The sequence below is a fragment of the Nonomuraea guangzhouensis genome, assembly GCF_019396345.1.
Taxonomy (GTDB): domain Bacteria; phylum Actinomycetota; class Actinomycetes; order Streptosporangiales; family Streptosporangiaceae; genus Nonomuraea; species Nonomuraea guangzhouensis.
In genome coordinates this window covers 56,408-111,659 of sequence record NZ_JAHKRM010000021.1, presented here as the reverse complement: position 1 = coordinate 111,659, position 55,252 = coordinate 56,408, and the positions used below count along the sequence as shown (strand labels likewise).

Below are 55,252 nucleotides of genomic sequence, written 5' to 3'. Positions count from 1 at the left end.
CGGTCCGGTACATGCGCTCGCCCGACGGCCCGTGCGGGTCGGCGACGAAACGTTCCGCCGTGCCGCCGGGGCGGCCCCGGTAACCGCGCGCCACCCCGGTGCCCGCGACGTACAGCTCGCCCCGCTCGCCGGGTGGGACGGGACGCAGGCCGGCGTCGAGGACGTAGGCCCGCGCGCCGAGCATCGGGCGCCCGATCGGGACCGCGCCGTCAGGGGTGTCGTCGCCGGACGCGAGGCGGAAGGCCACGCAGCCGACCGTCGCCTCCGTGGGGCCGTACTCGTTGACCACCGTCGCGCCGGGGTGCGCCTTGCGCCAGCGACCCAGCGTGTCGCCGTGCAGCGCCTCGCCGCCGATCACCAGCTCGCCGCGGCCGGGTGAGCGGTCTCCCGGCTCGTCCTCCGGCAGGGGCAGGCCGGGTGTGCGGTCTCCCGGCTCGCCCTCCGGCAGGGGCAGACTGGGTGTGCGGTCCCGCGGCCCGTTCTCCAGCAGGGGCAGGTGGCTCGGGGTGACCTTCAGGAAGGACAGGGGCACGTCGTCGGGGTCGTCGAGCGTCCCGACGTGGATCCGCCCGCCCGCCGCGAGCGGCCCCCACAGCGTGGTCACCGACAGGTCGAACGAGACCGACGAGTGCAGCAGCGCAGTGCCCGCCAGCCCTGGGTAGTCCCGCAGGCAGCAGGCCAGGTAGGCGGCGAGTTGCCGACGCTCGACGAGCACCCCTTTGGGGCGGCCGGTGGAGCCGGAGGTGTAGATCGCGTACGCGAGGTTCGCCGGACGGGCCAGGGCGGCGGGCGGCGGGTCCGCGGCCTGCCCTGGGTTGTCGTCCACACACACCAACTGCGCCGCCGTCACGGGCAGCCGGTCGCGCAGCGCCCGCTGGGCGACGACGACGGGCGCGCCCGCGTCGTCGATGATGGCGGCCAGGCGGCTCGCCGGGACGTCGGGGTCCAGCGGCAGGTACGCGGCGCCCGCCTTGAGCACGCTGAGCAGCGCCACGACGAGGTCCAGGCCGCGCTCGGCGTAGACGGCGACGAGCGTGTCCGGGCCCGCTCCCAGCTCCCGCAGGCGGTGGGCGAACCCGTTGGCCCGCACGTCCAGCTCGTGGTAGCGGAGCGAGCCCGCGGCCGAGGAGACGGCGGTCGCGCCGGGTGCCAGCCGGACCCGCTCGGCGAACAGATCGAGGATGTCACGCGCGCCGGCGACGTCCGGCCGCTCCCGCGCGCCGCGCCGCTCCGACAGACCCGGGTCCGCGCCCGCCGGGGGCGGGGCGGACGGGGCGGTGTGCTCACCGGGGCGTGCGCCCGGCGTCGAGTGGTCCATCACCCGGTGCTCCTAGCCTCAGTAGATGACGCCTCAGTAGATGACGCGGGACCGCGCGTCCAGCCGGAACTCCCGGGACTTGCGGAGATCCCGGGCCACGTTCAGCCGGCGCAGCCACCTGTCCGTCCCGTCGAACCGCGGGCGGAAGGGCTTGCGCCCGTGCACGGCCTTGTAGTTGTCGATGACGCAGACGTCACCGGGTTCGAGCACGACCCCGGTCATGGCCGCGTCCACGGTGGCGGCGAGGGCGGCGAGCGCTTTCTCCTCGTCCTCTCCATGTATTCCTTGCATATAGTGCGGATCGACACACAGATAGGGGTCGTCCGGGGCGCCGAAAAGCACCGGAACGGGCTTCGGGTCGGTCAGCGCGCTTTCGACCTGACGATAACTGCGGCGTTTCAGGTCGATCACTCTCGGGTCGTCGTCCCGGTCGGGCGCGCGATTCTCGGGACGGTGCGAGTCGTCCGGAAGAATGAAAAATCGTGGCTGTCTGAGTAGCGCTTCCGTGGCCTCGTCGAGATGCAGTGAGCCGACGTCCGCGTAGGTGGTCTCGACCTTGTCATGATTACGCAGGCACATGAGCCCGAGATAGTCCGTGCGGAGCGGATGGAACGCGTCCTCGGTGTGCCAGACCAGCGTTTCCGTGCTGCTCCAGCCGATTTGCTCGCGCTCGTAGCCGCGCATCGGGAAAACGTCGTGCATGATGCGCCCGTCCTGCTGCGTGCTCCAGCCGATCGGCTCTCCGAGCAGGCTCATCACCAGGTAGAACGCGATGTCGAGCGGTAATGTCGGCGACGGTGTGGGACGCGACTTCCAATCGTCGGGGGTGGCGCCGATCGTGGCGTCGTCCACGGGCAGGCCGGATATCACGAGGAGGCCCGACGGCTCGGCCAGCCGGAAATCGTGCAGGTCCTCCCGGAGACGTCGTGGCAGCTCGTCGGCATAAGTGCGGGCCACCTTCTGGAATTCCGCCGACTCCACGCCGGGATGGTGCCGGGCGAGTTCACCCGCCAGCTCCACGATCGCCGTCGCCTCGTCTTTCCGCAGCTCGAATGTCGACACAATTCGCTCCCTTCCTGGGCGACACCCATCCTGTCCAGGTTCGACGCTGGCGCGGCCGATCTCAATGTGTTTGAGCCTGAGGCTAAATAAGGCAGTCACGGTGCTCGTGTGCTAGCGTCGACAGGTATTCGCGAGCGTCCCGTGCAGGTGTTCGTGCCCGCGCGGAAAGACCGCAGGAGCGAAATTCGCCGACGACCCGGCTCTGCGGTCGGCGCTTCCCACGACGTCCCTGGAAGCGGAGGAGGATCGGTGCGCCGATCACGACTGGCACGAATCACCAGTGCGGCGGCTCACCTGCAGGTGTTCGCCATCGCGGGGATCAGCGCGGTGCTGCTCATCAGGACGTGGCTGGCGAGCACGGGTTATCCGAAGCTCGGCCGCGGCGACCTGCACATCGCGCACGTCCTGTGGGGTGGCCTGCTCATGGCGGCGGGGCTGGGCGTCACCCTCGCGTTCCTCGGTGAGGCGGCCAGGACGTGGGGTGCGCTGCTCGGCGGGGCCGGGTTCGGCACGTTCGTCGACGAGGTCGGCAAGTTCGTCACCGAGCGCAACGACTACTTCTACCGGCCCGCCGCCGGCATCATCTACCTGGTCTTCGCCGCTCTCGTGGTGCTCGCCCAGTGGCTCAAGGGCCGCACCGAGTACACCTGCACCGAGCGGACCGCCAACGCGCTGCACGCCGCCCTCGTCGGCGTGACCTCCGGGCTGACGGTCGAGCAGCGGCGCGGCGCGATCCGCCTGGTCCAGGACTCCGGCGACCCGCTGGACGCCGCCGCGGTCCGCCTGCTCGGCATGGTGCCCGCCAGCGAGCCGCCCCGGTTCCCCGCCGTCCGCGGCGCCCTGCTCTGGCTCGACCGGCTGGGTCGGCGGCCGGTGGTGGTGGTGCTCGCGGTGGTCTACCTCGTCGTACGGGCTCCGCTGCCCCTGGTCGGCCTGACCCTGGAGAGCTCGTACGACTCCCTGGCGCACGAGCGGGAGTGGGGAGCGGTGATCGGCCTGGCCGCCTCCGCCGTGGTGACGGTCCTGCTCTGCCTCTGGGGGGCGGCTCGGCTGCGGTGGAACCGGCTGGCCGCCTTCCAGGTGCTCTACCTCGCGCTCCTGGTCGACATCCTCTTCGGTCAGGTGTTCGCGTTCATCGTGAACCAGTTCTCGGCCGTGCCGGGGCTCGTCGCCGACCTGCTGGTCCTGGCGGTGCTCGCCGCGATGATCCGGCACCTGCGACAGGCCGCCCTGGCCCAGGATCCCGGCGACGACGCTGACGCCGGGATCGAGAAGGACCAGGACGGCCGGGACCGCTGAAGGCGGCCAGGTTACGCGTTCGACGGCTCCGCCATGGCGACCGCGATCTTCCGCGGCCCCGTGTACGGCTCGCGCGCGTGCGCGGTGAGCATGTTGTCGATGACGAGCAGGTCGTCCGCCGCGTAGTCGAAGCGCCGGGACGCCGCCCGGTAGCACTTGCGCAGGTGGTCGGTGACCTCGTCGGGGATGGCGCCGCCGTCGCCGTAGTAGGTGTTGCTCGGCAGCCCCTCCTCCCCGCACATCTCCAGCAGCCCTTCGCGCACGGCCTCAGGCAACGTCGTGACGTGGAAGAACGTGGCGTGGTTGAACCAGACGGGGTCGCCCGTCACCGGGTGATGGTGCACGGCCGCGCGCACCGCCTCGGTGCGCAGCCGCCCGTCCCCGAGCCAGGTCGCCCGTACGCCGTTGCGTTCGCAGTACGCGGCGACCTCGTCGCGGTCGGAGGTGTTGAACGCCTCCCGCCACGGCATGCCGAGGTCGTCGTCGTAGTTGCGTACGACCATCCAGCCGCGCCGCTCGAACTCCTCGCGCACCGCGGGATCGAGGGTGTCGTACACCTCCCGCACGGAGGCCAAAGGCGTGGCCCCCTGCGACTCCGGCGGCCGCAGGCAGTGGAAGAACAGCACCATGGGCCAGACGGCCTGGTAGGAGTTCTCGTTGTGGAAGAAGATCTCCTCCTCGGGCGGGTAGTCGGTCGAGGTGTAGACGTTGCCCTTGATCACGCTGCGGGGCGAGGACCGCTCGGTGTACTCCAGCGGCGTCCCGGAGAAGGCGCGCACGGCGGCGTCGAAGCCCTCGACGCCGCCCACGTCGAAGCCGCGGAACAGCAGGGCCCCGTGGGTGGTCAGGTTCTCGCGCAGCTCACGGTGGCCGGCCCTGATCCGGTCGTGGACGGGCTCTCCGTGGCCGTTGATCGTCAGCAGTGGCACGGCTTCACTCCTCCATCGCCGCGATGAGGCTCTTGGGCCGCATGTCGGTCCAGTTCTCGTTGATGTAGTCGAGCGCGCGTTCGCGGTCGGTCTCGGGCAGCGCGACCGCCCATCCGGCCGGGACGTCCACGAAGGACGGCCACAGCGAGTGTTGTCCCTCGTCGTTGACGAGCACCAGGTAGGTGCCCTCGGCGTCCTCGAAGGGGTTCGTGCTCATCGTTCGTCCTCCAGGGAAGGTCAGTTGCGTTGTGAGATGAGGTGGCCGCCCCCGCGCAGCAGCGCCATGCCCAGCGACGTCAGGGTGTGCCGGGCCGTGTTGCGGTTGCGGGCGGTGGTGATGAGCCCGGCCTTGCGCAGCACCGTGGCGTGTTTGCTGGCTCCCGCCAGGGAGATGCCGAGCCGCTCGGAGAGCGCGCCGGTGGTGCAGCTGTCCATGAGCGCCTGCATCGCCGCCGCCCTGGTGTGTCCGACGAGCGCGCCGAGCGCCTCGTCGTCGAGCGTGGGCTCGGCCACCAGGTCCGACAGCACGGCCGGCGCCCAGGGGACCGACACCACGAGGGCGGGCAGCCCGGTCTCGCGCTCCCTGTCCAGGAACAGGCAGTGCTTGACCTGCAGGAAGAACGACGGGCTGAGCAGCAGGCCGTTGCCGTCGAGGTACACGTCGCGGTCCTCGTCCTGCGGGACCTCCAGCACCGGCGGGTTCCAGACCAGTTTCGGGTGCAGGGTGTCCAGCAGGCATTCGACGCCGTTGGTGATGGTGATGCGGCCGAACGTCTCCCGTTCGAGCTCCAGGTAGGCACGTACCCGGCCCCAGTACGGCAGGACCGCGGCCTGGCAGAAGGCGAGCACGGTGGCGGTCGCCCACTGGACCGCGGTGTCGCCGGAGCGGAAGCCCGTCTCGCCGGGGGAGCGGTTGAGAAGTACGAGCAGCTCGCCGAGCGTCCGGCGTTCGCGGGCCAGCCGATCCACCTGCCGGGCCTCGCCGTTCATGCGCTCGCGCACGTCCCGCCGCCACTCGCCGTGGATGGCGCCGCCGCTTCTGGTGTACAGGTCCAGGGCGAACACGCTCTCCGTCACCGGCCCGAGGGTGGCCGCCATGCGCAGGCGCGCCAGGTCTTCGACGGTGAAATGAATCCGCAGCACCGCGGCTCCCATTTCGCATTTCCAGGGGTTTGTCGAGTACGCCGCTGCGCGGAAAAATGCGCACGGCGCGGCGGCCGCGAGGGTCCGGGCGGCCAGGGTAACGGAGGCTGCCGATTGGCTGACCCCAGTTTTTCTCAAGCTAACTCGGAGACAGTTGTGAAGTCAACTGTAGCTGGTGGATCGACGATTTTGCATCTACGTCAGTTGATGACAAGGCGTGGGCGGTCGTGAACGCCCTGCTTACGGGGGCTCCCCGGTCGTCGCGCCGCTCCGCCGACACCCCCTGACCGCCCTGTTTAGCTCCGGCGTCAATGAGGTGGTAATCGCGGCTGCCCGTCGTGCATTCTCGGAAAAGGGCGCTCAGAACGCTGTCCCCGCACTATTTCCGCTTCTTCCGACGCGCGTTTCTCAACGCAAGAACAAGGGCTGAAGAATGGTAAAGAACGTCGTCATCGTGGGCGGCGGCACCTCGGGCTGGATGACCGCCGCATATCTCCGGGCGGCATTCGGCGACCGTATCGCCGTCACCCTGGTCGAGTCGAAGAACATTGCCACCATCGGCGTGGGAGAGGCCACGTTCAGCACGATCCGCCACTTCTTCGACTATCTGGGGCTGAACGAGCGGGAGTGGATGCCCCCGTGCCACGCCACGTACAAGCTGGCGATCCGCTTCGAGAACTGGCGCGCTCCCGGTCACCACTTCTACCACCCGTTCGAGCGGCTGCGTGTCGTGGACGGCTTCCCGCTCACCGACTGGTGGCTGCACGCGCGCCCCGGCGGCAGCTTCGACCGCGACTGCTTCGTCATCAGCTGGCTGTGCGAGGCCCAGCGTTCCCCCCGCTACCTGTCGGGCGACCTGTTCGAGCAGGACTTCACGGAGAACCCCGACGAGCGCGCCTACCGCACCACCCTGGCCGAGCAGAACACCCAGTTCCCCTACGCCTACCACTTCGACGCCGCACTGCTGGCCTCCTACCTCACGCGGTACGGGACCGAGCGCGGCGTCCGGCACGTCCTGGACGACGTCGTGGACGTGCGGCTGGACGAGCGCGGCTGGATCGACAACGTGCTCACCAAGGAGCACGGCGAACTGACCGGCGACCTGTTCATCGACTGCACCGGGTTCCGCGGCATGCTGCTGAACAAGGCGCTGTCCGTCCCGTTCATCTCCTACCAGGACAACCTGCCCAACGACCGCGCGGTGGCGCTGCGCGTGCCGGCGGACATGGCCGAGCGCGGCATCCGCCCCTGCACCACGGCCACCGCGCAGGACGCGGGCTGGATCTGGACCATCCCCCTGTACGGCCGCGTCGGCACCGGCTACGTCTACGCGGGCGACTACTGCACGCCCGACGAGGCCGAGCGCACCCTGCGCGAGTTCGTCGGCCCGGCCGCGGACGGGCTGGACGCCAACCACATCCGCATGCGCATCGGCCGCAGCGAGCGCTCCTGGGTGAACAACTGCGTCGCCATCGGCCTGTCCAGCGGTTTCGTCGAGCCCCTGGAGTCGACCGGGCTGTTCTTCATCCAGAACGCCGTCGAGCAACTGGTCAAGCACTTCCCCGGCGAGCATTGGGACGATCGGCTGCGCGAGTCGTACAACCGCCAGGTCGGCAACGCCATGGACGGCGTGCGCGAGTTCCTCTCGCTGCACTACCACGCCGCCGCCCGCTCCGACAACGACTACTGGAAGGACGCGGCCACCCGGCCCATCCCCGACGGGCTGGCCGAGCGCCTGGAGCTGTGGCAGGCGAGACTGCCCGACAACGAGACGGTCTTCCCGCACTACCACGGCTTCGAGTCGTACTCCTATACCGCCATGCTGCTCGGCCTCGGCGGCGTCCCGCTCCAGGCCCCGCCCGCGCTGCGGCACTTCGACCGCGGCCGCGCGGACCGCGAGTTGCGGCTCGTGCGCGAGCAGGCCGAGACGCTCGTCGCCAAGCTGCCCAGCCAGTACGAGTACTTCGCCCGGCTCAACGGCGACGCCCTCCCCGGCCGGCGACCCGAGTTGAGTCGGACGCGATGATCCCGGCCGAGGGACCGGCGCGGATCGTCCTGTTCGCCGTCGTGCTCGCGGCGGTCCTCCTCCTCGCCCTCGCCGGGCGGCTGCTGGCCGGAGCGCTGCGCCAGCCGGCCGTCATCGGTGAAGTGGCGCTCGGGATGGCGGCGGGCCCGCTGGTCCTGGCCGTGGCCGGCCCCGGCGTCGTGTCGGCCTTGCCCCTCGACTGGCTGGGCTGGTGCGGCCACACCGGCCTGGTGCTGTTCCTGGTCGGCGTGATCCACGAACTGCGCGCGGCCCCGCCGCTCGCGCGGGGGCGGGCCGTCGGCTGGACCACGGTGGGCGCGCTCGCCGTCCCGATGCTGGCCGGCGCGGCCGTGGCCGCCTGGGCGCTGGCCGGGGACGAGCCGGGCCTGCGCGGCACGGCCCCCGCTCCGGCGCTGATCGTCTTCCTGGCCGTGTCGCTGTCGGTCACCGCCGTACCCGTGCTGGCACGGATCCTGTCCGAGCGCGGCCTGGTCGGCACCCGGGCCGGCGTGCTCGCGATGACGGTCGCCATCGTCACCGACGCGGCCGCGTGGCTGCTCGTGGCTCTGGCGGTGAGCCTGGCCGCCGGGGGCCTCGGGGGAGTGGTCGTCCTCACCGTGGTCACCGCCGTGGCCCTGCTGGGGGCGCTCGCGGTGCGGCGGGTGCTCGGCGCGTCCCGGCTCCTGCGGCTGGTCGCCCGCGGCCCGAGGGTCGCGGCGGTGCTTCTGGCCGTCTGGGCGCTGGTCGCCGCGGCGGCGCTGCGCTCCTGGGGGCTGACCGAGATCCTGGGCGCGGCCCTCGCGGCCCTCGCCCTCCCCCTCAAAGGCACGCGGACGGCTCCCCCCGAGAGCGGGGCCGCCGGGGACGCGGACGACGAGGGCCCGTGGACGCGGCCCGTGCGCGCCGTCGCGGGCGTCGGCCGCCTGCTCGTCCCGGTGTTCTTCGTGGTCACCGGGTTCAGCGTGTTCGCCGAGCCGTTCGCGGTGGCGCCGTGGTCGGCGATCGTCCTGGTCACGCTGCTCGGCATGGCGAGCAAGATCGGGGGCGCGTACGCGGGCGCCCGGTTCGGCGGCGAGCCGCGCGAGGTCGCGCTGGGCCTCGGCGTCCTGCTCAACACGCGGGGCCTGACCGAGCTGGTCGTGCTGCAGATCGGCCACGAGGCCGGGATCCTCACCCCGGCCATGTTCCTCGCGCTCGCTGTCATGGCGCTGGTGACCACGGCGGCGACCGGCCCGTCGTACGCCCTCCTCCAGCGGCCACGACGTCCGCTCCGGACGGCCCCGGCGCCCGCAGCACAGAAAGGAAGCTTGTGATGACGGATCTCCCCCTGGTGGAGGCCTTTCCCATGGCTCCCGTGGCGCCCATGGCGGCGACGGTCGATCCCGACCACTTCCGGTCGCTGATGTCCACCTTTCCCAGCGGCGTCGCCGTCGTGACCACGATGGGGCCCGACGGCCGTCCACGTGGCATGACGTGCTCGTCGGTCTGCAGCGTCACCCTCGAACCGCCGACGCTCCTGATGTGCGCGCGCCGCCTCAGCCCCACCCTGCACGCCATGCTCAAGATGGCGCAGTTCACCGTGAACCTGCTGCACGGCCGCGCCCGCGCCACCGCCGAGCTGTTCGCCTCGGGCGCCGCCGACCGCTTCGAACGGGTCCGCTGGCGGGCCGCCCCCGGCTACGGCGGCCCGCATCTGGTGGAGGAGTCCCACTCCGTCGCCGACTGCCGGGTCGCCGGGACCGTGGAGATGGGAGACCACGTGGTGGTGTTCGGCGAGGTGTACGGCATCGAGCGGTGCGCGCCGGCCGAACCCCTCCTGTACGGCCTGCGCGCCTACTCGTCCTGGTACACGGGACCCGAGCCCTCATGACCGGCTCAGAAGGTACCCGTCCATCGCAGCCGCTCCCACATCACCGGCCACGGCTCGCGCGGCCCCCGGCACACCAGCAGCTCCTTGCCCTCCTCGAAGTGCGGGACGTCGAAGGTCAGCCGGCCGCGCACCTCGCACTGGCGGAACAGCGCGGAGAACGACGCCCGCTCCACCCCGACCGCGACGACCACGTCCACGCCGTCGGCGGGACGCCCGAAGTCGGCGTAGGAGTTCTGGCCGCTGTAGGCCACGGGCAGCCCATAGGCCCCGCCGTAACGGGCCAGCGCCCCGGCCTCGCCGTAGTTCTGGGCGTACACGACCGCCCACCGCCGCTCGTCCTCCGGCAGGGCGCGGTGGACGGCGGCCACCTGCGCGGCCAGACTCGGCCAGCCGGTCTGCCCGAACTGCTCCTCGCCGAGCGTGGCGAGCACCGGGTCACCGGCGTACGTCGCGATGGGCAGGACCGGCAGCACCATCAGCGCCGCGAGCACCCCGTTGAGCAGCGCCGCCCCGCCCAGCCACAGGCGGCGGGCGAGCGTCGCCGCGCGCACGCAACCGGCGGCCAGCAGCACGGTCAGCAGGCCCTCGGTGTAGCGAGGCTCGGCCCCGAGCAGCATCAGTGCCGGTGCCATGACGAGATACGCCACCGCGACCAGCCGGTACGGCCGCCACTCCGCCCGCCGCAGCAGGGCTACCAGGCCTATTACCCAGACCGGGGTGAGGAAAGGGCCGATCATGAGCACCTGTCCCACCAGGAAGTTGACGGCGCCCTCGGGCCCGGCCGACATTTCGCCGGCCATCGTGAACTGCGGCCAGCCGTGCACGGCCTGCCAGACGAGCCCGGGCGCGGCGATCAGCACCCCGACCCCGGCGCCGGCCAGGAGCCGGCCGCTCTTCAGCACCCGCCGCGGCCCGGCGATGAGCAGGCCGGCCGCGAGGGCCACCACCAGCAGCACGACCAGGTACTTGGCCAGCAGGCCCACGCCGACGACCGCGCCCACGGCGAGCCACAGCCGCTCGTCGCCGGTGCGCAGGATCCGGATCACCAGCCAGCACGCCGTGACCCACACCACATGGTCGACCGCGGTGGGGTGCAGCACATGCCCGGCGGCGAGCGTGGCCAGCGTGGCGGCGCAGACGCAGGCGGTCAGCACCTGGAGGCGGCGTCCCGCGCCGAGCTCACGGGCGATCAGCCCGGTGACGAGCACCGCCACGGCGGTCAGGAGCGCCGGCACGACCCGGATCGCGGTCAGCGAGTCGCCGAACAGCGCGATCTGCAGCCGGGCCAGCAGGGGGACGAGGAGCGGCTGATCGACGTACCCCCACGCGAGATGCTCCCCGGCCACCCGGAAATAGAGCTCGTCGACGTAGTACCCCGGGCCACCGGAGAATGCCAGAAAAAGCGCGAGTACGGCGGCCGAGACCACCGAAAGGCCGATCACGGCCACGTTGGACGATGCTGTCACCCGCCGTGGAGCGACGGTTGCGACGGTATCCACGAAAACCCCTTCCAAAGATTTGTTCGGAGGTATATGCGCTGGTCGCAGCCTCTCACCGGGCCAATGAAGACACAATGGAATTGACTTGTCCGGAAAACACGCAGCTCGTCAACCGAGTCTTCCGTCGCGCATTGACGGGACCAAATGGAACGACTTATTTTGCGTCGGTGTACCCCCTTCAAAAACGCACGTGAGGTGAATGCGGTGCAGGAACTCCAGGTGAACAATCTCACCGAATTCGAATGTCTGGCATTGAACAGCCCGCTGAACCTCGCGGACGGGCACGCCAGGCAGGCGCTCACCGCGAGCCAGGCGCGGATCATCGACGATCTGCCCAACCTGTTCGCGAAGGCCGCGGCCCGGCCGCCGGAGGAGGTGGGACTGGACGCCTGCCGCGCCTACCTGGGCCTGCTCGGCCAGCACAGCCACCCGGTCGGCGACGGTCGCGTGTTCGCCTGCTACTCCTCCTCGGTCGCCATGGAGATCTTCGCCAGGGCCCTGGCCCAGACCGGGGAGTCGGTCGCGCTGATCCATCCCACGTTCGACAACATTCCCGACATCCTGCGCGGCGTGGGCCTGAACCTGGTCCCCCTGGAGGAGGACGTCCTGCACGACGGCGACCTGCCCCGCGCGCTGCTGAACTCGGTGAGCTGCGTCTTCGTCACCACGCCCAACAACCCCACCGGGCGCGTGGTGTCGGAGGAGCGGCTGCGCGCTCTGGCCGCCCAGTGCGCCGACCACGACGTGATCCTGGCGCTCGACACGTCGTTCCGCGGTTTCGACCCGCGCGCCCACTTCGACCACTACCGGGTGCTGGAGAGCAGCGGCTGCCGCTGGGTCGTCATCGAGGACACCGGCAAGTTGTGGCCCACGCTGGAGCTCAAGATCGGCTGGCTGGTGACCGCGCGCGAGCCGGGCCTGCCCGTCGCCAAGATCTACTCCGACATCCTGCTCGGCTCGTCCCCCCTCGTGCTGGCGCTGGTGCAGCGCTTCGCCGAGGACGCCGCCGACGGCGGCCTGCCCGACCTGCACCGATTCATCGCCGGCAACCGCGCGCTCGTCAGGCAGGCGCTCGCCGGACTGCCGGACGTGGACTTCCCGGACCTCGACAGCCGAGCCAGCGTCGAACGGGTCCGCCTCGGGGCGCGCTCCTCGCTGGAGGTGTGGTCCACGCTGCGCGAGCACAACGTCTACATGCTGCCCTGCCAGAAGTTCCACTGGGCCGACCCGCACGAGGGCGACCACATGCTCCGGGTGGCCCTCGCCCGGTCGGCCGCCCCGCTCGGCGAGGCGATGCGGGCCCTGCGCTTCGTGCTTTCGACCCGGTGAGCCCCCGGTGAGCCTTCGCCCCGCCGCTTTCCCGTCGCGTGCGGACACCGGTCCCACCTCCCACACCCTGCGGTGGGAGGCGGGCGTCGTCCAGTCCGTCGCGCCGCCCGGCACGACGGACCTCGGCCCCGGCTACCTCGGACCCGACCTGCTGCCCGTCGGCTTGCTGGCGCGCGCGTACACCGAGGCCATGGCCGACTACGGCGCGGCCGCCCTGGCGTACGGCGACGACCGCGGCGCACTCGCCCTGCGCACGGCCCTCGCCGCCCGCACCCACCGCGCGGGCACCTGTGAGGGCGCCCGTACGCACCAGACGGACCGCATCTCCGAGGGTGTCCGCGCGCACCAGACGGACGGCACCTCCGAGGGCGCCCGCGCGCACCAAAAAGACCGCACCTTCGACGGCGCTCACGCGCACCAGACGGACGGCACCTTCGGCGGCGCTCACGCGCACCAGACGGACGGCACCTTCGGCGGCGCTCACGCGCACCAAAAGGACCGCACCTCCGACGGGGCCCGCGCGCATCAGAAGGACGGCATCCACCAGGGCAGCCGTCCGGGCTGTGCGGGCGGTATGTCGTGCGGGCCGGAGGGGGTTCTGGTCACCGCCGGGACCTCACAGGCGCTCCACCTGCTCGCCACCACCCTGGCCCGGCCCGGGGACGCGGTGCTCGTCGAGGAGTCCTGCTACGACCTGGGCAGGCTCATCCTCACCGACTGCGGCCTGCGGCCGTGCGAGGTGCCCGGCGACGCGTCCGGCATGGACCCGGGCGCCCTGGACACGGCGCTGGCCGTCAGCCGCCCGGCCTTCGTCTACCTCAACCCCACCTTCCACAACCCGACGGGCCGAGTCGTACCGCTCCACCGCCGCCACGAACTGCTGGCGGTCGCGCGCCGACACGCGACCACGATCGTCGAGGACGACGCCTACGCGGACCTGTACCTCGACGGCGTCGCGCCCCCGGCCGCCCTGGCCTGCCTGGCCGGACACCGGGGGGTGATCCGGCTCGGCACCTTCTCCAAGAGCCTGGCCCCCGGACTGCGCCTGGGCTGGCTGACGGCGGAGCCCGCGCTGGCCGACCGGCTGGCCGCCCACGGCGTGCTCCAGAGCGGCGGCTGCCCGAACCACACCACCTCGCTCGCCGTGAGCACGCTGCTCGACCGGGGACACTACGACCGCCACCTGGTCTGGCTCCGCGAACGGCTGCGCGAACGGCGCGACGCGCTGGTGGACGTCCTGGCGGCACGCCTTGACGCCGGCTTCCAGCTCGACCGGCCCGTCGGCGGCCTGTTCGTGTGGGTACGCACCGACCGGCGGGAACCCGACCTGCTCGCCGCGGCCCGCCGCGCGGGCGTCCTGGTCTCCGCCGGCTCCCGCTTCGGCTCCGGCGGCTCGGTACCGGACAGCGTCGGCTCTGGCGCGGCACCGGGCGGCGTCGGCTCCGGCGGAGCGATATCGGGCGGCATCGGCTCCGGTGGCGCGACACCGGGCAGCTTCCGCTCCGGCGGCGCGGCGGCGCCTGGCCTAGGCTCGGGCCCCGGCGGCGCGCGGGCGGGGGCGGTGCGGCTCGCGTACAGCCTCAACGGGCCGGACGAGCTGGCCGCGGCCGCGGAGCGGCTGGCCGCGGCCTGGAATGCGATCCCCCCTGACAGGAGAGGACCCGAGTCATGACCGCACCCGCACCCGCGCGCACCGCGCACCCGCACGGCTACACGCTCCCGCTCTCACCGTCGGGCAACTCGGCGATGGTCACCCCGCCGCCCTGGCACTTCTCCGGCGACGTCATCATGGCCGACTACCGCGTGGATCCCGAGGCCGCCGCCCGCTTCCTGCCCCCGGAGCTCACCCTGGGCCCCGACCCGGGAGCCGCGGCGGCGATCTTCGCCGAATGGCAGTGGTGCTCGGACGACGGCGCCGAACTGGCCGACCCCGGCCGCTGCCGGTTCGCCGAGTTCCTCATCCTTATCGCCTGCGAGTACCGCGGCCGCCCCCTGGCGCGCTGCCCGTACGCCTGGGTGGACGAGCCGGTGCCGCTGGTGCGCGGCTGGATCCAGGGCATGCCCAAACAGTTCGGGCAGGTGCACCAGATCAGGCCTGCCCAGGTCGGCAGGGCGGGGCCGAGGCTGGCCCCCGGCGGCCGTTTCGACGCGGCGCTGTCGGCGGGCGGCAGGCGCCTCGCCGAGGCGAGCGTGACCATCGAGGGCCGCGCCGCCGAGCCGCCGTACCTGCACACCCTCCCGCTCGTGCACACCCGGTTGTTCCCCGCCTGGCTCCCGTCGGAGGAACCGGTGACGCGGCTCGTGGCCTCGGAGGTGAGCGACGTGGAGTTCTCCGAGGTCTGGACGGGACGGGCCGAGGTGCGCTTCCCCGACGTGCCGGACGCCGACCTCGCCGGCCTGGCGCCCGTCGAGGTGGGGCGGGGCTACGTGTTCTCGTACGCGGAGACGCTGCACCACGGTCAGGCGCTGGAGCCGGCATAGACTGTGGTTAACGGAATGCTATTCGGTCGTCAACTAGAGTTCATTCCTCTGGTATGCTGCTGGCAGCATTCCCGTATGCACCCCAGTCGCCTCCGTCCATCCGGCAGAGGAATTATGCACGACACCCCAGCAGAGGGACGTCGCACCCTCGCGGCCAAGCTGGACCACCTGTTCCGCACGGTCCACACGCGAGAGGGCGGCGAATACAGTTTCGAGGACGTCTCCGAGGCACTCCGGGAGGCGGGCGGGCCTACGATCTCAGGAACGTACATCTGGCAGCTCCGCAAGGGGCTGCGTGACAATCCGACCAAACGCCATCTTGAAGCGCTCGCGGGATTCTTCGGAGTCCCGCCCGCCTACTTCTTCGACGACGAGGCGGCCGAGCGTATCGACGCCGAGCTGTCGCTGCTCGCGGCCATGCGCGACACCTCCGTCCGCGGCATCGCGCTGCGCGCGGCCGGGCTCTCGCCCAAGAGCCTGACCGCGATCAGGGAGATGATCGAGCGGGTGCGGGAGCTCGAAGGGCTGCCCAACGCCGCTGAGGGCGACGAGCCCGCCGCGTGACACCCGGCCGCCGGCGACCCCCGGCGGCCCGGCGGCCATTGCGCCTGCCGATGATGTCATCCGCCCAGATCATGCCCTTACGGGGTTCGGCCGCCAGGAGAGGGAGACCAGCGCTCGGCAGCCGCCGTTCTCCAGCGCCCCTTCAGCTGTCGCCGACGGGCCCGTTGCAGACCGGCTTCGTCGACTCCGCGGGCACGATGATGCCGGCGACTTCGACCACCGGTTCGCCCGCGAAGTAGCCGCGTTCGACGAGCATCACCGTGCTCCCGGTGCCGACGCCGAGTGTCCGCGCGTCCTCCGGTGTGCCCACAATGCCAGGTGCCGACCTTGTGGCGACTGAGCGTCGCCTCTCCCGCGGCCGAGCCGTCAGGGGCCGGCGTCGGCGCGTGAGACGAGGTCGGCGATGCGGGCCCACATCTGCGGCGGGTTGGAGTACATCGGGAAGTGGGCGCAGCGCTCGATCTCGGCGAGTTCGACGCCGCCTTCGGCCAGGGCGGGGAGATAGGACAGGGTGTTGTTCTGCTCCCCGTACATGAACATCTTCAGCACGGGAAGCTGGAGGAACCGGTCGAGTAGCTTGCCGTGGTCGGAGAGTTCGACCATGGACTCGAAGATCGCCCTGACAGCCGCGGCCCGGACCTTGTGGGGAAGGCTGGAGGCGTACAGGGCGCCGCCGTAGAAGCGTGAGTCGCCGACGCGTTCGGCGAACCGGGCCAGGAACTCGTCGGGATCGTCGTGGGAGTGGGTGAGGATCTGCCGGCTGAGGAAGCAGTCCTCGGGCGCGAGGTTGCCCTCGATGTTGGTGAGGCTCGAGATCCTGCCGGGGTCGCTGTCGGCGAGCAGGAGCGAGGTCAGGCCGCCCATCGAGTGCCCGACGAGGTGGCACCGGTCGATCTGCCGGGCATTGAGAACCTGCTCGGCGACGGAGACGAGAAAGGGGATCGAGACGGCGGTGAGGTCCGCGCAGGTGCTGCTGCCGCAGCCGGGCGCGTCGTAGGCGAGGACGGGGCGGTCGGCCAGCCGTTCATGCTGGATGACGTCCGCGTAGTCCTCCTTGGTCGAGCCGAAGCCGTGGAGGAACACCAGGGGTGTGCCGGTGCCGCCTCGGTGGAGGCCGGACACCTCGATGCGGGTCGCGTCGACGGTGAGGGGGAGCGTGAAGCGTTCGAGTTTCCTGACGGTGGTGGCGGGGTTGCGGACGGCGGCCACGGCGAAGATCGGGTTGTCCGTCATCGCCGTCACCGCCCGGCCGTTTCGAAGTTGTCGTACAGGTCGAGGGTGCTGCGGCCTTCCCGCAGCCGCTTCATCAGCTCGTTCTCGTGAGTCACGCGCGCGTCGGCGCGGTCGAGGATCCGCTCGATGTCGGACGCGGGAAGGGCCACGACTCCGTCCACGTCCCCGACGACAAGGTCGCCGGTGTGGACCGTGACGCCACCGACCTGGACGGGACGCCCGAGAACGCCGCGGAAGTCCTTGCGGGTGCCGAAGATCGCGTTGCCGCGCGAGAAGACCGGGAAGCCGAGCGCCTCGATCTCCGCGGCGTCCCGGACACCGCCGTCGATGAGCAGGCCCACGATCCCGCGTTGCTGGGCGGCCACGGTGAGGATCTCGCCCCAGTGACCGAAGCGGGCGCCGCCGACGTCGGCGACCAGGACCGACCCGGGCGGCGCCGGCAGTACGGCGTGGTGCAGGGCGAGGTTGTCGCCGCCGGCGCCCTGCACGGTGAATGCCGGGCCGCACAGCCGGGCACCGGCCCACAGCGACCGGATCTCCGGGGACAGGGCCACGGCGAGTCCGGACGCCTCGGACAGGGTCGCGCTGGAGTGGCCGCGGGCGAGGTCGGCGGTGCTCACGAGGGGTCCTTCCGGGTCTGGAGCGAGTGGTAGCCGTGCTCGGCGCGCGCCTCGGCGAGCGTGGCGCCGCATCGGACGGCCTCGACGACGGCCTCTTCGACGCGGTCGATACGCCGGGCGATGTCCGCGACCTCGTCCCAGCGTGTGGCCGGGACGACGGCGGCTCCGTCGTCGTCGGCCACGAGGACGTCGCCGGGGCGGATGGCGACACCGTCGATGGTGACGGCGCTCTGGACCGCGGCCACCCGTACGCGGTCCTTGCCGGTGCGCATGAACCGGGAGACCGACCAGATCGGGTATCCGGCGGCGGTCGCGACGGCGACGTCCCGGCAGGCGCCGTTGATGACGGTGCCCGCGATGCCGCGCTGGTGGGCGGTCTGGCTCATGATGCCGCCCCACACCGTGCAGTCGGTACGGCCGGCGTTGTCGATGAGGATCACCGCGGCGGCGGGCACGTCGTCGAGGTAGTCGCCCACAGTGCCGCCGGCCTCGTCGACCGGCTCGTAGGTCACCGTGAAGACCGGCCCGGCGGCCCACTGGCCCTGACGCAGCGCGCCGAGGCCGTGGAGGGATCCGGGGAGCCCGAGCGAGTCGAGGGCATCGGAGACCGACGCGGTGGACAGGCCGGTGGCGAGCTTCGAAGGAGCGTTCATCGGACCGGCTCCTTCTCTTCGGAGAGCTCCCCGGCGAGCTCTCCGGCGAGGCGGGCGTCGTGCATGGTCTGGGAGAGGGGCGCGCCCGCGCGTACCTCGTCCGCGATGGCGCGTTCCCGGGCGACGATCGCGGTGGCGATGTCCGCGACTTCTTCGGCCCGGTCCCGCGGGACCACGACGAGACCGGTCTCGTCGGCGACGACCACGTCGCCCTGCTCGACCGTGAGCCCGGCGACGCTGACCGGCTCGCCGGTGGAGCGCTCCTGCAGCCTGCCCCGTGCCGTGACCGGGATCGAACCCCGCGAGAACACCGGGAAACCCAGCTCACGGGCCTCCGCCACGTCGCGGCACACGCCGTCGGCGACCACACCGCGGACCCCGCGCCGGGCCGCGCCCAGGCTCAGGATGCCGCCCCAGCACGACACGTCGGTACGCCCCTGGTTGTCGACGACGATCACGCTCTGGTCGTCCGAGCTCTCGACGGCCGCAGTGGCGATGTGGGCTCCGGCAGGGCCGTCAGTGCGCGGTTCGAGCCCCACGGTGACGGCGAATCCCACGACGGCCGCAGGGCCCCACAGCGGACGGATGCCGCCGGCTCCGGAGGGAAGCCCGAGCCGGTCGAGCGCGTCGCTGACCGCGGCGGAGTCGAGCGCCGTGAAGCGGTCCAGGAGAGATGAGTTGCTCATGCTTCCACTTCAACAGGCTGCAGATATATTCGGAAGGTCTGATTTCATCTATCAGTAAGAGGCTGTGCGAATCATGGTGGAGATCCGGCAGGCCCGCTACTTCGTCGCGGTCGCCGAAGAACTCCATTTCGGCCGCGCGGCACACCGGCTGCAGATGTCCCAGCCACCGCTGTCCCAGGCGATCAAGCAGCTGGAACAGCAGCTCGGCTGCGAACTGCTGCACCGTACCCAGCGGTCGGTCGCCCTCAGCCTCGCCGGAGCCGTGTTCCTGGACCACTGCCGCGCCCTGATCCGGCATGCCGAGGAAGCCGAAGCCGCCGCCCGGCGGGCCGCCACCGGGCGCGGCGGGCGACTGAGCCTGGGCGCGGTCGCCTCGGCCTTCTCCTGGCCGCTGCCGCTCGTGCTGGAGCGGTTCCACGAGGCCCTGCCGGACGTCGAGATCCGCACCCAGGAGATCGACACCCACGAGGCCGCGGCAGGGCTCCTGGACCGCTCGCTCGACTGGGCGATCGTGCGCCAGACCGCCCCGGTGCGCGGCACCACGGCGACCTCGCTGTACGCCGACCGGTTCGTCGCGGCTCTGCCCCCGCACCACCCCGCCGCCGAGGCCGCCGGCCCGCTGGATCTGGCGGACCTCGCGGGCGGCCCGTGGGTGTGGCTGCACCGCCTGATCTCCCCCGACTACCACGACGCCATGGCGGCCATGTGCCGAGCGGCCGGATTCAGCCCCGTCCCGGCCCACTGGGCCCGGTCGGTGACCTCGCAGATCGCCATGGTCGAATGCGGGCTCGGCGTCACCATCGTGCCCGCCGCGGCAGCCGCGTCACGCCCCGCCGTCCGCTTCAGACCACTCCGTCACGCGACGGCGACCATCGACCTCACCGCCATGACGAGAGCCGACCCCGACGCGCTGGCCGAGCGCCTCACCGCCATGGCGACGCGACTGACCACGGCGCAGGCACCACCGCCGCACTGGTAGTCGGCCCCCATCAGGCAGGCAGGAGCAGCCGGAATTCGGCCCCGCCCGGACCGCTCCGTACGTCCACCGAGCCGTCGTGGGCGGCCACCACGGCCTGGACGATCGCCAGCCCGAGCCCGGCCCCTCCGGTGGCCCGCGATCGGCCCTGGTCGGCGCGGGAGAACCGTTCGAAGATCTCCAGGCCGGGCGGTATGCCGGGGCCGTCGTCCTCGACGGTGATCTCCACCTCGCCCGGCAGCCTCCGTACGGCCACCACGACCGTGGTGCCGTCGGGCGTGTGGATGCGGGCGTTGCTCAGCAGGTTCGCGATCACCTGGTGCAGCCGGAGCGGGTCTCCGATCACCGTGACGGGGTCCTCCGGCAGCTCGAGCCGCCATCGGTGGCCGGGTCCCGCGGCCCGCGCGTCGCCGGTGGCCTCGATGGCCAGGCGGGACAGGTCGACCTCCTCCCTGGCCAGCGGCCGGCCCGCGTCGAGCCGGGCCAGCAGGAGCAGCTCGTCGACCAGCTCGCTCATCCGCTCCGACTCGGCGTCGATCCTGCCCAGCGCGTGCCGTACATCGTCCGCCATCGGCTCGTCGCCGCGCAGGGCCAGCTCGGCGTGCCCGCGGATCGCCGCGAGCGGGGTGCGCAGCTCGTGGCTGGCGTCGGCGGCGAAGGCGCGCAGCCGCTGCTCCACGGCGTGCCTGCGGCCGAGTGCCGACTCCACGTGGCCCAGCATGCGGTTGAAGGCGGCGCCTACCTGGCCCGTCTCGGTGCGCGGGTCGGTGTCGGGTACGCGTTCGGCCAGGGTCACCTCGCCGCTGGCCAGAGGCAGTTCGGTGACCTTGCGGGCGGTCGCGGCGATGCGTTGCAGGGGGCGCAGTGCCAGCCGTACCCACAGCGCGCCCGCGACACCGGCGGCGGTGAGCGCGCCGGCGAACATGATCAGCTCGAACAGCTGCAGGCGGTGCATCGTCTCCTCGACACCGCGCAGGGACAGACCGGTGATCATGACGTCACCGTCCCGGCCCGCGGTGGCGAGGAGCCGGTAGTCGTCCAGGCTGCCGGACAGGTCCACGGTCCGCGGCGGGCCCCCGACCGGCAGCGCCGCCAGCGTCTTGTCGTCGTCGGGGCTGAGGCCGGGGTGGGCGCCGTCGCGTTCCGACACCACGGCCGCGTGGGTGACGCGCCCGTCGACCAGCCGCGCGCCGAACGTGCCCCGCGCCTGCCCCCGCGTGTCCTCGCCGTGCTCCAGACTGGCGGCGAACCGCCCGTGGTCGGCGGCGAGCTGCTGGTCGATGGGGCCGAGCAGGAACCGCTCCATCGCCACCGACGTGGCCACGCCGACCGCCGCGCACGACAATGCCAGCAGCACGAGCAACCCGGCGATCAACCGGGCTCTGAGGGTGCGCGGGAGAAAGTTCATGGCTTGAGCACGTACCCGACGCCGCGCACGGTGTGGATCAGCGGCCGGCGGCCCGCGTCGATCTTCTTGCGCAGGTAGCTGATGTAGAGCTCCACGACGTGGGCCTGACCGCCGAAGTCGTACGACCAGACATGGTCGAGGATCTGCGCCTTGCTCAGCACCCTGCGCGGGTTGCACATGAGCAGCCGCAACAGCTCGAACTCGGTGGGCGTCAGGTCGACCGGCGTGCCGCCCCTGCTCACCTCCCTGGCCTCCTCGTCCATGGACAGGTCGGCCACGACCAGCCGTTCTCCGGTGCCGGGCCGCGCCATGCCCGCCCGGCGCAGCAGCCCGCGCAGCCGCGCGAGCACCTCGTCCAGGCTGAAGGGCTTGGTCACGTAGTCGTCGCCGCCCGCCGTGATGCCCGCGACCCGGTCCTCGACCGCGTCGCGGGCGGTCAGGAACAGTACGCACAGCTCGGGCCACCGCGCTCTGAGCCGGTCCATGAGCTCCAGGCCGTTCAGGTCGGGCAGCATGACGTCCAGGATCGCGGCGTCCGGCGCGAACTCCTCGGCCACGCGGATCGCGGCGGCCCCGTTCGGCGCGGTGCGGACTTGCCAGCCCTCCTGACACAGCGTCTTCTCCAGCACCTCCAGGAGGTCTGGTTCGTCGTCCACGACGAGCACGCGGATCGGCGTACCGTCCGGGCGCAGCAAACTGCTCATTTCAGAAAAATACGTGCTTTCTGTGAGAAACCGGTGAAGGGCGTCGTTCATAGGGAAAACAGAAGATTGCCTGGCACGGTGGGCCCATGACCACTCTTCACGCTCCGGCACGGCGAGCCGCCGTCACGGCGCCGCCGCGCCACCGGGTCCGGCCCGAGTTGCTGCTGTGGGCCGTGGTGGCCGGCGCGCTCGCGGTCATCGGCCTGTGGTGGCGCGGCACCCCGTCCGTGTCCGGCCTGGACGGCTGGCTCACCGAGAGCGGCCGCATCACGGGCCTGCTGGCCGGGTACGGCATGGCCGTCCTGCTCGGGCTCATGGCCCGCGTCCCCGCTCTGGAACGCGGCGTGGGCAGCGACCGGCTGGCCCGCTGGCACGCCATGGGCGGCCGGTACGTCATCGGACTCGTCGTGGCGCACGTCCTGACCATCATCTGGGGGTACGCGGTCGCCGACCAGTCCGGGGTGGTGGACGAGGCGGTCACGATGGCGCTGTCCTTCCCGGACGTGCTGAAGGCGACCGTGGCCTGCTTCCTGCTGCTCGGTGTGGCCCTGGTGTCGGCCCGCGCCGCCCGCCGCAGGATGCGCTACGAGACCTGGTTCTACCTGCATTTCTACACCTACCTGGCGGCCTGGCTGGCGTTCGGGCACCAGCTCGCGACCGGCGCCCAGTTCACCGGCGATCGCGTGGCCCAGGTCGCCTGGTACGTCCTCTACCTCGGGGTGGCCGCGCTGCTGGTCTGGTACCGCTTCCTCGGCCCGGTCCGGGTGTGGGCGCGGCACCGCCTGCGGGTGGCCCAGGTCACCGCCGACGCGCCGGGCGTCGTCTCGATCCACCTCACCGGCCGGCGCCTGGCCCGGCTCGGCGCCGAGCCGGGCCAGTTCTTCCGGTGGCGCTTCCTGACCCGCGACCTGTGGTGGTCGGCCAACCCCTACTCGCTGTCCGCCGCGCCGGACCGTGGCGGGCTGCGCATCACGGTCAAGGCGCTGGGCGACCACAGCGCGGCGCTCGCCCGGCTGCGGCCGGGCACCCGGGTGATCGCCGAGGGGCCGTACGGCGGATTCACCGGACGCCTCGGCCGCAGTCCCAAGTCGGTGCTGATCGCGGGCGGCGTCGGCATCACCCCGCTGCGCACTCTGTTCGAGACGCTGCCCGGGCAGCTGACCCTGCTCTACCGCGCGCGTACGCCGGAGGAACTGCTGTTCAGGGACGAACTTGAGGAGATCGCCAGAGTACGCGGCGACGCCCGGCTCTACTGCTCGGTCGGCCCGAGGTCCCCGGACCTGTTCACCGGGCTCGACCGGCTGCTGCCCGACCTGCGCGAGCACGACGCCTACGTGTGCGGGCCGCCCGAGATGACGCGGTCGGCGATCCAGGCGCTGCGGTCGGCGGGCGTGCCCGCCCATCGGATCCATCACGAGTCTTTCGAGTTCTAGGGGTTCCTCGCATGAAGAGAGCACTGCTCGCGGTGGTCACCACCGCCATCGGCCTGGTGCTGCTGCTGTCGTTCAAGCCGCACGACGTCACCGGGGCCGCCCAGCCGCCCGCCGCCCTCGCCCAGACCCAGACCACCGCGACACCGGCGCCGACATCGACCCAGCAGTCCACGGGCGCCCGTACGGTGGACGGCGACGCGGTCGACACGCGCTGGGGGCCCGTGCAGGTGCAGATCAGCGTCACCAGCGGCAAGATCTCGAGCGTCCAGGTGCTCCAGGCGCCGGACGAGAACCGGCGCGACGTCGAGATCAACAACACCGCGCTGCCGATCCTCCAGGACGAGACCATCTCCGCTCAGAGCGCCCAGATCGACTCCGTCTCCGGCGCCACCTACACCAGCGACGGCTACATCCAGTCCCTGCAGAGCGCCATCGATCGGGCCGGGCTGTGACCCGCCACGTCGAGCACGTGATGGGGACGGTCTTCTCCTTCGACGTACGCCACGACGCGGCCGAGGCGGTGGCGCGGGCGGTCGCCTGGCTGCACCATGTGGACGCGGTCTTCTCCACCTACCGGCCGGACAGCGCGATCAGCCATCTCAGCCGGGGCGAGATCGACGTGTCCGACTGCCCGCCCGAGGTGGCCCAGGTGCTCGCTCTGTGCTCCCAGACAGAGCACGACACGAACGGATATTTCACCATGTATCCCGGTGGGCGTCTGGACCCGACCGGCCTGGTGAAGGGGTGGGCGATCGAGGAGGCGTCCCGGCTGCTGTCCGAGGCGGGCGCGTCCCACCACTGCGTCAACGGCGGCGGCGACATCCAGCTCGGCCCCGGCCCCTCGCCGTGGCGGATCGGGATCGCGCACCCCGCCCGGCCAGGCGCCCTCTGCACCGTGGTCACCGGCCACGACCTGGCCATAGCCACCTCGGGCAACGCCGAACGGGGCCCGCACATCCTCGACCCCCACACCGGACGCCATGCCACCGCGCTGCTCTCGATCACCCTCGTCGGCCCGCGCCTGACCGCCGTCGACGCCTTCGCGACCGCGGCGTTCGCGATGGGCGACGCCGCCCGCGACTGGGTGGAGGAGATCGACGACCTCGAGGCTTTCGCGGTGACCGCGGACGGCAGCTGGCAGACCAGCGGCTTCGGCGCCCAGAACTGACTTCTCCCGTTACCGCCATAGAGTTGGCGGCGCAGGCTGGTTTAAGATACAAACCAGTTTGACGGTAAGAGGAGTTGTGATGGTAGACGACAGCGAGCGGGTCCCCAGCCCGGAAGAGACCCTGCGCCTCATCGAGGACCAGCAGGCCGCCACCGTGCGACGCTTCAGGGGCGACCCGCTGTTCATGTACGTCCCCTGGGGCGTCGCCTGGCTGGTCGGCTTCACCTGCTTCTTCCTGCACTACGGGCTCGACGGCAAGCCGTACGCGCCGATCTCCCAGGCGCAGGCGCTGACCGTCCTGATGATCTTCCAGTTGATCGCGGGCTCCCTGTGCGCGTACGAGATCACCAGGATGAACACGGGGGTCCGGGGCGACACCACGGCCAAGAACGCGATGTACGGCTACACGTGGTTCGCCGGGATGGTGGTGATGTCGGTCATCGCCATCCGGGTCTCCCCGATGCTGCCGGAGGCGGAGTCCGGCCTGCTCTGGGCGGGCATCTCCCTGCTGGTGGTGGGCATTCTCTACATGACCGGCGGCGCGATCTTCCTGTTCTGGCCGATGTTCTTCCTCGGCATCGGCATCAGCGCCGTCAACGGCCTGGGCGTGTTGCTCGGCCCCGGCTGGCACGCGCTGCTGACAGCGGTGCTGCTCGGCTTCGGGCAGATCGTCGTGGGCCTGTGGTTGCGGCGGAGGCAGTGCCCGTGACAGCCGGTAACGCCGTTCCGGAACTCGATCCGGTGATCCACGCGCAGGCCAGGCTCCGCGTGGTGGCCGCGCTGAACACGATGGGCCCGAGCGACGAGATCGCCTTCCCGGCGCTGAAGGACTTGCTCGGCATGACGGCCGGGAACCTCTCGGTCCATCTGACCAAGCTGGAGGACGCCGGCTACGTCCAGATCACGAAGACCCACAAAGGCCGTACCCCGGTCACCTACGTCGCCCTCACCAAGCGCGGCCGGCTGGCCTTCGACGACTACACCAAGGCGATCCGCGCCCTACTCGACTCCGCAGGAGGCACTCCATGACCATCCTCGCCAGAACGGTCGACGTCACCCGCCGCTACGGCGACGTGCTGGCCCTCGACCGCGTCTCGCTCGACATCAGGGCCGGCGAGCTGGTCGGCCTGCTCGGCCCGAACGGTGCGGGCAAGTCCACGCTGATCAACCTGTTCGTGGGCCTGCGCCGGCAGACGTCCGGCACGGTCGAGCTGCTCGGCGGCTCCCCCCAGGATCCGCTGGTACGCCGGGGCATCGGCGTCACCCCCCAGGAGACGGGCTTACCCGAGTCGCTGCGGGTCGGCGAGATCGTCGACTTCGTATCCTCACATTTCCCGGAAAAAACGAATAAAGGGGAGTTGCTCGCTCGGTTCGGCCTCGACGACCTGGTCAAGCGGCAGATCGGCGGCCTGTCCGGCGGCCAGAAGCGGCGGCTGGCCGTGACGCTGGCCTTCGCCGGCAACCCGCGGATGGTCTTCCTCGACGAGCCGACCACCGGCCTCGACGTGGAGGCCAGGCGCACGCTCTGGGACGGCATCAAGGACTTCCACGACGGCGGCGGCACGGTCCTGCTCACCAGCCACTATCTGGAGGAGGTCGAGGCCCTGGCCAAGCGGGTCGTGGTCGTCGGCCACGGCCGGGTGCTCGCCGACGACACCGTCCAGGCCGTACGCGACATGGTGGGGGTGCGGCGCGTCTCGCTGGTCGCCGAGAACCTGCCCGAACTGCCCGGCGTACTCGCCAGCGACCGCGAGGACGGCCGGATCCACCTGGTGACCACCGATCCCGACCGGCTGGTGGTCGAGCTGGTGCGGAGCGGCACGCCGTTCTCCGGCCTGGAGATCAGGCCGACCTCGCTGGAGGAAGCCTTCCTGACCATCACCTCGAACTCGACCGTGAAAGAGAGCTCACATGTCTAGCCTGATCGTGGCCCACACCCGGTACCAGATCCTGGAGCAGATCCGGGTGCCGATCGGCCTGGTCGCCAGCGCGTTCTTCCCCGCCGCGTCGATGCTGGCGTTCGTGGTGCCGTTCACCGGGGACGATCCGGTGGCCTCGACGCGGGCGACGGGATCGATGATGCTGATCGGCGCGATGTCGGCGGCGATCATGGGGCTCAGCATCACGGTCGCCCAGGACCGCGAGCAACCGTGGAACACCTACGTGCGCACCCTGCCCGCCGGGCCGTTCCCCCGCTTCGCCGGGCGGATCCTCACCACGATGGCCACCATGCTGGTGGCGACGATCCCGGTGCTGCTGATCGCGACCCTCTTCACCACGGCGACCATCACGCTGCCCAAGCTGCTGATCGGGCTGGTCGCGCTGCTCGGCGGGGCGGTGCCGTTCATGCTGATCGGCCTGTTCCTGGGTTACCTGCTGGCCTCGAAGGCGGCCATCGGCGTGTCGCAGGTCCTGTTCTTCCCCATCGCGATCCTCGGCGGGCTGTTCCTGCCGCCGCAGGTGATGCCGGACTTCGTACAGGTGGTGTCGCCGTTCGTGCCGAGCCGCGGGGCCGGCGAGCTGATCTGGGCCGTGACGACGGGAAGCACCCCGAACACGGTGGCGGTGATCATGCTGGGCGTGTGGACCGTGATCGCGGCGCTGGCCGCGGGCTGGGCCTACCGGCGCGACGAGGGGCGCCGCTTCTCCTGACGGGGGGTGTGCCGCCGAGTCCGCAGCGATCTCGACGGCACACCCGTCCGTGAGGGGGTCCGGTGTTACTTCTTCTCTTGGAGGGTGACGGTGACGTTACTCGACTTTCCGTCCCTCATATAAGTGATCTGAACCTGTTGGCCCACTTTGAAACCTCTGACCTGGCCAACAACCGTATCTCCGCCCTCCACCGGCGTGTCGCCGATCTTGGTGATGAGGTCGCCCTGCTTCAGTCCGGCCTTGTCCGCCGGGCTTCCGGAGGTGACCTGCCGGATCAGCGCGCCGGGCACGTCGCCGCTGGCGTCGGTGACGCTGACGCCCAGGAACGCGTGGGTCACCTTGCCGCCGCTGATGAGCTGGTCCGAGACCTGCTTGGCGGTGTTGACCGGGATGGCGAAGCCGACGCCGATGTTGCCGCTGCTGCCGCCGTTGGTGGCGATCGCGCTGTTGATGCCGATCACCTGTCCGGCCGCGTTGACCAGCGCGCCGCCGGAGTTGCCCGGGTTGATGGCCGCGTCGGTCTGGATGGCGTCGCCCAGCGTCGTCGCCCCGCTCTCCTGACCCTGCTGCTGTTGCTGGCCCCAGCCGGGCGGCATCTGCTGCTGTTCCTGCTCGCCGCCGACGGTGACCGTGCGGTTGAGCGCGCTGACGATGCCCGCCGTGACGGATCCGTCGAGGCCGAGCGGGCTGCCGATGGCCAGTACGGAGTCGCCGACCTGGAGCTGGTCGCTGTCGCCGAGCGAGGCCTTGGTCAGGCCCGAGACGCCGTCGGCCCTGATGACCGCGAGGTCGGTGGACGGGTCGGTGCCCACGACCGACGCCTTGGCCGTCTTGCCGTCGTTGAACTTGACGGTCATCTGCCCGCCCTGTCCCGCGCCGACGACCACGTGGTTGTTGGTGAGGATGAGCCCGTCGTCGGACAGCACCACGCCCGACCCCTCGCCGGTCTGCCCCTGGATCATCACGACCGACGGCTGCACCTTCTGCGCGACCTGGGCCACGGTGAGCTGGCTGGACGCCTGCTTGAAGACCGGACTCGGCGCGGAGACGACACGGGTGTCCTGGAACGACGTGGCGGCGACGGCCCCCACGACGCCGCCTCCCACTGCCATGGCCGCCAGGGCCAGCCCGGCGATCGCCTTCCGCCCGACGGAGAAGCCCTGCCTGGGCGGTTTCGGAGGCGGCGGCTGGTTCATTATCACGGTGTCTCGCCGGGGAAAGCCCCCGGCGGAGGGCGGCTGGTCGCCGAACTGGCTCCAGCCGCCGGCGCCCTGCTCGCGAGGCTCGTTCGCGTTCATCGTCATCTCCTCAAGTACCGATGACTCAAGAGTGCCAAGGAGCGCGTAAGTGCAGGTTAAGCCGTTGATCAGAACTGTATGAGAGGGTTGACGACAGCCTTATCACCCCTGGTGGAGGGCCGCTTTCGTGGGTGAAAACCGGTCAGGAAAACCTGCTGAGCGTGATCGGCGCTTCCCAGCATAAGAGGCGCGTGCGTTCATCTGTTCAGCGTCGGCCACTCTCGTCCCTCCAGCGGTCCCTGCTCTACGCTGTCGCAGTGACCACCGAACGCACCCATGACGACGCGTCGCAGCACGTCCCGACAGCCGGCGGCCGGCTGCGGAAGATCGGCTGGGGGGTGCTCGCGCTGTTCCTGGCCGCGTTCGCGGTTTTCGAGAGCGTCAAGTACGGCCTGCCGACCACGGCCGCCACGCTGGCGTTCTTCGCCCTGCCCGACCTGGCGCGGCTGGCCGGAGTCCGCCCGCCTGGGCCGCTCTACCATGTGGTGCACCGCGTGTGGATCCCCCTGGCGGTGGTGGTCGGCTACAGCTTCGGACCGATCGTGTGGCCGCCGCTTTTCACCGCGGGCCTCGGCTGGCTCACCCGTATCGCCGTCGAGCGGGCGTTCGGGCGGGGGCTCGCCCAGGGCGGGTGAATTCCTGCGGCTCGGTCGCGTGCGGTCCGTGACCGCTGGCGCTGGGGCGTGTTGTCGATCCATACCACCGCGTTATGGGCAAATTGGGAGGTATCACGTAGGTCACTGGAAATGTCAGTCTGAGTGCACCCCAGCCGGCCGGGGCTCGTCCACTCCACCCCCCTGAGGAGCAACGAGCGTGAACCCCAAGCTCAGGCTGGGCGCTGCCGCCATACTCGCGTTAGCCCTGGCCATCACCGCCCCGGCGGGCGTCACAAGCGCGAACGCCCAGGCGGCCGACCCGCCCTCACCTTCGGAACGCGGCACCGCGGTGGCGAGCGCGCAGAGCGTCATCGCCGCCAGCCGGACGCAGCTCTTAGCCGCCGACCAGGACGCTTTCTCCCTGTCGTCGGCCATCGCGGGCGTCAACGGCATACAGCACCTCACGTACACGCGTACCTACGCCGGCCTGCCCGTCTACGGCGGCGAGGTCGTCATCACGACCGACAAGTCCGGCAAGGCCGTCAGCACGATCGACACCGGCCAGCAGGCGAAGATCGCCCTGGACACCAAGCCGCAGATCGCCGCGCAGGCGGCGGCGGACACGGCCCGCAACGTGGCGCCCAAGGCCACCTCGATCAGCACACCGGCTCTCGTGGTGCACGCCGCCACGTCCACGCCACGCCTGGCGTGGGAGGTCGTGGCCACCACCGACGACCAGTCCAGCATCCTGCACGTGTACGTGGACGCGCGTGACGGCCAGGTCATCGACAAGTGGGACCAGGTGGTCGACGGCACCGGCAACAGCTACTACAACGGCAACCCGGTCACCATCGACACGTCCCCGTCGTACCGGATGGTCGACCCCACGCGCACCGGCGTCCAGTGCGGCGGCCAGAACGGCGCGGTGTACACTAAGACGACCGACAGCTGGGGCAACGGCAGCGGCACGAACCTGGAGACGGCCTGCGTCGACGCGCTCTTCGCAGAGCAGCGCGAGTGGAACATGCTCCGCGACTGGCTCGGTCGCAACGGCATCAACGGCTCGGGCCGCGGCTACCCCGCGAGGGTCGGGCTGAACCAGGCCAACGCCTTCTGGAACGGGTCGTACGCCTCCTTCGGCCGCAACTCCGCGAGCACCCGGCAGGCCACCTCGATGGACGTCGTCGGGCACGAGTTCGGCCACGGCGTCTTCCAGTTCTCCGGCGGCAGCGGCGGCAGCGGCAACGAGTCCGGCGGCCTGAACGAATCGACGGGTGACATCTTCGGCGCGCTGACCGAGGCGTACGCCAACGAGCCGGCCAGCCTCGACCCGCCCGACTACCTGGTCGGCGAGGAGGTCAACCTGGTGGGCAGCGGCGAGATCAGGAACATGTACAACCCGTCTGCGGAGGGTCACCCGAACTGCTACAGCTCCTCCATCCCGAGCACCGAGGTGCACGCGGCGGCCGGACCGCAGAACCACTGGTTCTACCTCCTGGCCGAGGGCACGAACCCGAGCGGAAAGCCGGCCAGCACCCGGTGTGACGGCGGCGCGGCCATCACCGGCGTCGGCGTCCGCAAGGCGGGCCAGATCTTCATGACCGGCCTGAACATGAAGACGTCGCCGTGGACGCACGCCAAGGCGCGCGTGGCCACGCTGCGGGCGGCCAAGACGCTGTACACCGGCTGTGTCGAGTTCAACGTCATCAAGGCGGCCTGGAGCGGGGTGAACGTACCCGCGCAGAGCGGCGAGCCGACCTGTCCCTGAGCACGTTGGCGGCCCTGCTCAGCGCGGATCGTCCGTGATCCGCGCTGAGCAGGGCTCAGCGGTTCCCGTACCACTGCGTGAGGCCATCGACGTCATGTCGCGCGGTATCGCAGGCCGTCGAAGAGGAGTGCGGCTATCTGTGCCGCGTCCTCACGCCGGCCTTCGGGGGCGCGCAAGAGCGCGCCTGAAGCCGAATCGACGTAGCGGGCCTCCCTCTTGGCGCGCGCTACGAACGCGCTGAGTACCTGGTCCTCCTCCATGCTCATGGCCCTGTCCGGCCGGCCAGGGCGGAGGTCACCCTTCCTTGATCGCTGCCTCTACCAGGACACGCGCGGCCCAGGTAATGGCCTCCTCCTCGGCCTGCGGGTCGAGGGCGCGGACGTCGCGCAGGGCGATCTGCGCCTCCCAGCCGCCCACGACCGTCAGGGCCGAGATCAGTCGCTGGAAGGATTCCTCGCTCAGGGTGCCGCGGAGCGGTTCGCAGGCCCGCTCCAGCCATACCACCCGGCGAGGGCTCCGGCGCGGAACGCCCGGTTCGTGAGCGTTGTTCGCCGGCGGATCGACGGTCAGGCGGATCAACCGGCGGCCCAGGGGGAGCGAATGTGATGAGTGCTTCAGCATCGTCTGGATCAAGGCGACCACCCGGGCCACGGGGTCGTCGGCGAGTGTGGGGTCGTCCAGTATCTCCTCGATCGGGGGTTCGTTGAACGCGCCGAGGGTCGCGTCCACCAGCAGGTGGTCGAGGGTCGGGAAATACGTGTAGATCGTGCGACGGGACACGTCGCCGGCGGCCGCGATCTCGTCGATGGACGGCGTCGCTCCGTCGGCGCTCAGGCGGATCGCCGCATCGACGATCGCCTTGCGGGTGCGGCGGCGCTGCGCTTCGCGTCCGCTGCGGCGGACTGGATCGTCACTGGTCATCGTGCCCTGTCATTCCTCGGGTCGGTCGGGGCTGGTCGGCGGTTGGCTTGACGGTCGCTCGCGCCATGAGTATACCTTGATGCATTAACTGCACAGCAGTGCAGTGAATGCGCAACTGTGCAATTCGTGGTGGTGCTGAAGGTCGTACGCCGCCGCGGGCACCCCGAAAAGGATGGAACGTCATCATGAGCAAGGTTTGGTTCGTCACCGGCTCCTCTCGCGGTCTGGGCCGCAACTTCGTCGAAGCCGCGCTGTCCCGCGGCGACAAGGTGGCCGCGACCGCACGGAGCGCCGCGAGCCTTGACGCCCTGGTCGCCGCCTACGGTGACGCGGTGCTCCCGCTGGCGATGGACGTGACCGACAAGGCCGCCGTCTTCGAGAACGTGAAGCGGGCCGCCGAGCACTTCGGCCGCTTGGACGTCATCGTGAACAACGCCGGCTACGCCCAGGTCGGCGCGGTCGAGGAACTGACCGAGCAGCAGCTGCGCGCCCAGATGGAGACCAACCTGTTCGGCGCGGTGTGGGTGATCCAGGCCGCGCTGCCGTACCTGCGCGCCCAGCGCTCGGGGCGCATCATCCAGCTGTCCTCGGCCGCCGGACTCATCGCCATGCCGCTCGGCGGCGCCTACCACGCCTCCAAGTGGGCCCTGGAGGGCTTGAACGAGGCTCTCGCCGGGGAGGTCGCCGAGTTCGGCGTGAAGGTGACCATCATCGAGCCCGGCGGCTTCGCCACCCGCTCCGGCAACAACCCCGACCCGCTCAACAACGGCCACATGGCGCAGACCGACCCGGCCTACGACAACCTGCGCCGCCGCCTGGGGGCGATGGCCGGCAAGCAGCCCGCCGGCGACCCGGCCGCCGCGGCCCAGGCGCTGCTCAAGCTGGTGGATTCCGACAACCCGCCGCTGCGGATCCTCTTCGGCCAGGGCTTCTACCCGATGATCCAGCAGGCCTACGCCGACCGGCTCAAGATGTGGGCCGACTGGCAGGACCTGTCGGCGGAGGCCCAAGGAAAGGCTGGCCTGCAGGCCACGGTCTGAGCCTTTCCTGGCCCTCGGAAGCCTCCTTCAGAGCAGGCTGCACCGCCCGGCGAGTTGCTTATTGTCACCTGGCTCTTGGCCGGGCGGTGCGCAAGGACAGACAGTGACCCGTACGGTCGGGGCGTATGAGCATCGAAGATCGGAAGGTTCGCTCTGCGGGGAAGCGCCCTCGTCGCGTTGGCCGGTGGCGTCGGGGCGAGGGGGACGTGCCAGGCCGGACGTCCTGGTCCTGGACGCGTGGGCGGGGCCTCGCGGCGGTTGCCGTGCTGGTGGCCGCGCTGCTGGCGTTCCCCGGCGTCGTGCCCAACACCGTGGGCAATCTCGGCAGCCTGCTGGAGACCTTCCTTCCCTGGGGTGGCCTGGCCGTTCCCGTACTGACGGTCCTGGCACTGCTGCGTCGCTCGGCCATCGCGATGGTGTCCCTGGCGCTGCTCGCAGCGGTCTGGGCCGCCCTCTTCGGTGCGCGACTGCTACCCGCTGATCGGGGAACGGCTCACGACCTGACCGTGCTCCAGCACAACGTCAACGACGAGAACCCCGATCCAGAAGGAACCGCGCGAGCCCTGGCCCAGGCCGGAGCCGACCTCATCGCTTTGGAGGAGTTGACGCCTGACATCCTCCCCGTCTACGAGGCCGCTCTCTCGCCCGGCCATCCCCACCACGCGGTCGTGGGCACTGTCGGACTCTGGTCCAGGTATCCCCTTGCGGACTCCCGGCCGGTGGACATCAGGCCCGTGGGCGTCGAGGGGGATTGGAGCCGAGGGTTGCGGTCCACCGCGCGGACGCCATCCGGCGACCTGGCCGTGTACGTCGCTCACCTGCCCTCGGTCCGTATCCGACTGCCGGACGGCTTCGGCACCGGCCGGCGGGACGAGAGCGCTGCCGCACTGGGCGCGGCCATCGCCGCGGAAGAGCTGGACAGGATCGTTCTGCTGGGCGACTTCAACAGCACCCTCGATGACCGAGGCCTGGCCCCGGTCACTTCCCGGATGACCCCGGCGGAGGAGGGTTTCGGCTTCAGCTGGCCTGCCGCCTTCCCCATGGCCCGGATCGACCACGTCATGACCCGCGCGGCGACTCCCGTCACCACCTGGACCCTGCCCGCCACCGGCAGCGACCACCTGGCGGTCGCGGCCCGCATCAAGCTCTGACATTCACCGGCGATCGGGCACCGTCGGTTGAGACAGACGGCCGGTCTGCCCGTCCGCCTGCTGATGTCCGGTGTCAGGAGATCTTCTTCAATCGCCAATGAATCTTGCTCACCCGCATGACCTGGCCCCTGATGCGCTGTTGCCGGTCAGCGGGTCGCAGGCGGCCAGGACCCGCTGCTCGGTCTCGGGGGAATGCGACGGGGGTGCACAGCCACCACATCACCGGCAACTTCGACTATCTGCTCCAGGTCGAGGTCGCCGATCTGCCCGCCTATGAGGACTTCCACGCCAACCGGTTGGCGGACCTGCCCGGCGTGGCCGCGGTGACCAGCTACGTCACCATGAAGACGCTCTCCGCCGACACCACGTGACGGTCTCTCGATCGCTCTCCTGCGCGGCGTTACCTCAGATCCACGACGAGCCGGGAGTCGACGCCCTTGCCGTGGAGAGGGTCGCTGCCCCTGATGTGAACCGAGTGCTCGGTGACGCGGGCCCGGTAAAGGCGGAGCGGCGCGGGTGCCCGAAGCTCATCCCGGGGGAACACCTGCTGCTCGGGGAACCTGGCGCGGCAAGCATGGTCCACGTGCTGCTCGAACGCGTCGTCCGGCAGCCGTTCGGCGGTGGCGAGCAGGTAGACGGCCTGGGCGCCGCCGATCGGCGCGTTCGAGTCGAAGATCGCCATGCTGACCGCGGGACGCTGGGCGATGTTGCGTGAGTGCCGCGAATCCGGCGAGGAGATCCAGTACAGGTCGCTGTAGCCGTCGGGCGCGTAGTAGACGGGCGAGACCCGGGGCCGCCCATCCGGGTCGGCGGTGCCCAAGGCCATGTACCTGTTGGTGTCGATGATGTGCCTGGCCATCTCTTCGAGAGTCATGCGTTCTCCTCTTCGCGTCAGTGTGGAGACCCTGCGAGAGGCGGAAAGTCATCGGAGAAGGCGGACGCTGACAGCTGACCCGGGCTGAGCACGAAGGCGCCCGGCGGCCTTCCCGCCGGGCGCCTTCGCGCGGTACTCGTCAACTTGTTCGACTCGTTCGGCGGGCTCGCGGCGCGCGGTCAACGTGCCTCGAGCGGGCCGCTGAGCCGGGCCACGTCCTCGGCGGCGTCGCCGAGGAGCTTGTCGGCCAGGTCCATCAGCGCCCGCCCCGCGGCCAGCTCGTCGCCGATCTCCGGTACGGCACGGTCGTCGGGGTTGCGCCTGGCGATGCCGACGCTCTCATGCCACTCGCTGTCCTGCGCGGACAGGACAGCGCGGGCCAGCGTGCGCTTGTCCGCGTCGTCCTCGCTGATGTAGATGTGCACGGTCCACTCTTTGCTCTGCATGATGCCCTCCTGCGCTGGTCGGTGCCGTACTCGGCATCTGCCCTCAGCGGGTGCGGTGTCACGGACCCTTGTTCGCCAACTGCCGGGCGACGGCGTGGGCCATATGCCAGCATGTCCGCATGCTGGCGAGTCTCGACACGATCAACTGGGCTGACCTGACGCACGCTTATGGCCGCGCGACGGACGTACCAGACCAGATCCGGGCCCTGCGCTCCGCCGATCCCGGCATCCGGGACAAGGCGCTGCACAGCCTGTACGGGAACATCTTCCACCAGGGCACCCGTTTCGAGGCGAGCGCGTACGCGGTGCCGTTCCTGCTGGAACTGGTCGCCGATCCCGAGACGCCGGATCGCGCGGCCGTCCTGGGGCTGCTGACCCAGCTGGCCATTGGCTATGGCGAGCAACTCCTGCCGTCCGGCTATCCCCTGGACGATCACCGCGCCACGGCCGCGGGCGGGGACCTGCTGCTGGCCGCCGGCAAGGAGTTCGCGGACGACGACGATGACGACGATGAAGATGAAGACGACGAAGAGGACGACTGGGACGAGGATCCCGGTCTGTTCAATTACCTGCAGACGCTTGAGCCCGAGGAGGAGGAGCGGCTCTTCGCGTACTTCGCGCTGAAGGCGTATGACGCGGTCGGTGCCGGGCTGCCGGTGTTCCGCGGTCTGCTCGCCGACGAGGACGCCCGGCTGCGCACTGCCGCCGCGTACGCCCTGGCCTGGTACCCCGAGGAGCGGTCCGCCGGCCTGCCACCGCTGCTCGGGGCGGCGGTCGACGAGGAGCCCTCGGTGGCCGCCACCGCCCTGGTCGCGATCGGCCTGCTCGGCGGCACACCGGCCGCCGAGACGGCGGCTGCGCTGGGTGCCGCGCTGGACGATCCTCGCGATGTGGTGCGCTGGGGCGCGGCCATCGCGGAGTCTCGGCTACGGGGGCCGGAGGCGGGGGACCGGGCCGCGGACGAGTTGCTGGGCTGGACCGCCCGCGACGACGCGTCGTACGAGGCGATCCCGTTCAACGACGGCGACCTCCGCGGGTACGCCGCGCTGGCGTTGCGGGAGCTCGGCGACGCCCGGGCCGACGCCTTGTTCGCGGCGTTGCTGGCCCGGTTGCCCGTGCTGTCCGGAACGCAGGCGCTGCCGGTGGCGGTCGTCGCCCTGCGGATCGCGTACCCGGAACCGTTGCCGACCGGCACACCCTTCACCGCGCTGGACGACCGTCAGCGGCGGCTCCTCCGGGTCCTCGCGGACTCGCGGGGCGTATGGGAACTGGGTAACTTCTTGGAGTTCGCCACGCACTACGGGCTGCCGAGATCCCAAGAGGACATGGCCGCGTACGCACGCGCCTGAGACGACCCCGTCCGCCGCGGGCGGCGGTGCGCGGGGGCGAGGCGCAGCGGGTGTCCCCGCGCCAGGGATCCTTCTCAAGGTGCCGGGGATCACCACCTCCTGCCTATACGATGCGTCGAGTTCGATCTTCAAGACAGCGCAGAAAGGGCATCATGGCTGCTCGCTTTCGCGTCCTGCTCGCCTCAGCCGTCTTAGGCGCGGCCACTCTGACCGCGTCCCCGGCGTCAGCCGCGGTGACCGTCACCGTGGACGCCTTGGCCGTCGGCAACTCCGCCCCGGTCGCCGCCCGCCCGATGACCGCCACCGCCAAGGTGCACGCCTCGGGCACGCTTGCCGTCCAGGCGCTCACCATCGCGGTACGCGACTCCGCCGGGCAGGTCGTCGATTTCCCCGGTGCGATCGCGACCACGCTCACGACGGCCACGAAGACGTTCACGACTGACGCGCGGGCCTATCCAGCGGGCACCTACACGTACTTCGTCGCCTATGAGGTGGGCAACGTCTGGACGGAGTTGACGCCGCGCAAGACGTTCACGGTCGCGGCCAACCCGATCACGTTCGACCAGGACTTCTCCGGCGCGGCCGGCGCCGGGCCGAACACCGGCCTGGCCGCCCCGGCGTGGTTCAACGACCCATGCTGGCACCAGGCCTGCACCGGCAGCATCGCCGAGTACAAGCTCGACCACGCCAAGCTCGACGGACAGGGCCATCTCGTACTGACGGCCGACCAGAACGTGACCCCCGGCGCCATGTGCGGCTGGAAGCCAGGAACGGACCACGGGGAGGAGCCGGATCTGCCGTGCCGGTACGCCACGGCCCGGCTGACCATGCTCGACTGGGAAGGCAACGACGGCCTGCCCGCCTGGACGCAGGCGGGCGGTCACCTGGAAGCGCGGATGAAGGCCCCGCTCGGCAAGGGGCTGTGGCCGGCGTTCTGGACGGTCGGCGGTAACAACGCCCAGGTCGACTGGCCGGCCAGTGGCGAGATCGACGTCATGGAGACCCTCGGCGACCACCCCACGCTCGTGGAGCAGCACGCGCACGGCGGGCTGGAGGACATCAACTTCGGCGACAGCACGCCCCTGCCCGAAGGCGAGGGCATCGACGACTGGCACACCTACGCCGTGGACTGGGACGCCGGAGCCAACGGCTACATCAAGTGGTCGATCGACGGAGTGGTCACCCGTACGCTGACCGCCGCCGCGGCGGGTGCCGCCTGGGCGCAGTCCTTCCGCCACCCGCACACCCTGATCCTGAACCTGGCCGTGGGCGGTGGCGACGGCTGGGTCGGCGACCCCGACGCCGACACGGTGTTCCCCGCGCAGCTCGTGGTGGATCATGTACGCGCCTACCAGAAGCCACTGGCCTGAACCGGAGTGATCTAGGCTGGCGGGACCGCTCCTCCGAAAGGTCGATCATGCGCAGTTCAGTCTTCGGCAACCTCGATCCGCGGCAGCTTCCCGCCGGCTTCACCCTGGAGAACGGCAAGATGCTCCGCGTTCAGCTCCCCGGCGAGGTGCTGGCCAAGCAGGGCTCGATGGTCGCCTTCCAGGGTCAGATGGACTTCGACTACGAGGGCGCGGGCGGCATCGGCAAGCTGTTCAAGAAGGCGATGACGGGGGAGGGCGCGTCCCTGATGCGGGTACGCGGCCAGGGCCTGCTCTACCTCGCGGACAACGCCGACGACATCCACCTGTTCTACCTGGAGAACGAGGGCCTCACCGTCAACGGCCGCAACCTGCTGGCCTTCCAGCCGCAGCTCACCTGGGACATCCAGCGGGTGCAGGGCGCGGGCGTCGCAGCGGGCGGCCTGTTCAACACCACGCTCACCGGCACCGGGTGGGTGGCGGTCACCACGCACGGCACACCGGTGCTGCTGGACGCGGCGGCCATGCCGACGTACGCCGACGGGCAGGCGGCGGTCTGCTGGAGCACCAGCCTGCACGTCGGCGTGAACCGGACGATGAAGGTGGGCGCGCTGATCGGCCGGGGGAGCGGGGAGGCGATGCAGCTCGCGTTCCAGGGCCAGGGCTTCGTGCTGGTACAGGCGAGCGAGGGCGTGCCGGTGGTGCGCGCGCAGTAGCCGCCCGGCATCACCTACTTCGCGGCGTTCATGACGAGCTTGTCGAATTCGCGGTCCGGCAGCGTCCTGTTGAGCTCCAAGAGCGTGTCGGCCGTCCAGCCGACCGCGTAGCGCGTTTCGGGCTTTTCTGCTTCGACGGCCTGCCGGATGGTGGTGGCGACGACGCTGGGGTCGCTGCCCTGGGTGTTCTCGCCGAGCTGTGTCTCGGCGCGCTTGGCCATGGCTTCGGCCATCTGGCCGTATGCGGTCGCGCCGGAGATCTCACGGAGGTCTTGTGCCGTGCGGTCTTCGAACTCGGTCTTGATGATGCCGGGCTGGATGATCACGACGTCGACGCCGAACGGCTCCACCTCCATGCGCAGGGAGTCGGAGTAGGCCTCCAGCGCGTGCTTGCTCGCGTAGTACCAGCAGCCGAGCGGGAGCGCGATCTCGCCTCCGATGGAGGAGACGTTGACGATCGTGCCGGAGCCCTGCTCGCGCATGTACGGCAGGACGAGCTGGGTCAGCCGGGCCGGTGCGAAGACGTTGACCTCGAACTGGTCGCGTGCCAGGTCGATGGGGATGTCCTCGGCCGCGCCGTGCAGGACGGTGCCGGCGTTGTTGACCAGGACGTCGATGCGGCCCTGCTCCTCGACGACGGCGGCTATGACGCGTTCCAGGTCCTCCGGCCGGCGTGCGTCCAGCGCCAGGACGTGTCCGCCGGCGTCGCGGAGGTCGTCCATCTTGGGTACGCGCCGCGCTGCGCCGTAGACGATGTGGCCGGCGCGGATGAGTTCGAGGGCGGTGGCCTTGCCGATGCCGGCGGAGGCGCCCGTGACGAGAACGACCTTTTCCATGATGAATCTCCTCTTCGGTCTCGGTGAACGCTAGGCTTGCGTTCTGAGATGAGACAACTCGCAAAACTCATATGCGCAGGTAGACGGTCCTATATTGGTGCAATGAGCTTGTAGCTGAGTGCAACCGGGGAGAGGGTGACATGCCAGGAGAGCGGTTGACCGCCGAGGATCGTCGCCGCATCGCCGAAGGGCTGGCGGCCGGCTTGGCCTACGCGGAGATCGCCCGCCGGCTGGGACGGTCCAGGTCCACCGTCACCCGCGAGATCGCCAGGAACGGCGGCCCGCACGGCTACCGGGCGGCCCGCGCGCAGCATGCGACGAGCTGGCGCGCCCGCCGCCGCAAGCGCGCTCCCCACGCCGACGTTCCGCGCACCACCAACAACCGTGACGTCCCCACGGCCCGGGAGTTCGAAGATCAGTTCGTCGCCATGATGGTCGAGGGCGGGATGGCGCCCATGACCGCCAGGGTGTTCGCCGCGCTGTTCCTCAGCGAGGGCGGCAGCCTGACCGCCACGGAGCTCGTCCAGCAACTCCACGTCAGTCCGGCGACGATCTCCCATGCCATCAAGTGGCTCGGGCAGAGAGGGATGGTCGCCCGGGAGCGCGAGGCGCGCCGGATGAGGTACGTGGTCGACGTCGATGTCTGGTACCACACGTGGCTGGCCAGCGCCCGGTCGATAGCGATATGGGCTGACACCGCCCGACACGGCGCCGGGATCTTCGGCACCGACACACCCACCGGCGACCGGCTCCATACCACCAGCCGGTTCTTCGAACTCCTCGCCCACGACATGGGCCAGGCGGCCGAGCATTGGCGGCAGGCCCTGTCCATGCGACGCCGGCGGTGAACTCCGCCTGTCTCAGGTCAGCGCGGCGGCGGCCCGCTGCCGAAACACGGCCTCGTGGCCGGGGTCGGTGCACAGCGTGACGGTCAGCCCGTTCGGGGCGGCGTCGGCAAGGACGGCCAGCAAGGTCGCGAGCTGCGCCGGAGGCTCGGCACTGAGCAGTTCCTCGGCGTGCCCCACGATCAGGGTGAGGGCGCCGGTGTCGCGCAAGGAGTCGGTGAGCGCGTCCCAGTTGCGGCCGAAATAGTCGGGGAGGCGCAGAGCCCGTGCCACCTCCTCGAAGAAGGCGGCACGGGTCCGGCAGGCCCGCCCATCCACCAGCGCCGGTGCCGGGTCGGTGGACACCGTCAGCCAGTGCGGCAGGGGATGCGCGGCGGAGGTCATTGCGGTCCTAGAGCCGGTAGAAGTCGGTGTAGTGGTTGGGCGAGAACCACGTCACCCCGGTGCTGCGGTTGACGACGATCCGGTACGCGTCACGTGCGGCACCCTGCGCCCGGGAGTACACGTCGTACTCATAGTAGGTCGCGCCGCTGGGCAGCTGGCCTTCCCGGTTGTAGAAGCGCCCGCCGGTGTAGTTGTACCTGCCGTCCGGCCAGGAGTACCAACCGGCGGAGGTGGGGTAGCCCTTGGACGCCCAGATCGAGTTGGTCGAGCGGGCGGCGGAGCATCGGGAGATGGTGCAGGAGTTGTAGACCGTGGCGTTGGCGGGGGTGATGCCGACCAGGCCGACAAGGGAGGTGAGGGCGGTGAGGACGACGGTGAGTCGTACCGGCCAGGAGGGGCGGGGGCGCGGCTGAGTGTGCACGAAGCCTCCTAAGGGGGTGACAGACATCGTCATGGTCGCCGTCATCTCTGGTCAAATCAAGACAATGAGCGCCAAGGGGATGGTGAACACTTCGCGGCCGCAGTGCTTGACCCGGAGCCCACTCCAGATGGCAGCGTCTTCCCTACAGCCATTTCCGCGAAGTCAGGGAGAGCACGAGATGAATGATTCATTCCGGACCTTGGGGCGTAGCGGCCTCCAGGTGAGTGCGATCGGGTTCGGGGCATGGGCGATCGGGGGGCCCTTCATGGCCCGTGGCAAGCCGGCCGGATGGGGGCCGGTGGACGACGAGGAGTCGGTGGCGGCCGTGCATCGGGCGCTCGACCTGGGGGTCACCTTCTTCGACACGGCCGACGTGTACGGCACCGGCCACAGCGAACGGGTGCTCGGCAGGGCGCTGTCCGGGCGGTGGGACGAGGTCGTGATCGCGACCAAGTTCGGCAACACCTTCGACGCGGCGACGCGGACCCTCACCGGCCAGGACATCTCACCCGGATACCTCCGGCAGGCCTGCCGGGCGTCGCTGGAGCGCCTGGGCACCGATCACATCGACCTCTACCAGCTGCACATCGGCGACGCACCGCCGGAGCGGGTCGACGAGCTGATCGCCACGCTGGAGGAGCTCGTCGACGAGGGCCTGATCCGGTCCTACGGCTGGAGCACCGACGACCCCGAACGGGCGGCCGCGTTCGCGAAGGGGCCGCACTGCGCCGCCGTCCAGCATGAGATCAACGTCCTGCACGACGCCCCGGCGATGCTGGCGGTGTGCGACACCCACGAGCTCGCCTCCGTCAACCGGGGGCCGCTGGCGATGGGACTGCTCACCGGCAAGTACGGCCCGGACTCGCGGCTGCCGATGGACGACGTACGCGGCGACTCTCCGGCGTGGATGACCTTCTTCAAGGACGGCCGGCCCGCCCCGGAGTTCCTCGCCATGCTGGACGCGATCCGCGACATCCTGACCTCCGACGGCCGTACCCTCGCCCAAGGCGCCCTCGGCTGGCTGCTGGCCCGCAGCGGGCGCACGGTGCCGATCCCCGGCATCAGGACGGTCGCCCAGGCCGAGCAGAACGCCGGCGCGCTGCGGCACGGGCCACTGGCCCAGGCGCAGCTGGAGCAGATCGATGAGCTGCTCCAGCCACACGCGGGCTGAGGCAACGGGTAACGGCCGTCCGTCCCTCGACCCGGTCACTTGGTGCGGAGCTCGTCCGGGTCGGGGGGCACGCCTTATTTGACGCGGCCGTGCAGGAGTTCGAGCAGGGTCGCGTGAGTCCGTTCGAGGGGCCGGTCCGGATGCAGGGCGCGGCGCTCGATGGCGACCGTCAGGACCATGCCGAACACGGCCGTCGCCGCCGTCTCCACATCCAGGTCCGCCCGGATCTCGCCGTTCGCGGCGGCCCTGCGCAGCACGCTCGCGTAAACGCCGAGCGCGCTCTGGCGCAGCCGCGCCACCGCCTCCTGCCACGTCGTCCGCCACATCTCGGCCAGCAGCACCCGGGCGAAGGCCCCGTGCTCCTCGAAGAACCTGAGCTGGCCGAGCACCACCGAGTCGAGCGCGTCCAGCGCGCTCTCCCCGGTGTCGGCGGCGGCCAGCGCCTCGGCGAGCATGGTGATCGAGTGCTCCAGCAGCGCCTCGAACAGCCCCTCCTTGCTGCCGAAGTTGTAGAACACGGTGCCCTTGGCCACCCCGGCCCGCTCGGCGATGGCGTCCACCGTGGTGGCCGCGTAGCCATGCTCGGCGATCAGCTCCACAGCCGCCCTGAACACCTTCCGCCGGGTGTCCTGCCTGTTCCCGCGTCCGGCGGTGCGCTCGTTTCGTTCGGTCACAGCGCCAGCTCCGGGTGCAGACGCTGGACGGACCAGATGCGGCCGCGCTCCACGGCGAGCGTGGTGAGCGCGAGCCCAAGGACGAGGAAAGCCGACAGCACGCCGCAAGCCTGCCACACCACGGTGAGATCGCCACCGCTGATCAGCCTGCGCAGCGCCGACACCACCCAGCTCATCGGCAACCACGGCGAGATCGTTTGGAAGAACCCGGGCGACGTCTCGATGGGATACGTCCCCGCCGCCGAGGTGAGCTGCAGCATCAGCAGCGCCAGCGCCACGACCCGCCCGGGCGGGCCGAGCAGCGCGTTCACCGCCTGCACGACCGCCATGAACGCGGCGGTCGCGAGCAGCAGCAGCCCGATGAGGCCGGCCCAGTGCGCGGCCTCCAGCCCGAGCCCGAACCGCAGCACCGCCACCAGCACGCCCACCTGCGCCGCCCCGAGCACCGCCCCCGGCAGCCAGCCCGCCAGCGCGATCCGCACCGCGCCCGTCGTGCCCGCCAGCCGCCGCCGGTTCAGCGGCTTCAGCACCATGAACGCGATCATCGCGCCGACCCAGAGCGCCAGCGGCAGGAAGAACGGCGCGAAGCCGGTGCCGTAGTTAGGCACCTCGTTGTCGACGGTCTTGGCCAGCCGGACCGGATCGCTCATCACGTCCGCGCGGTCGTCGCGCTGCTTGCCGTCGTAGTCGGGTATCCGGGTGGCGCCGTCGCCGAGCCCGCTTGACAGCTTCTTCGATCCCTCGGCGAGCTTGGTCGCGCCCTTGTCCGCCTGGCCCGCGCCGTCGTGGAGCCGGTCCACGCCGGTGCTCAGCTCGCTCGCGCCGTCGCTCAGCCTGACCAGCCCGCCGCCGAGGCGTCCGATGCCGTTCGTGACCTGGCGGGAACCGTCGGCCAGCGCGGTCGCGCCCTGGTAGAGACGGTTCGCACCGGTCGCGGCCGTGCCCAGGCTCGAGTTCACCTTCGCGGCGCCGTCGGCCAGCTTGCCCAGGCCCGCGTCCAGGGCATTGAGCTGGTTTCTGGCCTGGTCCAGCTTGGAGCCGAGTCGGGGCGCCACAGCCGCGATCTTGCGAGCCTGCTTCGCCAGCTCCCGCGCCTGGTTCCGCAGGTCCGCGACGCCGTCGGTCCCGGTCCCCGCACCGCTGCCTGTGCTGGTCCGGGCCGCGTCCTGGGCTTGGTCCGCCTGAGTGGCGGCCCGTCGCGCGGCCGCTGCGGCGTTCCGCAGCAGGTCGCGCACCTCTGGGTCGGCGTCCGCGCCGAGGCGGTCGAGCGCGGCCTGCGCCTGCGAGTTCGCCTCCCTGGCGCTGTCGGCCGCACTTCCCGCCTGGGCGCTCGCCTCGCGAACGCTGTCTGCCGCCGCGCTCGCCTGTGCCGCGCCGGTCGTCGACCCGCTGTCGGCGACCTTGTCGGCGGCGGTGGCGACCGCCTCGGCGGCCTGGGAGATCTTGGGGCCCCATTCGTCCAGCACGGGAACGTACGTGTCGGCGAGCTGGTTGACCGTACGGGTCTGAGCGTGAACCTGCTGGTATGCCGCCCTCGCGCCGGAACTGAGCGGAGAAGTTCCTTGCGCGTGGAGCTTGGTCAGGCCGTCGCGCAGTTGCCCGATCGCCTGCTGCGCCTGCGTGAGGCCCTGCGTGACCTGGGCCGAGCCGTCACGCAACCTGCCCGTGGCGGTGTTGGCGGTGTTCAGGCCGGAGGAGAGCCGTCGGGCTCCGTTCTCGGCCGTGCCCAGGCCGCTGCTGAGCCGGGAGACGCCGTCACCGAGTCGCGCGGCGCCGTCGTGCAGCTTGTCCGCGCCCTCGGCGGCCTCCATCGTCTTGTCGTGGATGTCGCCGATCGAGACGAAGACGTTGTCGAAGTAGCCGTGGATCGCCGTGCGCTCGGCTGCCGCCCGTACCTCGTTGAACACCGCGTCCGAGATGCTGCCCATGATGTAACTGCGGCCCGTGTCCACGCGCAGCCCGAGCCGCGCCGGGCTCGGGACGGCATCGTCGTCGCCGGGTGAGGCCAGCTTGGCGCTGAAGTCGGCGGGCACCGTCAGCGACAGGTAGAACGTACCGTCCGCGACCCCGTCGGCCGCCTGCCGCGCGGTGGTCTCGTGCCAGCCGAACACGTCACGTTTCAGCAGCTCGCCGGCCAGGTCGCGGCCCGCGTGCAGGGTCTTGCCCGCGGCTTGGGCAGGTTGGTCCTCGACGACCAAGGCGACCGGCACGCGGTCCAGATTGCCCTGCGGGTCCCAGAACGACCACAGATACAGGCCCGCGTACAGAAGCGGCAGCATCACCACCGCCACCAGCGCCACCCTCGTCAGCCGCGACCGCAACATGCCCTTCACGACAGCTCCACCAGTTGGTCGAAGCGGGCGGGCGGCAGCACACAGGAGGCCACCACCGCGCGGTCCAGACTCCGCAGCAGGTCCCACAGCGCCTGCTGCCGCTCGACCGGCAGACCCACGTCCACGTTGTCAGCGACGATCACCTCGGGTTCGTCCAGCAGCGCCAGCGCGAGACCCAGCCGCACGTGTCGCTCGCGATCCAGCTCCCGCACCAGTACTCGCTCCTGGCCCGCCAACCCGACCCGGCCAAGAATCTCCTGGTACGGCCGGCGCCGCCGCTCCCGCAGGTGCTCCCCGACCGTCAGCGACCGGTCCAGATCGGTCACCCCGTCGACCAGCGCCAACGCCACGGCTTTGCGGATGGCGCGGCCCTTGGCGTGTCCGGCGACCTTCAGGGCGCCTTTCGTGGGCTTCATCCGCCCGGCCAACGTCAACAGCAGGCTCGTCCGCCCACTTCCCGCCGATCCCGCGACCACCGTGAGCGTGCCGGCCCCGGCCTTCAACGAGACCTCCGGGTACACCCCCTCGATCGCCAGCCCTTCCGCAACGATCACCGCAACCACCCCTCTTTAAACTGACCGGTCAGTACAAAGATAAGGCAGACCGCATGGCTGCACTTCAACGAGATGCGGTGGCATTCGTCACGATCGCATCAGCCCCGCCGAGGCTGACATCGAAGCATTCACCACAGCCCTGCTCGCCGACGCGCCGCACTCCACCCTCCTGGTCGCCTTGGCCCGCCAGGACAGGGATCTCTACCAACGCACCGACCCGCCAGCGCGGCGACGCTGGCCGCGCACAGGCACGAGCATCGGCTCGGCTCAAAAGATCGACAGGCTCGCCCACCGCATCGCCGGACTCCTCCTGCAATCCAGTCCCGAGCAAGCCGAAGCCATGCACCAACCGAACGCGGCCATGGAGGTCCTGACCGTCTCGAAGGCGCTGGAAGAGCCCCTCGCCTTGCCCGAGAACACCAACCCCTGGCAATTTCGAGCCACCTCAGCCAGTGCGGACATCCCCGTTCCAGTCCACGACGTCCTCCTGGACTGGCTCCACGGCCTGACCTACGCCGAGCTCGCCGACAAACACTTGGTACGCATTCACGACACGAGCCGCCGAGTTGAGGAGATGGTCGACGCCGTCACCGGCCACTTCGAGCACTTCCTCGCTTGGACGGTCGGCGCCCTCGTCGAACTCGTCAACGCCCTCCTCATCGACGCGGACAGCGATCGCCGGCTCTGCCCCGAGCTTGGCTCCTACATCCGCTACGGCGTCGACGACCGTCGAGCCCTCGCGCTGATGTTGAACGGGCTGCGCTCAAGAAGACCGGCCCGCGAAGTCACGCGACAGATGCCGGCCGACTCCACCGGTGAAACCTCCGATCCCCGTTGACCTGGCGCTCCATGGACAGATCGATGACGTCACGCGCCTGGAGGTCCTGGCACTGCCAGATCATCCGGACCCTGCTCCCATCGGGCTGTTCTGCGATGGCGCGCTCATCGCCACCGTGCGATCCGCCGATCACGCGGACATGGCCATGGTCCTCGACAGCGGTCTGGAGCCGGCCCTCACACTCGACGGTGCCACCCTCCAGATCTCGGTACTCGTCGAAGTCGGCTGACCCGGGACCGGGCCATCCCCCGGGTCAGCGGCTGACCTGCACCCCAAATGGGGGCGCCCCCTCGCGCCCCCACCCAGATTGGCGACAATCAGCAGCCGGTCAGTTCAGCCGCTTGGCCCACAGGTCGTTGTATCCCCGCAGCGTGATGACCAGGTAGACGGCGATCTGGCCGACGAAGCTCGCCGCCGTGTACAAGGTCGGCGCGGCGTCGGTGTGGAACTGCAGCCCGGTCACCGGGACCCAAGGGTAGGTCTGGTAGTCGCCCGTCAGAGTGGCATGCCACACGAGCCCGTCACTGCCGCGCGCGGCGAGCTGCACGATCGAGTAGTTGTCGGGGTCCGAGGCCGCCGCGATCCGCAGCTCCGTCCGCATGTTCCCGATCGCCCGCCAGCCGTTGTAGGAGTTGCTCAGCGGGTTCCACACCTGCCGGTAGATGCGGTTGTCGGTGCCGCGGTGCAGCAGCATGATCTGCGCGTCGGTGTAGTCGTAGCGCACGGCGGTGGGCGGCGACTCCGACCGGCCCATCCCGGCGACCTCCTGGCCCGTGAAGTGCCACCTGTCCTCGTACTCGGCGTGGTAGATGCGATAGTCGGTGCCGGTGTAGTAGACGTGCAGCGTCTGGCCCAATTCCACGGCCGACGGGGAGCCCAGTGAGGCGGCGCCCGGAATGCCGGTCCACGGGCTCCAGGTGTTGTTGCCGGCGTCGGTGAGCCTGGCGTAGTAGAGCCTGTTGTCCGAGTTGCCGCGGATGAACACCCACAGGATGCCGCGATAGACGACCGCCGTGGGCGCGAACGGGGTTCGCCATGCCCCGGGTATCGGCACGAAGTCCCCCATCTGGTCGGACCAGTAGAGCCTGCCGTCGGTCCCCCGGACGATCCTGATGGTGTGCCCCGGCACCGACACCACGGCCGGGGTGTTCGGGGTGATGCCTTCGCCGAACTTGGCGTAGTCGCCCTCCACCGCGTGCGCCGGCGAGGCGATGACCATGGATACCAGTAATGTCAGGACCGCTGCGATCGCGACCCGGATTCTCCTGCGCAAGACCGTCCTCTTTTCCCCGTTTGTCGGCCGAAGGGCAGCGTAGGCGGGACCAAATGAACAAAGAGTGACGATGGCCGCCGATTCGCGGGCGCTTGACCAGCTTTCCGCGGGCGCGGACCTGGCCATCTCTGCGCTGGCCGGGATCATCTCCCACACCAGCAGTGGCGTCGATGAGGACGGCGCATGGTGGCGCATGTGGCTGAAGGATCCCAACGTGGGCAGGACGGCCAGCCAGTTCCCGAGCGCTGGCCACGGGTTGCGCCCGCCGCGCCGCCCGACCTCGCTCGCGCTCGCCTTACGGGTGGCCTACGGCCATTCCGTCGGCCCCACCACTCACCGTGGGCGGTAACGCAGGCGCTCAACCCTGGATGGCGCCTGAGGGGAAGGACACCCCGGCGTCGCCCCGTCCGATGATCTTCTAGTCATCTCGCCTGCCCCATAAGCAGGGCGCTCCACAAGGCATCTGCCACACGGAAGGACCAGCGGTCACTCTCATGAATGACGCTCTTCCCGTTCCGGAGAACCGTCCGGCGAATGAACCGCAACCCCCCGAGTGCGATCAGTTCGTAATAGGCCTCCGTGCAGTCGCAGGTCCACTGCATAACCCGGCCGTCCGGCTCGCCCCTGCGTGGAGCGTTCCATATCAACTGGTCGCAGTGCGACTGCACGGCCGACACGTGCGGCGCCGTGCAATGAGGGGGAAACCGCCAGTGACCGACTACCCAGCTCACCTCTCCACCTCACGCTCTCTGCGCGCGACCCCGGCCATCATGCCTTTTCCGGCACACCCAGGCACGACCTGACCCGTGAACACTTCCGCCCAGACCGCGCGCTGTCCCGCACCCAACAAGCGCACGCCCCACTTGAGCGAGACCTGCTCGACCAGCCACAGGCCCCGCCCGTGGCAGTCGTCATCGCCGGACACCCGCACTCGAGGAACGGTGTCCGCCCCGTCATCGGTCACCTCAACGCGAACGATCTCGGCATCAATGGCGACGACCTCCACCGTCACCACCCCGCCGTACAGCCCCGAAGCGGTGTGGACCAGCGCATTGCCAGCCAGCTCGCTCACGATCAGCTGCACATCCTCCACGCCCCGATGCCCTGCCGCCGCCAGCATCTCTCCGACGCAGTGACGAGCCACCGCCACCGAATGCGCCACCCCCGGCAACACGACTTCACCCAGAAACCGCTCCTTCACCGCGCCACCTCCCAGATCCGCGTAGTCGCATCCACGTCGTACGCACCCACCCACCGACCCCGACCGTGACCCCACGTGAAGATCCAGCCCTCGCCCCTCAGCACGGCCTGCATTCGCAAAGCTCTCCGCGCCCGAGGAATGGAAATGAACGGCTCGTCCCTTCGAGGCCGCTGCAACACCAGCCACCCACAACTGAGGCAGATCCGACGTCAGTCGCATTAAGTGAACGAACCGCGTCTCATTGTGATCGATGTGCCGCATGACGGGACCTCCCTCGCGTATAGGGCAGGAGACTCTTTTCGGGGTCTCATCCGATCGCCTATCTCTACTGCCGCAGGCAGGACAGGCGAGAAGCGGCCTGCGTCCACCCCTGAAGAGACGGCTTCAACAAGCTACGGCCATGATGCATCCAGCGGTATGCAAGTGGCAATATCCAAGATGGATACTTCCGTTTGCTTGTTCCTTAGGCGTGCGCGAACCTCATAGGGCTCGCGACGTTGGGGCCGGCATCTCGACAGCTTGAGGCGGACAAATGACAGGTGAGAGTGGAAGCAGCCCCACTGTGAGGCGACGCCGACTGGCGGCCGAACTGAGGCGGCTACGCAGGGAATCCGGCCTCACTGCCGAGCAGGTTGCTCAACGACTTGAAGTCGCACAATCGTCGGTCAGTCGCATCGAAAGTGGTCGCCGAGGCATTAAAGCATCCGATCTCCGGCTACTTCTGGAGATATACGGTGTTCAGGGCGACAAGGTAGAGGAACTGCTCGCTCTCGCGCGCCAGTCCCGCCAGCGGGGATGGTGGCACACCTACGGGGATGTCGTTCCAGAGTGGTTCCAAGTCTTGATCGGCTTGGAGACTGAGGCGGAAAGGCGGCGATCTTACGACGTGGAGCTAATTCCCGGCCTACTTCAGACGGCCGAGTACTACCGCGCATACCTCGCGACCCAGCCAACCAGTCTCGGCAATGATGAGATTGACCGAAAAATCGCGTTCCGGATGGCCCGACAGGAGCGGATGCTCCAAGATGACGCCCGCAAGCTCTCCTTCGTCCTCAACGAGGCAAGTCTGCGGCGGGTCGCTGCCGCCAACATGGGTCCGCAGGCCCAATTCAAGCGTCTGGCTGAGGTATCACAGCTTCCCCACGTGACCTTGCAAGTTCTCCCGTTCAGCGCCGCCATGCATGCTGGAATGGGTGGCGGCTTCGTCCTCCTGAGCTTCACATCCCCTGATCCTGACGTGGTCTATATCGAGAACGAGGTCAGTGGTCTCTACCTTGAAGAACGGGTCGATGTAGACAGGTATAACCTGGTCTATGACCATTTGATGGCAAAGGCTCTAAACCCGGGACAGAGCCGGAGCTTCATCGCGAAGCTAGGTAAGGAAGCCTAATGAGCGATACCCCCAGCATCGACAATGACGGCGCAGTCCTCGTCTGGCGCAAGTCGAGGTTCAGCAACGCCAGCGGCGATTGCGTAGAAGTCGCCACTTTGCCCGGAGGCGGAGCTGCTGTACGTGACAGCAAGGACCCTCAAGGACTACACCTCCGGTTCAGCGCGTCCGAGTGGGTCGCGTTCGTCGATGGAGCCAAGGCCGGTGAATTCGACTTGCCGTCCGCCTGAACGAAGGTGTCAGTCGAAGAAGAACGCCCAGTCACCTGTACGGCGATCGGGCGTTCTTCATGTCTATGCAGGGGACGGCGCAGAGAATCGCACTTTGACACCGGGCACAACCCGGATTCACCGCCGGCTATCTCCTCAGCGGGGCCGAGAACTACAGCTTCCGCGCCATCCCGGCCAACGGCTCGCTTGAAGCGGCATCTTCGGCACCCCTGAGGGTCAACTACATCACTCCGGCACCACTGTCGGCAGCTTCCCCCTGGTGGATCGGACCGGATTCCGGTCGTGTCCGGAGGATGCCTGCGTAACGGAGCCGAAGACGTGATCGTGGCCGAGACGGTCAGTGGACGGCGTTTCACCTTCGGCCCGCCCGCCTGCAAAGGCGGAAACTGGACTCTGCCAGCCAGTTGATCCGAGACCGAACGCAGGGGGCACGTTCCAGACCATGGCCGAAGTGAACGGGCCGGCTATCCCTCAAGGTGGCTGGAACACGTCGGCGGCGTGACTGGCCCGAAGAGTGAGAAGCTCGCGTCCGCTGTCCGCGGCCGCGTTCTGGCGGTCGCTACCGGCTTGGCCGCGTTGGTCGCGGTTTACTACACCGCCCACAACGCCCTCACCGCCCGGCGAACCTCCCACCCTGGCGAACGCGGCCACGACACCGTCACTCGGTGCGGAGTTCGTCCGGGTCGAGGGCGCGGCGGAGGAGGGGGCGGGCGGCTCTGGCCACCAGGACAGCTGTCACCACGCCGATCAGCACCGTGAGGATCACGCGGACCGCCCCCCAGATGAGCGCTTTCGGCAGTTCCTGGAAGGCGTACGCGCCGGTGGGGATCAGGACGACGCCCACCCCGGCGAGGGCGGCGACCAGGCACACCGGGATCGACGTGGTGAGCGCCTGGCGGATGAGGACCCGGCCCAAGGCGGGCACGGGCGCGCCGGCGGCAGCCAGCGCGGCGAACGACCGCCGGTGATCCAGCAACGCCTCCGCCTGATGCACGACGAGGGCGGCGGCCGATGTGGCCAGCGCGATCAGCAGGGCGATGTCTATCAGCAGGTAGGCCGTCATGAAGTAAGCAGGGACCTCGTCGGCGCCATGCGAGAAGATGATCCCCTGTTGGGCGCCCTCCATGGAGCCGAAGAACACAGTCAGCCCCACCACTGACAGTGCGCGGGCCCAGCCCCGTGGGTCGGCTTCCACGAGCCGGGCCGCGAGCAGGGTCTCGGCCGCCCGCGCGCGCCGCCCCACCCACCGTGCGGCTGCCCTGATCAGCCAAGCGGTGGCGAGGACCAGGCCGAACAGCAGGAGTACCATGCCGATGGCCATGATCAGGGCCACGCCGTACGACCCGATCGGCCCGACATAACTGCTGATGAAGGTTCGGCCGTTGACGGTCGCGGGGATAGCGAGCGCCCCTACCCCCGCCGTGACCAGCACCAGGTCGAGCACCCTCGGGCCGGTCGGCTGCGCCCGCCGGACCACGCCCAGCGGAGAGGACACCACGTGCCGTCCCGCCTTCAATCCTGAGAACGTGCCGCTGAGCGTCACTGCGACAAGGATCGCCGGCATCAGGAGAGGGCGGGTCAGCGGCAGCGGCCACGACAGTGCCAGGTCGATCATCAGGTACACCGCGATGCCGATCAGCCCGCCCAGTGCCGCCTGCCACCCGCCCTCGTACGCCCCGAGCAGGCGCACGTGGCGCGGCGTGGCCCCGGCCAGTCGAAGGGCGGCCAGCCGCCGTTCCCTGGTGGCGCCGGCCAGCCGGCTCACCTGGTAGAGGAAGGCCATCGCCGGGAGGATCAGCAGGGCCAACCCCAGCGAGGTGAGGGCGCGCCCATCGCTGCTGAAGAAGGCGTCGATGCGCGCGTCCCGCGCCTGGAGCAGATTCACCGCGACGCAGAGGAGGAAGGTCGCGAGCGCCGCCCCCGCGGCCATGAGGCGCCCCCGGACCCGCTCGCGCCGCGACCCACCCCTGGCGAGCATGCGCATCACCGCGATCACGCGGCCACCTCCGCCGCGAGCGCGCCGTCCCGCAACGCGATCTCCCGGTCGGCGTACGCGGCCACCCGGTTGTCATGCGTGACGATCACCAAGGTCATGCCGTCAGCCCGGGCCGCACGGCTGAGCACGTCCATCACCCGCTCACCCGCCAGCGAATCGAGCGCCCCCGTCGGCTCGTCGGCGAACACCACACGAGGACCGGTGACCAGCGCACGGGCCACGGCGACACGCTGTAACTGCCCCCCGGACAGCCCGCCGGGCCGCTGGTCGCCGCACTCGGCCACCTCCAGGCGTTCCAGCCAGGAGTGAGCGGTGCGCAGGGACTCCTGACGCCCGTGCCGGTCGAACAGCAGCGGCAGCGCCACGTTCTCCGCCGCCGTCAGCTCAGGGACGAGCTGGCCGAACTGGAAGACGACCCCGAAACTCCGCCTGCGTAGATCCGTACGATCGGCCTCGCCGAGCGTGTCGATCCGGCTGCCGTCGAACAGGACCTCGCCCGACTCCGGGCGGATGATCCCGGCCAGGCAGTGCAGCAGGGTGGACTTGCCCGAGCCGCTCGGCCCGGTGATCGCGACGATCTCGCCCGCGCCGATCTCCAGCGACACACCGTCCAAGGCGACGGTGCGGGCGAAGGTCTTGCGCAGTGCGCGTGCCTCAAGCAAGAGGTTCCTCCTTCAGGTCGGCCAGCCGCAGCATGGCCGTCTCGATCCAGCGCAGGTCGGCGTCGAGGTGCTGGAGCGCGTAGTCGGCGGCCAGCGCCTGGGCGGGGGAGCCCGCCGAGCGTTCCGCCGTGAGCTCGCGCATCCGCGCCAGATGCGCGGCCCGCTGCCGCGACAGATAGCCGTCGGCAGCGCCACCCGCCACGGACGCGACCACCACGCGGGACAGCAGGGCGCTGGACAGGTGCGGCGCGGGCGCCTCCACCCCGTCCAGCCACCGGGTGAGCTCGGCGAGCCCCTCCTCGGTGATGGCGTACACGGTGCGCTCCGGGCCGCCCTCCTGCACCGTCTCCGCGACCTCGGCGAACCCGTCGCGCTGCAGTCGCTGCAACGTCGCGTACACCTGGCCGTACGCCAGCGGCTTATGGCCGGGCAGGCGCTGGTCGTGCTCGCGTTTGAGCTCATATCCGTGCTTGGGCCGCTCCATGAGCAGCCCGAGCATCACATGTCCGGTTGACATGATCGCGACTATACATGCGATTCATACATCGAGTGAATAGTGAAGCGTTCTGGTGGCTTGTGCGGGTGATTTAACGCAATCGCCTGTGAGTTTTAACTTGAGTCTTGTTAAGAGCTGGGCTGGTTGCTAAAAAGTGAGAGCTTTCGACCCCCCAGCTCTGAGGAAGCCCATGCACCGTCCCTCACGTCGATCCTTCCTCGGGATCGGCGGTTCAGCGCTCGCGCTCGCCTTCACCACGAACCTGGCCGACCCGTGGACGGCCCAGGCCACCGCCAGGGTCGACTACCCCTTCCAGCTCGGCGTCGCGTCCGGAGATCCGCTGCCCGACCGGGTGATCCTCTGGACGCGGCTGGCCGTCAAGCCGATGGAGCCGCTCGGCGGCATGCCGTACGGCAGGATCAAGGTCGATTGGGAGATCGCGGAGGACGAGGCGTTCACGCGCCGCGCCGGCCACGGCTCCGCGTGGGCCACCCCCGAGTACGGGCACTCGGTCCACGTGGACGCCACGGGGTTACGGCCCGGCCGCGAGTACTTCTACCGCTTCCGTACGGGCGGCCAGATCAGCCCGGTCGGCCGGACCAAGACCGCCCCGGCACTCAGGAGCAGGCCCGACGCCCTGAAACTGGCCTTCGCCTCGTGCGCCCTGTGGCAGGACGGCTACTACAGCGCCTACCGCCACCTCGCGGAGGAGGAGCCCGACGTGGTCTTCCACCTCGGCGACTACATCTACGAGTACGGCATCGTGCCCACCGGCGGCATGCGCAACACCCCCGTGCCGGAGCAGTACCGGGTGCAGTGCGACACCCTCGACCGCTTCCGCATCCAGTACGGCCTCTACAAGAGCGACCCCGACCTGCAGGCCGCGCACCAGCGCGCGCCGTGGATCGTCACCTGGGACGACCACGAGGTGCTCGACAACTGGGCGGGGAAGTACGGCCCCGGCGGCGAGGTGACCGAGCAGGACTACCTGGTGATCCGCGCCAACGCCTTCCGGGCCTACTGGGAGAACCTGCCCATCCGGGTGCCCGCCGTGCAGGGCCCCGACGCCCGGATCTACCGCAGGTTCACCTTCGGCGACCTGGCCGAGTTCAACGTGCTCGACACCCGGCAGTACCGCGACGACCAGGTCTGCGGCGACGGGCAGCAGGTCGACTGCGCCGACCGGCTCGACCCGGCCAGGCAGATGCTCGGCGCCGAGCAGGAGAAGTGGCTGCTCGACGGTCTGGGCGAGTCCCGCGCCAAGTGGAACGTGCTGGCCCAGCAGATCGCCATGATGCAGCTCGACTACGACGCCGGACCGGCCCAGAAGCTCAGCATGGACCTCTGGGACGGCTACAAGGCAGCCAAG

At 70.1% G+C, this 55,252-nt stretch carries 60 protein-coding genes and 1 pseudogene (2 of these 61 cut by a window edge); 33 read left to right on the top strand and 28 right to left on the bottom strand.

The window, feature by feature from the left end; translation table 11 throughout:
- Positions 1–1,318, bottom strand: partial view of a non-ribosomal peptide synthetase gene (locus KME78_RS37830; RefSeq protein ID WP_246652804.1) — the start only. The gene continues 8,606 nt to the left of window position 1, outside the view; the window shows 1,318 of its 9,924 coding nt (coding positions 1–1,318); it begins with the start codon at positions 1,316–1,318; its stop codon lies beyond the left edge, outside the window.
- A 33-nt stretch (positions 1,319–1,351) separates the two neighbouring features.
- Complete coding sequence (gntD, locus tag KME78_RS37825) at positions 1,352–2,380, bottom strand: guanitoxin biosynthesis L-enduracididine beta-hydroxylase GntD (RefSeq protein ID WP_219534266.1); 1,029 nt, start codon at positions 2,378–2,380, stop codon at positions 1,352–1,354.
- Between the two features lie 249 nt (positions 2,381–2,629).
- Here gntD and KME78_RS37820 point away from each other — a divergent pair, with 249 nt between their 5' ends.
- Entirely contained in the window at positions 2,630–3,679 is a 1,050-nt protein-coding gene (locus tag KME78_RS37820) for a hypothetical protein (protein ID WP_219534265.1), read from the top strand.
- An 11-nt stretch (positions 3,680–3,690) separates the two neighbouring features.
- Here KME78_RS37820 and KME78_RS37815 read toward each other — a convergent pair whose 3' ends face one another.
- Genes KME78_RS37815 through KME78_RS37805 form a run of 3 tightly spaced genes read right to left on the bottom strand, consistent with a single transcriptional unit; the run spans position 3,691 to position 5,751 of the window.
- On the bottom strand, positions 3,691–4,608 hold the full coding sequence (locus KME78_RS37815; protein WP_219534264.1) for a TauD/TfdA family dioxygenase: 918 nt from the start codon (positions 4,606–4,608) through the stop codon (positions 3,691–3,693).
- Positions 4,609–4,612: 4 nt separating this feature from the next.
- Positions 4,613–4,825, bottom strand: a complete 213-nt coding sequence (locus tag KME78_RS37810; protein WP_219534263.1) for an MbtH family protein — start codon at positions 4,823–4,825, stop codon at positions 4,613–4,615.
- Between the two features lie 20 nt (positions 4,826–4,845).
- Entirely contained in the window at positions 4,846–5,751 is a 906-nt protein-coding gene (locus tag KME78_RS37805) for an ArsR/SmtB family transcription factor (RefSeq protein ID WP_219534262.1), read from the bottom strand.
- 433 nt (positions 5,752–6,184) lie between these two features.
- On the opposite strand from KME78_RS37805, the gene KME78_RS37800 reads away from it, so the two are divergent.
- The 3 genes from KME78_RS37800 to KME78_RS37790 are packed head-to-tail and all read left to right on the top strand — an operon-like array spanning position 6,185 to position 9,647.
- Positions 6,185–7,777 carry a tryptophan halogenase family protein gene (locus tag KME78_RS37800; RefSeq protein ID WP_219534261.1) on the top strand — a complete coding sequence of 531 codons (1,593 nt, stop codon included), beginning with the start codon at positions 6,185–6,187 and terminating at the stop codon, positions 7,775–7,777.
- Complete coding sequence (locus KME78_RS37795) at positions 7,774–9,090, top strand: cation:proton antiporter (protein ID WP_219534260.1); 1,317 nt, start codon at positions 7,774–7,776, stop codon at positions 9,088–9,090. The genes KME78_RS37800 and KME78_RS37795 overlap by 4 nt, the downstream gene beginning before the upstream one ends.
- Positions 9,090–9,647, top strand: a complete 558-nt coding sequence (locus KME78_RS37790) for a flavin reductase family protein (protein ID WP_219534259.1) — start codon at positions 9,090–9,092, stop codon at positions 9,645–9,647. The genes KME78_RS37795 and KME78_RS37790 overlap by 1 nt, the downstream gene beginning before the upstream one ends.
- Positions 9,648–9,652: 5 nt before the next feature.
- Here KME78_RS37790 and KME78_RS37785 read toward each other — a convergent pair whose 3' ends face one another.
- Complete coding sequence (locus KME78_RS37785) at positions 9,653–11,146, bottom strand: ArnT family glycosyltransferase (protein WP_219534258.1); 1,494 nt, start codon at positions 11,144–11,146, stop codon at positions 9,653–9,655.
- Between the two features lie 204 nt (positions 11,147–11,350).
- Here KME78_RS37785 and mppP point away from each other — a divergent pair, with 204 nt between their 5' ends.
- The 4 genes from mppP to KME78_RS37765 all read left to right on the top strand — a co-directional run bounded on the left by mppP (position 11,351) and on the right by KME78_RS37765 (position 15,520).
- The gene (mppP, locus tag KME78_RS37780) at positions 11,351–12,475 is read left to right on the top strand and encodes an enduracididine biosynthesis enzyme MppP (RefSeq protein ID WP_219534257.1); all 1,125 of its coding nucleotides are present in this window, start codon (positions 11,351–11,353) and stop codon (positions 12,473–12,475) included.
- Positions 12,476–12,482: 7 nt separating this feature from the next.
- Entirely contained in the window at positions 12,483–14,147 is a 1,665-nt protein-coding gene (locus KME78_RS65015) for an aminotransferase class I/II-fold pyridoxal phosphate-dependent enzyme (RefSeq protein WP_219534256.1), read from the top strand.
- Positions 14,144–14,956, top strand: a complete 813-nt coding sequence (mppR, locus tag KME78_RS37770) for an enduracididine biosynthesis enzyme MppR (protein WP_219534255.1) — start codon at positions 14,144–14,146, stop codon at positions 14,954–14,956. The genes KME78_RS65015 and mppR overlap by 4 nt, the downstream gene beginning before the upstream one ends.
- A gap of 114 nt (positions 14,957–15,070) precedes the next feature.
- Positions 15,071–15,520: a helix-turn-helix domain-containing protein gene (locus KME78_RS37765; protein WP_219534254.1), complete on the top strand. Its 450-nt coding sequence runs from the start codon at positions 15,071–15,073 to the stop codon at positions 15,518–15,520.
- A gap of 142 nt (positions 15,521–15,662) precedes the next feature.
- On the opposite strand, the gene KME78_RS37760 is transcribed toward KME78_RS37765, so the two are convergent.
- From KME78_RS37760 to KME78_RS37740, 5 genes are read right to left on the bottom strand one after another with little or no spacing between them, the layout of a single operon-like run.
- Positions 15,663–15,830, bottom strand: coding sequence for a hypothetical protein (locus tag KME78_RS37760; protein ID WP_219534253.1), 168 nt, complete (start codon positions 15,828–15,830; stop codon positions 15,663–15,665).
- Between the two features lie 56 nt (positions 15,831–15,886).
- Positions 15,887–16,753: an alpha/beta fold hydrolase gene (locus KME78_RS37755; RefSeq protein ID WP_219534252.1), complete on the bottom strand. Its 867-nt coding sequence runs from the start codon at positions 16,751–16,753 to the stop codon at positions 15,887–15,889.
- 5 nt (positions 16,754–16,758) lie between these two features.
- A complete protein-coding gene (locus tag KME78_RS37750; RefSeq protein ID WP_219534251.1) occupies positions 16,759–17,373 on the bottom strand; it encodes an RraA family protein in 615 nt (204 codons plus the stop codon).
- Positions 17,370–18,026, bottom strand: a complete 657-nt coding sequence (locus KME78_RS37745; protein WP_219534250.1) for an RraA family protein — start codon at positions 18,024–18,026, stop codon at positions 17,370–17,372. The genes KME78_RS37750 and KME78_RS37745 overlap by 4 nt, the downstream gene beginning before the upstream one ends.
- Entirely contained in the window at positions 18,023–18,712 is a 690-nt protein-coding gene (locus KME78_RS37740) for an RraA family protein (protein ID WP_219534249.1), read from the bottom strand. The genes KME78_RS37745 and KME78_RS37740 overlap by 4 nt, the downstream gene beginning before the upstream one ends.
- 73 nt (positions 18,713–18,785) lie before the next feature.
- Here KME78_RS37740 and KME78_RS37735 point away from each other — a divergent pair, with 73 nt between their 5' ends.
- Positions 18,786–19,691, top strand: coding sequence for a LysR substrate-binding domain-containing protein (locus tag KME78_RS37735; RefSeq protein ID WP_219534382.1), 906 nt, complete (start codon positions 18,786–18,788; stop codon positions 19,689–19,691).
- Positions 19,692–19,701: 10 nt separating this feature from the next.
- Here KME78_RS37735 and KME78_RS37730 read toward each other — a convergent pair whose 3' ends face one another.
- A complete protein-coding gene (locus KME78_RS37730) occupies positions 19,702–21,096 on the bottom strand; it encodes a sensor histidine kinase (RefSeq protein ID WP_219534248.1) in 1,395 nt (464 codons plus the stop codon).
- A complete protein-coding gene (locus KME78_RS37725) occupies positions 21,093–21,800 on the bottom strand; it encodes a response regulator transcription factor (protein ID WP_281428960.1) in 708 nt (235 codons plus the stop codon). Before KME78_RS37725 ends, KME78_RS37730 begins: the two co-directional genes overlap by 4 nt.
- 86 nt (positions 21,801–21,886) lie before the next feature.
- Here KME78_RS37725 and KME78_RS37720 point away from each other — a divergent pair, with 86 nt between their 5' ends.
- The 7 genes from KME78_RS37720 to KME78_RS37690 all read left to right on the top strand — a co-directional run bounded on the left by KME78_RS37720 (position 21,887) and on the right by KME78_RS37690 (position 27,053).
- Positions 21,887–23,233, top strand: coding sequence for a ferredoxin reductase family protein (locus KME78_RS37720; RefSeq protein WP_219534247.1), 1,347 nt, complete (start codon positions 21,887–21,889; stop codon positions 23,231–23,233).
- A gap of 11 nt (positions 23,234–23,244) precedes the next feature.
- Complete coding sequence (locus KME78_RS37715; RefSeq protein ID WP_219534246.1) at positions 23,245–23,685, top strand: FMN-binding protein; 441 nt, start codon at positions 23,245–23,247, stop codon at positions 23,683–23,685.
- Positions 23,682–24,401 carry an FAD:protein FMN transferase gene (locus KME78_RS37710; protein ID WP_308127283.1) on the top strand — a complete coding sequence of 240 codons (720 nt, stop codon included), beginning with the start codon at positions 23,682–23,684 and terminating at the stop codon, positions 24,399–24,401. Before KME78_RS37715 ends, KME78_RS37710 begins: the two co-directional genes overlap by 4 nt.
- A 79-nt stretch (positions 24,402–24,480) precedes the next feature.
- Positions 24,481–25,110 (top strand): hypothetical protein, encoded by a 630-nt coding sequence (locus KME78_RS37705; protein ID WP_219534245.1) that lies wholly within the window; start codon positions 24,481–24,483, stop codon positions 25,108–25,110.
- Positions 25,107–25,430: a winged helix-turn-helix domain-containing protein gene (locus tag KME78_RS66510; RefSeq protein WP_308127282.1), complete on the top strand. Its 324-nt coding sequence runs from the start codon at positions 25,107–25,109 to the stop codon at positions 25,428–25,430. Before KME78_RS37705 ends, KME78_RS66510 begins: the two co-directional genes overlap by 4 nt.
- Complete coding sequence (locus KME78_RS37695; RefSeq protein ID WP_219534243.1) at positions 25,427–26,320, top strand: ABC transporter ATP-binding protein; 894 nt, start codon at positions 25,427–25,429, stop codon at positions 26,318–26,320. Before KME78_RS66510 ends, KME78_RS37695 begins: the two co-directional genes overlap by 4 nt.
- Positions 26,313–27,053 carry an ABC transporter permease gene (locus tag KME78_RS37690; protein WP_219534242.1) on the top strand — a complete coding sequence of 247 codons (741 nt, stop codon included), beginning with the start codon at positions 26,313–26,315 and terminating at the stop codon, positions 27,051–27,053. The genes KME78_RS37695 and KME78_RS37690 overlap by 8 nt, the downstream gene beginning before the upstream one ends.
- A 65-nt stretch (positions 27,054–27,118) precedes the next feature.
- On the opposite strand, the gene KME78_RS37685 is transcribed toward KME78_RS37690, so the two are convergent.
- On the bottom strand, positions 27,119–28,351 hold the full coding sequence (locus tag KME78_RS37685) for a S1C family serine protease (RefSeq protein WP_219534241.1): 1,233 nt from the start codon (positions 28,349–28,351) through the stop codon (positions 27,119–27,121).
- 257 nt (positions 28,352–28,608) lie between these two features.
- Between KME78_RS37685 and KME78_RS37680 the strand changes: the two genes are divergently transcribed.
- Both KME78_RS37680 and KME78_RS37675 read left to right on the top strand, forming a co-directional pair.
- On the top strand, positions 28,609–28,986 hold the full coding sequence (locus KME78_RS37680; protein ID WP_219534240.1) for a hypothetical protein: 378 nt from the start codon (positions 28,609–28,611) through the stop codon (positions 28,984–28,986).
- Between the two features lie 178 nt (positions 28,987–29,164).
- The gene (locus tag KME78_RS37675) at positions 29,165–30,715 is read left to right on the top strand and encodes a M4 family metallopeptidase (protein WP_219534239.1); all 1,551 of its coding nucleotides are present in this window, start codon (positions 29,165–29,167) and stop codon (positions 30,713–30,715) included.
- Between the two features lie 294 nt (positions 30,716–31,009).
- On the opposite strand, the gene KME78_RS37670 is transcribed toward KME78_RS37675, so the two are convergent.
- Entirely contained in the window at positions 31,010–31,636 is a 627-nt protein-coding gene (locus KME78_RS37670; protein WP_219534238.1) for a TetR/AcrR family transcriptional regulator, read from the bottom strand.
- A gap of 185 nt (positions 31,637–31,821) precedes the next feature.
- Here KME78_RS37670 and KME78_RS37665 point away from each other — a divergent pair, with 185 nt between their 5' ends.
- The 3 genes from KME78_RS37665 to KME78_RS37655 all read left to right on the top strand — a co-directional run bounded on the left by KME78_RS37665 (position 31,822) and on the right by KME78_RS37655 (position 34,198).
- Positions 31,822–32,676 carry an SDR family NAD(P)-dependent oxidoreductase gene (locus tag KME78_RS37665; RefSeq protein WP_219534237.1) on the top strand — a complete coding sequence of 285 codons (855 nt, stop codon included), beginning with the start codon at positions 31,822–31,824 and terminating at the stop codon, positions 32,674–32,676.
- A gap of 206 nt (positions 32,677–32,882) precedes the next feature.
- Complete coding sequence (locus tag KME78_RS37660; RefSeq protein ID WP_308127281.1) at positions 32,883–33,827, top strand: endonuclease/exonuclease/phosphatase family protein; 945 nt, start codon at positions 32,883–32,885, stop codon at positions 33,825–33,827.
- 203 nt (positions 33,828–34,030) lie between these two features.
- Positions 34,031–34,198: an Lrp/AsnC ligand binding domain-containing protein gene (locus KME78_RS37655; protein ID WP_219534235.1), complete on the top strand. Its 168-nt coding sequence runs from the start codon at positions 34,031–34,033 to the stop codon at positions 34,196–34,198.
- A 29-nt stretch (positions 34,199–34,227) separates the two neighbouring features.
- Here the strand turns inward: KME78_RS37655 and KME78_RS37650 are convergent, their stop codons facing one another.
- Together KME78_RS37650 and KME78_RS37645 are read right to left on the bottom strand one after the other, a co-directional pair.
- Positions 34,228–34,701, bottom strand: a complete 474-nt coding sequence (locus KME78_RS37650) for a pyridoxamine 5'-phosphate oxidase family protein (RefSeq protein WP_219534234.1) — start codon at positions 34,699–34,701, stop codon at positions 34,228–34,230.
- Between the two features lie 179 nt (positions 34,702–34,880).
- Entirely contained in the window at positions 34,881–35,147 is a 267-nt protein-coding gene (locus KME78_RS37645; RefSeq protein ID WP_219534233.1) for a DUF1876 domain-containing protein, read from the bottom strand.
- Between the two features lie 119 nt (positions 35,148–35,266).
- On the opposite strand from KME78_RS37645, the gene KME78_RS37640 reads away from it, so the two are divergent.
- From KME78_RS37640 to KME78_RS37630, 3 genes are all read left to right on the top strand, one after another.
- Positions 35,267–36,496, top strand: a complete 1,230-nt coding sequence (locus tag KME78_RS37640; RefSeq protein WP_219534232.1) for a HEAT repeat domain-containing protein — start codon at positions 35,267–35,269, stop codon at positions 36,494–36,496.
- A 152-nt stretch (positions 36,497–36,648) separates the two neighbouring features.
- Positions 36,649–37,866 (top strand): glycoside hydrolase family 16 protein, encoded by a 1,218-nt coding sequence (locus KME78_RS37635; protein WP_219534231.1) that lies wholly within the window; start codon positions 36,649–36,651, stop codon positions 37,864–37,866.
- Between the two features lie 47 nt (positions 37,867–37,913).
- Positions 37,914–38,579, top strand: a complete 666-nt coding sequence (locus KME78_RS37630; protein WP_219534230.1) for an AIM24 family protein — start codon at positions 37,914–37,916, stop codon at positions 38,577–38,579.
- A 14-nt stretch (positions 38,580–38,593) separates the two neighbouring features.
- Here the strand turns inward: KME78_RS37630 and KME78_RS37625 are convergent, their stop codons facing one another.
- Positions 38,594–39,415, bottom strand: coding sequence for an oxidoreductase (locus KME78_RS37625; protein ID WP_219534229.1), 822 nt, complete (start codon positions 39,413–39,415; stop codon positions 38,594–38,596).
- 140 nt (positions 39,416–39,555) lie between these two features.
- On the opposite strand from KME78_RS37625, the pseudogene KME78_RS68190 reads away from it, so the two are divergent.
- Together KME78_RS68190 and KME78_RS68185 are read left to right on the top strand one after the other, a co-directional pair.
- Positions 39,556–39,690: pseudogene (locus KME78_RS68190) on the top strand (helix-turn-helix domain-containing protein); the annotation flags it as partial.
- A gap of 153 nt (positions 39,691–39,843) precedes the next feature.
- Positions 39,844–40,263 (top strand): ArsR family transcriptional regulator, encoded by a 420-nt coding sequence (locus tag KME78_RS68185; RefSeq protein ID WP_372455030.1) that lies wholly within the window; start codon positions 39,844–39,846, stop codon positions 40,261–40,263.
- Positions 40,264–40,275: 12 nt separating this feature from the next.
- Here the strand turns inward: KME78_RS68185 and KME78_RS37615 are convergent, their stop codons facing one another.
- Together KME78_RS37615 and KME78_RS37610 are read right to left on the bottom strand one after the other, a co-directional pair.
- Positions 40,276–40,644: a barstar family protein gene (locus KME78_RS37615; protein WP_219534227.1), complete on the bottom strand. Its 369-nt coding sequence runs from the start codon at positions 40,642–40,644 to the stop codon at positions 40,276–40,278.
- 7 nt (positions 40,645–40,651) lie between these two features.
- Entirely contained in the window at positions 40,652–41,065 is a 414-nt protein-coding gene (locus tag KME78_RS37610) for a ribonuclease domain-containing protein (protein WP_219534226.1), read from the bottom strand.
- Positions 41,066–41,243: 178 nt separating this feature from the next.
- On the opposite strand from KME78_RS37610, the gene KME78_RS37605 reads away from it, so the two are divergent.
- On the top strand, positions 41,244–42,236 hold the full coding sequence (locus KME78_RS37605; protein ID WP_219534225.1) for an aldo/keto reductase: 993 nt from the start codon (positions 41,244–41,246) through the stop codon (positions 42,234–42,236).
- Positions 42,237–42,310: 74 nt separating this feature from the next.
- Here the strand turns inward: KME78_RS37605 and KME78_RS37600 are convergent, their stop codons facing one another.
- From KME78_RS37600 to KME78_RS37590, 3 genes are read right to left on the bottom strand one after another with little or no spacing between them, the layout of a single operon-like run.
- On the bottom strand, positions 42,311–42,910 hold the full coding sequence (locus KME78_RS37600) for a TetR/AcrR family transcriptional regulator (protein WP_219534224.1): 600 nt from the start codon (positions 42,908–42,910) through the stop codon (positions 42,311–42,313).
- On the bottom strand, positions 42,907–45,234 hold the full coding sequence (locus tag KME78_RS37595) for a YhgE/Pip family protein (RefSeq protein ID WP_246652794.1): 2,328 nt from the start codon (positions 45,232–45,234) through the stop codon (positions 42,907–42,909). Before KME78_RS37595 ends, KME78_RS37600 begins: the two co-directional genes overlap by 4 nt.
- Positions 45,235–45,239: 5 nt before the next feature.
- A complete protein-coding gene (locus KME78_RS37590) occupies positions 45,240–45,797 on the bottom strand; it encodes an ATP-binding cassette domain-containing protein (protein ID WP_219534222.1) in 558 nt (185 codons plus the stop codon).
- Between the two features lie 178 nt (positions 45,798–45,975).
- Between KME78_RS37590 and KME78_RS37585 the strand changes: the two genes are divergently transcribed.
- Entirely contained in the window at positions 45,976–46,635 is a 660-nt protein-coding gene (locus KME78_RS37585; protein WP_219534221.1) for a hypothetical protein, read from the top strand.
- Positions 46,613–46,864 carry a hypothetical protein gene (locus KME78_RS37580; protein WP_219534220.1) on the top strand — a complete coding sequence of 84 codons (252 nt, stop codon included), beginning with the start codon at positions 46,613–46,615 and terminating at the stop codon, positions 46,862–46,864. Before KME78_RS37585 ends, KME78_RS37580 begins: the two co-directional genes overlap by 23 nt.
- A gap of 99 nt (positions 46,865–46,963) precedes the next feature.
- Here the strand turns inward: KME78_RS37580 and KME78_RS37575 are convergent, their stop codons facing one another.
- Positions 46,964–47,854 (bottom strand): DUF8189 domain-containing protein, encoded by an 891-nt coding sequence (locus KME78_RS37575; RefSeq protein ID WP_219534219.1) that lies wholly within the window; start codon positions 47,852–47,854, stop codon positions 46,964–46,966.
- 124 nt (positions 47,855–47,978) lie between these two features.
- Here KME78_RS37575 and KME78_RS37570 point away from each other — a divergent pair, with 124 nt between their 5' ends.
- A complete protein-coding gene (locus tag KME78_RS37570; RefSeq protein WP_219534218.1) occupies positions 47,979–48,257 on the top strand; it encodes a hypothetical protein in 279 nt (92 codons plus the stop codon).
- Positions 48,258–48,635: 378 nt separating this feature from the next.
- Here the strand turns inward: KME78_RS37570 and KME78_RS37565 are convergent, their stop codons facing one another.
- Positions 48,636–49,109, bottom strand: a complete 474-nt coding sequence (locus KME78_RS37565; protein ID WP_219534217.1) for an ATP-binding protein — start codon at positions 49,107–49,109, stop codon at positions 48,636–48,638.
- Between the two features lie 532 nt (positions 49,110–49,641).
- On the opposite strand from KME78_RS37565, the gene KME78_RS37560 reads away from it, so the two are divergent.
- On the top strand, positions 49,642–50,499 hold the full coding sequence (locus KME78_RS37560) for a helix-turn-helix domain-containing protein (RefSeq protein WP_219534216.1): 858 nt from the start codon (positions 49,642–49,644) through the stop codon (positions 50,497–50,499).
- On the top strand, positions 50,499–50,729 hold the full coding sequence (locus KME78_RS37555) for a DUF397 domain-containing protein (RefSeq protein ID WP_219534215.1): 231 nt from the start codon (positions 50,499–50,501) through the stop codon (positions 50,727–50,729). Before KME78_RS37560 ends, KME78_RS37555 begins: the two co-directional genes overlap by 1 nt.
- Before the next feature lie 658 nt (positions 50,730–51,387).
- Here the strand turns inward: KME78_RS37555 and KME78_RS37550 are convergent.
- The 3 genes from KME78_RS37550 to KME78_RS37540 are packed head-to-tail and all read right to left on the bottom strand — an operon-like array spanning position 51,388 to position 53,904.
- On the bottom strand, positions 51,388–52,725 hold the full coding sequence (locus KME78_RS37550; protein ID WP_219534214.1) for an FtsX-like permease family protein: 1,338 nt from the start codon (positions 52,723–52,725) through the stop codon (positions 51,388–51,390).
- A complete protein-coding gene (locus KME78_RS37545; RefSeq protein ID WP_219534213.1) occupies positions 52,722–53,387 on the bottom strand; it encodes an ABC transporter ATP-binding protein in 666 nt (221 codons plus the stop codon). Before KME78_RS37545 ends, KME78_RS37550 begins: the two co-directional genes overlap by 4 nt.
- Positions 53,380–53,904, bottom strand: coding sequence for a PadR family transcriptional regulator (locus KME78_RS37540; protein WP_219534212.1), 525 nt, complete (start codon positions 53,902–53,904; stop codon positions 53,380–53,382). The genes KME78_RS37545 and KME78_RS37540 overlap by 8 nt, the downstream gene beginning before the upstream one ends.
- Before the next feature lie 169 nt (positions 53,905–54,073).
- Between KME78_RS37540 and KME78_RS37535 the strand changes: the two genes are divergently transcribed.
- Positions 54,074–55,252 carry the 5' portion of an alkaline phosphatase D family protein gene (locus KME78_RS37535; RefSeq protein ID WP_219534211.1) on the top strand. It continues 390 nt past the right edge of the window, so 1,179 of the gene's 1,569 nt are visible here — the first part of the coding sequence; the start codon lies at positions 54,074–54,076; its stop codon lies off the right edge, out of view.

Bases quoted from the DNA above. Each gene is read 5' to 3' on its own strand.
- KME78_RS37810 (WP_219534263.1), bottom strand. From the start codon at position 4,825: ATGAGCACGAACCCCTTCGAGGACGCCGAGGGCACCTACCTGGTGCTC.
- KME78_RS37800 (WP_219534261.1), top strand. From the start codon at position 6,185: ATGGTAAAGAACGTCGTCATCGTGGGCGGCGGCACCTCGGGCTGGATG.
- KME78_RS37795 (WP_219534260.1), top strand. From the start codon at position 7,774: ATGATCCCGGCCGAGGGACCGGCGCGGATCGTCCTGTTCGCCGTCGTG.
- KME78_RS37790 (WP_219534259.1), top strand. From the start codon at position 9,090: ATGACGGATCTCCCCCTGGTGGAGGCCTTTCCCATGGCTCCCGTGGCG.
- mppR (WP_219534255.1), top strand. From the start codon at position 14,144: ATGACCGCACCCGCACCCGCGCGCACCGCGCACCCGCACGGCTACACG.
- KME78_RS37765 (WP_219534254.1), top strand. From the start codon at position 15,071: ATGCACGACACCCCAGCAGAGGGACGTCGCACCCTCGCGGCCAAGCTG.
- KME78_RS37755 (WP_219534252.1), bottom strand. From the start codon at position 16,753: ATGACGGACAACCCGATCTTCGCCGTGGCCGCCGTCCGCAACCCCGCC.
- KME78_RS37745 (WP_219534250.1), bottom strand. From the start codon at position 18,026: ATGAACGCTCCTTCGAAGCTCGCCACCGGCCTGTCCACCGCGTCGGTC.
- KME78_RS37740 (WP_219534249.1), bottom strand. From the start codon at position 18,712: ATGAGCAACTCATCTCTCCTGGACCGCTTCACGGCGCTCGACTCCGCC.
- KME78_RS37735 (WP_219534382.1), top strand. From the start codon at position 18,786: ATGGTGGAGATCCGGCAGGCCCGCTACTTCGTCGCGGTCGCCGAAGAA.
- KME78_RS37730 (WP_219534248.1), bottom strand. From the start codon at position 21,096: ATGAACTTTCTCCCGCGCACCCTCAGAGCCCGGTTGATCGCCGGGTTG.
- KME78_RS37725 (WP_281428960.1), bottom strand. From the start codon at position 21,800: ATGAGCAGTTTGCTGCGCCCGGACGGTACGCCGATCCGCGTGCTCGTC.
- KME78_RS37720 (WP_219534247.1), top strand. From the start codon at position 21,887: ATGACCACTCTTCACGCTCCGGCACGGCGAGCCGCCGTCACGGCGCCG.
- KME78_RS37715 (WP_219534246.1), top strand. From the start codon at position 23,245: ATGAAGAGAGCACTGCTCGCGGTGGTCACCACCGCCATCGGCCTGGTG.
- KME78_RS37705 (WP_219534245.1), top strand. From the start codon at position 24,481: ATGGTAGACGACAGCGAGCGGGTCCCCAGCCCGGAAGAGACCCTGCGC.
- KME78_RS37695 (WP_219534243.1), top strand. From the start codon at position 25,427: ATGACCATCCTCGCCAGAACGGTCGACGTCACCCGCCGCTACGGCGAC.
- KME78_RS37690 (WP_219534242.1), top strand. From the start codon at position 26,313: ATGTCTAGCCTGATCGTGGCCCACACCCGGTACCAGATCCTGGAGCAG.
- KME78_RS37685 (WP_219534241.1), bottom strand. From the start codon at position 28,351: ATGAACGCGAACGAGCCTCGCGAGCAGGGCGCCGGCGGCTGGAGCCAG.
- KME78_RS37670 (WP_219534238.1), bottom strand. From the start codon at position 31,636: ATGACCAGTGACGATCCAGTCCGCCGCAGCGGACGCGAAGCGCAGCGC.
- KME78_RS37665 (WP_219534237.1), top strand. From the start codon at position 31,822: ATGAGCAAGGTTTGGTTCGTCACCGGCTCCTCTCGCGGTCTGGGCCGC.
- KME78_RS37650 (WP_219534234.1), bottom strand. From the start codon at position 34,701: ATGACTCTCGAAGAGATGGCCAGGCACATCATCGACACCAACAGGTAC.
- KME78_RS37645 (WP_219534233.1), bottom strand. From the start codon at position 35,147: ATGCAGAGCAAAGAGTGGACCGTGCACATCTACATCAGCGAGGACGAC.
- KME78_RS37640 (WP_219534232.1), top strand. From the start codon at position 35,267: ATGCTGGCGAGTCTCGACACGATCAACTGGGCTGACCTGACGCACGCT.
- KME78_RS37635 (WP_219534231.1), top strand. From the start codon at position 36,649: ATGGCTGCTCGCTTTCGCGTCCTGCTCGCCTCAGCCGTCTTAGGCGCG.
- KME78_RS37630 (WP_219534230.1), top strand. From the start codon at position 37,914: ATGCGCAGTTCAGTCTTCGGCAACCTCGATCCGCGGCAGCTTCCCGCC.
- KME78_RS37625 (WP_219534229.1), bottom strand. From the start codon at position 39,415: ATGGAAAAGGTCGTTCTCGTCACGGGCGCCTCCGCCGGCATCGGCAAG.
- KME78_RS68185 (WP_372455030.1), top strand. From the start codon at position 39,844: ATGATGGTCGAGGGCGGGATGGCGCCCATGACCGCCAGGGTGTTCGCC.
- KME78_RS37615 (WP_219534227.1), bottom strand. From the start codon at position 40,644: ATGACCTCCGCCGCGCATCCCCTGCCGCACTGGCTGACGGTGTCCACC.
- KME78_RS37605 (WP_219534225.1), top strand. From the start codon at position 41,244: ATGAATGATTCATTCCGGACCTTGGGGCGTAGCGGCCTCCAGGTGAGT.
- KME78_RS37595 (WP_246652794.1), bottom strand. From the start codon at position 45,234: ATGTTGCGGTCGCGGCTGACGAGGGTGGCGCTGGTGGCGGTGGTGATG.
- KME78_RS37575 (WP_219534219.1), bottom strand. From the start codon at position 47,854: ATGGTCATCGCCTCGCCGGCGCACGCGGTGGAGGGCGACTACGCCAAG.
- KME78_RS37570 (WP_219534218.1), top strand. From the start codon at position 47,979: ATGGCCGCCGATTCGCGGGCGCTTGACCAGCTTTCCGCGGGCGCGGAC.
- KME78_RS37560 (WP_219534216.1), top strand. From the start codon at position 49,642: ATGACAGGTGAGAGTGGAAGCAGCCCCACTGTGAGGCGACGCCGACTG.
- KME78_RS37555 (WP_219534215.1), top strand. From the start codon at position 50,499: ATGAGCGATACCCCCAGCATCGACAATGACGGCGCAGTCCTCGTCTGG.
- KME78_RS37540 (WP_219534212.1), bottom strand. From the start codon at position 53,904: ATGTCAACCGGACATGTGATGCTCGGGCTGCTCATGGAGCGGCCCAAG.